Source organism: Qipengyuania sp. (assembly GCF_042095715.1).
Lineage (GTDB): Bacteria > Pseudomonadota > Alphaproteobacteria > Sphingomonadales > Sphingomonadaceae > Qipengyuania.
The window spans coordinates 1-44,035 of record NZ_JBELMO010000020.1 but is presented as its reverse complement, the minus strand read 5'-3'; the positions used below and the strand labels follow the sequence as shown (position 1 = coordinate 44,035).

Annotated in this window: 46 protein-coding genes and 1 tRNA gene; 21 read left to right on the top strand and 26 right to left on the bottom strand. The window is 63.2% G+C overall.

All coding sequences use genetic code 11. The annotated features are described in order from the left end of the window. The 5 genes from ACFDTG_RS07140 to dxs form a co-directional block, all read left to right on the top strand. Positions 1-782, top strand: a 782-nt coding sequence (locus ACFDTG_RS07140) for a heparinase II/III family protein (RefSeq protein WP_375290330.1), incomplete at its 5' end; no start/stop codon positions are given. Positions 783-790: 8 nt separating this feature from the next. Next, positions 791-2,380, top strand: a complete 1,590-nt coding sequence (gene purH / locus ACFDTG_RS07135; protein WP_375290329.1) for a bifunctional phosphoribosylaminoimidazolecarboxamide formyltransferase/IMP cyclohydrolase — start codon at positions 791-793, stop codon at positions 2,378-2,380. Between the two features lie 259 nt (positions 2,381-2,639). After that, positions 2,640-3,317 carry a peptide-methionine (S)-S-oxide reductase MsrA gene (gene msrA / locus ACFDTG_RS07130; RefSeq protein ID WP_375290328.1) on the top strand — a complete coding sequence of 226 codons (678 nt, stop codon included), beginning with the start codon at positions 2,640-2,642 and terminating at the stop codon, positions 3,315-3,317. 37 nt (positions 3,318-3,354) lie between these two features. Continuing rightward, complete coding sequence (locus ACFDTG_RS07125; RefSeq protein WP_375290327.1) at positions 3,355-3,816, top strand: Fur family transcriptional regulator; 462 nt, start codon at positions 3,355-3,357, stop codon at positions 3,814-3,816. Between the two features lie 74 nt (positions 3,817-3,890). Then, a complete protein-coding gene (dxs, locus tag ACFDTG_RS07120; RefSeq protein WP_375290326.1) occupies positions 3,891-5,813 on the top strand; it encodes a 1-deoxy-D-xylulose-5-phosphate synthase in 1,923 nt (640 codons plus the stop codon). A 443-nt stretch (positions 5,814-6,256) separates the two neighbouring features. Here the strand turns inward: dxs and nadC are convergent, their stop codons facing one another. From nadC to ACFDTG_RS07065, 11 genes are all read right to left on the bottom strand, one after another. Next, positions 6,257-7,120, bottom strand: a complete 864-nt coding sequence (nadC, locus tag ACFDTG_RS07115; protein WP_375290325.1) for a carboxylating nicotinate-nucleotide diphosphorylase — start codon at positions 7,118-7,120, stop codon at positions 6,257-6,259. 121 nt (positions 7,121-7,241) lie between these two features. Beyond that, positions 7,242-8,042 (bottom strand): LytR/AlgR family response regulator transcription factor, encoded by an 801-nt coding sequence (locus ACFDTG_RS07110; RefSeq protein ID WP_375290324.1) that lies wholly within the window; start codon positions 8,040-8,042, stop codon positions 7,242-7,244. Positions 8,043-8,047: 5 nt separating this feature from the next. Continuing rightward, positions 8,048-9,268 carry a sensor histidine kinase gene (locus ACFDTG_RS07105; RefSeq protein ID WP_375290323.1) on the bottom strand — a complete coding sequence of 407 codons (1,221 nt, stop codon included), beginning with the start codon at positions 9,266-9,268 and terminating at the stop codon, positions 8,048-8,050. A gap of 61 nt (positions 9,269-9,329) precedes the next feature. After that, positions 9,330-10,328, bottom strand: coding sequence for a PDZ domain-containing protein (locus ACFDTG_RS07100; protein WP_375290322.1), 999 nt, complete (start codon positions 10,326-10,328; stop codon positions 9,330-9,332). Beyond that, on the bottom strand, positions 10,325-11,011 hold the full coding sequence (locus ACFDTG_RS07095) for a DsbA family protein (protein ID WP_375290321.1): 687 nt from the start codon (positions 11,009-11,011) through the stop codon (positions 10,325-10,327). Before ACFDTG_RS07095 ends, ACFDTG_RS07100 begins: the two co-directional genes overlap by 4 nt. Before the next feature lie 7 nt (positions 11,012-11,018). Then, positions 11,019-12,401, bottom strand: a complete 1,383-nt coding sequence (locus ACFDTG_RS07090) for a M48 family metalloprotease (protein ID WP_375290320.1) — start codon at positions 12,399-12,401, stop codon at positions 11,019-11,021. Positions 12,402-12,485: 84 nt separating this feature from the next. Continuing rightward, positions 12,486-14,534: a hypothetical protein gene (locus tag ACFDTG_RS07085; RefSeq protein ID WP_375290319.1), complete on the bottom strand. Its 2,049-nt coding sequence runs from the start codon at positions 14,532-14,534 to the stop codon at positions 12,486-12,488. Positions 14,535-14,687: 153 nt separating this feature from the next. After that, positions 14,688-15,098, bottom strand: coding sequence for a DUF2141 domain-containing protein (locus tag ACFDTG_RS07080; protein WP_375290318.1), 411 nt, complete (start codon positions 15,096-15,098; stop codon positions 14,688-14,690). 17 nt (positions 15,099-15,115) lie between these two features. Then, positions 15,116-15,838: a sterol desaturase family protein gene (locus ACFDTG_RS07075; RefSeq protein WP_375290317.1), complete on the bottom strand. Its 723-nt coding sequence runs from the start codon at positions 15,836-15,838 to the stop codon at positions 15,116-15,118. Between the two features lie 71 nt (positions 15,839-15,909). Further along, entirely contained in the window at positions 15,910-16,422 is a 513-nt protein-coding gene (locus tag ACFDTG_RS07070; RefSeq protein WP_375290316.1) for an MmcB family DNA repair protein, read from the bottom strand. Positions 16,423-16,554: 132 nt separating this feature from the next. Continuing rightward, positions 16,555-16,923 (bottom strand): hypothetical protein, encoded by a 369-nt coding sequence (locus ACFDTG_RS07065; RefSeq protein WP_375290315.1) that lies wholly within the window; start codon positions 16,921-16,923, stop codon positions 16,555-16,557. 117 nt (positions 16,924-17,040) lie between these two features. Here ACFDTG_RS07065 and ACFDTG_RS07060 point away from each other — a divergent pair. Together ACFDTG_RS07060 and ACFDTG_RS07055 are read left to right on the top strand one after the other, a co-directional pair. Then, positions 17,041-17,117: transfer RNA gene (locus ACFDTG_RS07060), tRNA-Arg, on the top strand. A gap of 381 nt (positions 17,118-17,498) precedes the next feature. Next, positions 17,499-17,933, top strand: a complete 435-nt coding sequence (locus ACFDTG_RS07055; RefSeq protein WP_375290314.1) for an aldehyde dehydrogenase family protein — start codon at positions 17,499-17,501, stop codon at positions 17,931-17,933. Positions 17,934-18,183: 250 nt separating this feature from the next. Here the strand turns inward: ACFDTG_RS07055 and ACFDTG_RS07050 are convergent, their stop codons facing one another. Genes ACFDTG_RS07050 through ACFDTG_RS07040 form a run of 3 tightly spaced genes read right to left on the bottom strand, consistent with a single transcriptional unit; the run spans position 18,184 to position 21,343 of the window. Beyond that, complete coding sequence (locus ACFDTG_RS07050; protein WP_375290313.1) at positions 18,184-18,798, bottom strand: 2-dehydro-3-deoxy-6-phosphogalactonate aldolase; 615 nt, start codon at positions 18,796-18,798, stop codon at positions 18,184-18,186. A gap of 26 nt (positions 18,799-18,824) precedes the next feature. Then, positions 18,825-19,685 (bottom strand): 2-dehydro-3-deoxygalactonokinase, encoded by an 861-nt coding sequence (locus ACFDTG_RS07045; RefSeq protein ID WP_375290312.1) that lies wholly within the window; start codon positions 19,683-19,685, stop codon positions 18,825-18,827. Continuing rightward, the gene (locus tag ACFDTG_RS07040) at positions 19,682-21,343 is read right to left on the bottom strand and encodes a sodium/sugar symporter (RefSeq protein WP_375290311.1); all 1,662 of its coding nucleotides are present in this window, start codon (positions 21,341-21,343) and stop codon (positions 19,682-19,684) included. Before ACFDTG_RS07040 ends, ACFDTG_RS07045 begins: the two co-directional genes overlap by 4 nt. A gap of 102 nt (positions 21,344-21,445) precedes the next feature. Between ACFDTG_RS07040 and ACFDTG_RS07035 the strand changes: the two genes are divergently transcribed. Continuing rightward, the gene (locus ACFDTG_RS07035; RefSeq protein WP_375290310.1) at positions 21,446-22,159 is read left to right on the top strand and encodes a FadR/GntR family transcriptional regulator; all 714 of its coding nucleotides are present in this window, start codon (positions 21,446-21,448) and stop codon (positions 22,157-22,159) included. A 49-nt stretch (positions 22,160-22,208) separates the two neighbouring features. Here ACFDTG_RS07035 and ACFDTG_RS07030 read toward each other — a convergent pair whose 3' ends face one another. Next, on the bottom strand, positions 22,209-23,054 hold the full coding sequence (locus ACFDTG_RS07030) for an SMP-30/gluconolactonase/LRE family protein (protein ID WP_375290309.1): 846 nt from the start codon (positions 23,052-23,054) through the stop codon (positions 22,209-22,211). After that, positions 23,051-24,850, bottom strand: coding sequence for an IlvD/Edd family dehydratase (locus tag ACFDTG_RS07025; protein ID WP_375290308.1), 1,800 nt, complete (start codon positions 24,848-24,850; stop codon positions 23,051-23,053). Before ACFDTG_RS07025 ends, ACFDTG_RS07030 begins: the two co-directional genes overlap by 4 nt. Before the next feature lie 114 nt (positions 24,851-24,964). On the opposite strand from ACFDTG_RS07025, the gene ACFDTG_RS07020 reads away from it, so the two are divergent. Then, positions 24,965-25,888: a Gfo/Idh/MocA family protein gene (locus ACFDTG_RS07020; protein ID WP_375290307.1), complete on the top strand. Its 924-nt coding sequence runs from the start codon at positions 24,965-24,967 to the stop codon at positions 25,886-25,888. A 159-nt stretch (positions 25,889-26,047) separates the two neighbouring features. On the opposite strand, the gene ACFDTG_RS07015 is transcribed toward ACFDTG_RS07020, so the two are convergent. Both ACFDTG_RS07015 and ACFDTG_RS07010 read right to left on the bottom strand, forming a co-directional pair. Then, positions 26,048-26,440, bottom strand: a complete 393-nt coding sequence (locus ACFDTG_RS07015; RefSeq protein ID WP_375290306.1) for a hypothetical protein — start codon at positions 26,438-26,440, stop codon at positions 26,048-26,050. Positions 26,441-26,531: 91 nt separating this feature from the next. Beyond that, on the bottom strand, positions 26,532-28,040 hold the full coding sequence (locus ACFDTG_RS07010; protein WP_375290331.1) for a YifB family Mg chelatase-like AAA ATPase: 1,509 nt from the start codon (positions 28,038-28,040) through the stop codon (positions 26,532-26,534). Between the two features lie 192 nt (positions 28,041-28,232). Here ACFDTG_RS07010 and rpmH point away from each other — a divergent pair, with 192 nt between their 5' ends. The 5 genes from rpmH to yihA all read left to right on the top strand — a co-directional run bounded on the left by rpmH (position 28,233) and on the right by yihA (position 31,529). After that, positions 28,233-28,367 carry a 50S ribosomal protein L34 gene (gene rpmH / locus ACFDTG_RS07005; protein WP_375290305.1) on the top strand — a complete coding sequence of 45 codons (135 nt, stop codon included), beginning with the start codon at positions 28,233-28,235 and terminating at the stop codon, positions 28,365-28,367. A gap of 98 nt (positions 28,368-28,465) precedes the next feature. Then, positions 28,466-28,852 (top strand): ribonuclease P protein component, encoded by a 387-nt coding sequence (rnpA, locus tag ACFDTG_RS07000; protein ID WP_375290304.1) that lies wholly within the window; start codon positions 28,466-28,468, stop codon positions 28,850-28,852. Positions 28,853-28,854: 2 nt separating this feature from the next. Beyond that, complete coding sequence (gene yidD / locus ACFDTG_RS06995; protein ID WP_375290303.1) at positions 28,855-29,064, top strand: membrane protein insertion efficiency factor YidD; 210 nt, start codon at positions 28,855-28,857, stop codon at positions 29,062-29,064. A gap of 60 nt (positions 29,065-29,124) precedes the next feature. Further along, positions 29,125-30,876, top strand: coding sequence for a membrane protein insertase YidC (gene yidC / locus ACFDTG_RS06990; RefSeq protein ID WP_375290302.1), 1,752 nt, complete (start codon positions 29,125-29,127; stop codon positions 30,874-30,876). Next, a complete protein-coding gene (yihA, locus tag ACFDTG_RS06985) occupies positions 30,873-31,529 on the top strand; it encodes a ribosome biogenesis GTP-binding protein YihA/YsxC (protein WP_375290301.1) in 657 nt (218 codons plus the stop codon). Before yidC ends, yihA begins: the two co-directional genes overlap by 4 nt. Positions 31,530-31,622: 93 nt before the next feature. Here yihA and ACFDTG_RS06980 read toward each other — a convergent pair whose 3' ends face one another. Both ACFDTG_RS06980 and ACFDTG_RS06975 read right to left on the bottom strand, forming a co-directional pair. Beyond that, positions 31,623-32,387, bottom strand: a complete 765-nt coding sequence (locus tag ACFDTG_RS06980) for a PEPxxWA-CTERM sorting domain-containing protein (protein WP_375290300.1) — start codon at positions 32,385-32,387, stop codon at positions 31,623-31,625. Positions 32,388-32,534: 147 nt separating this feature from the next. Further along, positions 32,535-32,951, bottom strand: a complete 417-nt coding sequence (locus tag ACFDTG_RS06975) for a VOC family protein (protein WP_375290299.1) — start codon at positions 32,949-32,951, stop codon at positions 32,535-32,537. Positions 32,952-33,065: 114 nt separating this feature from the next. Here ACFDTG_RS06975 and ACFDTG_RS06970 point away from each other — a divergent pair, with 114 nt between their 5' ends. Both ACFDTG_RS06970 and ACFDTG_RS06965 read left to right on the top strand, forming a co-directional pair. Next, positions 33,066-33,731, top strand: coding sequence for a glutathione S-transferase family protein (locus ACFDTG_RS06970; RefSeq protein ID WP_375290298.1), 666 nt, complete (start codon positions 33,066-33,068; stop codon positions 33,729-33,731). Then, positions 33,695-34,579: a S1/P1 nuclease gene (locus tag ACFDTG_RS06965; RefSeq protein ID WP_375290297.1), complete on the top strand. Its 885-nt coding sequence runs from the start codon at positions 33,695-33,697 to the stop codon at positions 34,577-34,579. The genes ACFDTG_RS06970 and ACFDTG_RS06965 overlap by 37 nt, the downstream gene beginning before the upstream one ends. Here the strand turns inward: ACFDTG_RS06965 and ACFDTG_RS06960 are convergent. Further along, a complete protein-coding gene (locus ACFDTG_RS06960) occupies positions 34,576-34,731 on the bottom strand; it encodes a hypothetical protein (protein WP_375290296.1) in 156 nt (51 codons plus the stop codon). The genes ACFDTG_RS06965 and ACFDTG_RS06960 overlap by 4 nt on opposite strands. Before the next feature lie 28 nt (positions 34,732-34,759). Between ACFDTG_RS06960 and dapE the strand changes: the two genes are divergently transcribed. The 3 genes from dapE to ACFDTG_RS06945 are packed head-to-tail and all read left to right on the top strand — an operon-like array spanning position 34,760 to position 37,405. Beyond that, entirely contained in the window at positions 34,760-35,890 is a 1,131-nt protein-coding gene (dapE, locus tag ACFDTG_RS06955; RefSeq protein WP_375290295.1) for a succinyl-diaminopimelate desuccinylase, read from the top strand. A 2-nt stretch (positions 35,891-35,892) separates the two neighbouring features. Next, complete coding sequence (locus tag ACFDTG_RS06950; RefSeq protein ID WP_375290294.1) at positions 35,893-37,131, top strand: dicarboxylate/amino acid:cation symporter; 1,239 nt, start codon at positions 35,893-35,895, stop codon at positions 37,129-37,131. Beyond that, the gene (locus ACFDTG_RS06945; RefSeq protein ID WP_375290293.1) at positions 37,121-37,405 is read left to right on the top strand and encodes a hypothetical protein; all 285 of its coding nucleotides are present in this window, start codon (positions 37,121-37,123) and stop codon (positions 37,403-37,405) included. Before ACFDTG_RS06950 ends, ACFDTG_RS06945 begins: the two co-directional genes overlap by 11 nt. On the opposite strand, the gene nth is transcribed toward ACFDTG_RS06945, so the two are convergent. Further along, positions 37,402-38,052 (bottom strand): endonuclease III, encoded by a 651-nt coding sequence (nth, locus tag ACFDTG_RS06940; RefSeq protein ID WP_375290292.1) that lies wholly within the window; start codon positions 38,050-38,052, stop codon positions 37,402-37,404. The genes ACFDTG_RS06945 and nth overlap by 4 nt on opposite strands. Positions 38,053-38,060: 8 nt before the next feature. Here nth and ACFDTG_RS06935 point away from each other — a divergent pair, with 8 nt between their 5' ends. Further along, entirely contained in the window at positions 38,061-38,195 is a 135-nt protein-coding gene (locus ACFDTG_RS06935) for a hypothetical protein (RefSeq protein WP_375290291.1), read from the top strand. A gap of 160 nt (positions 38,196-38,355) precedes the next feature. Here ACFDTG_RS06935 and dapB read toward each other — a convergent pair whose 3' ends face one another. Further along, positions 38,356-39,084 carry a 4-hydroxy-tetrahydrodipicolinate reductase gene (gene dapB / locus ACFDTG_RS06930; protein WP_375290290.1) on the bottom strand — a complete coding sequence of 243 codons (729 nt, stop codon included), beginning with the start codon at positions 39,082-39,084 and terminating at the stop codon, positions 38,356-38,358. A 35-nt stretch (positions 39,085-39,119) separates the two neighbouring features. On the opposite strand from dapB, the gene ACFDTG_RS06925 reads away from it, so the two are divergent. Continuing rightward, positions 39,120-39,821, top strand: coding sequence for an NAD-dependent deacylase (locus ACFDTG_RS06925; protein ID WP_375290288.1), 702 nt, complete (start codon positions 39,120-39,122; stop codon positions 39,819-39,821). On the opposite strand, the gene ACFDTG_RS06920 is transcribed toward ACFDTG_RS06925, so the two are convergent. The 3 genes from ACFDTG_RS06920 to ACFDTG_RS06910 are packed head-to-tail and all read right to left on the bottom strand — an operon-like array spanning position 39,810 to position 43,911. After that, the gene (locus ACFDTG_RS06920) at positions 39,810-40,583 is read right to left on the bottom strand and encodes a ThiF family adenylyltransferase (RefSeq protein ID WP_375290287.1); all 774 of its coding nucleotides are present in this window, start codon (positions 40,581-40,583) and stop codon (positions 39,810-39,812) included. The genes ACFDTG_RS06925 and ACFDTG_RS06920 overlap by 12 nt on opposite strands. Before the next feature lie 38 nt (positions 40,584-40,621). After that, positions 40,622-43,651 carry a CHAT domain-containing protein gene (locus tag ACFDTG_RS06915; RefSeq protein WP_375290286.1) on the bottom strand — a complete coding sequence of 1,010 codons (3,030 nt, stop codon included), beginning with the start codon at positions 43,649-43,651 and terminating at the stop codon, positions 40,622-40,624. Beyond that, positions 43,648-43,911, bottom strand: coding sequence for a hypothetical protein (locus ACFDTG_RS06910; RefSeq protein WP_375290285.1), 264 nt, complete (start codon positions 43,909-43,911; stop codon positions 43,648-43,650). Before ACFDTG_RS06910 ends, ACFDTG_RS06915 begins: the two co-directional genes overlap by 4 nt. Positions 43,912-44,035 lie beyond the last annotated feature (124 nt).

Here is a 44,035-nt window from a genome sequence, read left to right as displayed (position 1 = left end):
GTGGTGTTCGCGCACGCCCTGCCCGCGAAACGCGCCACTGGGGCTATCAGGCGGTCTCTGCGGGCAAGGCCGTGCTGCAGTTCGACGCGGCCCCGCCGCCGCGCCCGCGCGATGCGCGGTTCGGCTGCGCTTCGACGCTGGCCTTTGAATTCAGTCACGGCCCCAGCAGGATCATCGTCAATTGCGGCGGTGCCGAACAGGCCGGCGGCGCGACTCCGGCGCGCATCGAGCAGGGCCTGCGCGCCACTGCGGCGCATTCCACGCTGGTGCTGGACGATGCGAATTCCACCGCCGTGCTGATCAATGGCCAGGTCGGCAAGGGGGTGGACGCGGTGGATGTTACCAGGGCGGCGGCGGGCCCGCGCCAAGCCACACGGCTCGAAGCGAGCCACGACGGCTACGCCTCGCGCTATGCGCTGGTTCACAGGCGCATACTCATGCTCTCGGCCGAGGGGAGTGAGCTTCGTGGTGAGGATCTGCTGGAGCCGTCCGGCAAACGGGGCAAGCGCGGCAAGGTCGGTTTCGCGATCCGCTTCCACCTTGGCGCGGGCGTGGAGGTCGGGCTGTCGGAAGACAGGCGCGGCGCCGGTCTGGCCCTGCCCGACGGGTCCTACTGGCAAATGCGGCTCGGTGGGGATATCGCCGACGCCGAACTCACCATAGAAGATAGCCTGTGGGTGGACGGCAGTGGCCGGCCCCATGGGACATCGCAGCTGGTGATCGAAGGACTGGCATCGCGCGGCGGGGGGCGTTTCCCCTGGCTGCTCAAACGCATGGGGTAAGACAAGACATGGGTAAGGTTCCGATCGGGCGGGCACTGCTTTCGGTGTCCGACAAGACCGGGCTGGCCGATCTCGGCAGCAAGCTCGCCAAAGCAGGGGTGGAATTGGTGTCCACTGGCGGTACCGCGCGCGCGCTTCGCGAGGCGGGGCTCGATGTTCTCGACGTATCGGACCTTACCGCCTTTCCCGAGATGATGGACGGACGGGTCAAGACGCTGCATCCCGTGGTGCACGGCGGCATCCTGGCGGTGCGAGACAATCCCGAACATGCCGAAGCGCTGGACACGCACGAGATCGGCGGGATCGATCTGGTGGTGGTCAACCTCTACCCGTTCGAGGAGACCGTCGCCCGCGGCGCCGATCGCGACACCATCATCGAGAACATCGACATCGGCGGGCCGAGCATGGTGCGTTCGGCGGCTAAAAACCACGCATTCGTGACCATCGTGACGGACCCTTCCGATTACGACGCTCTTTATGAAGAGCTGGCGCAGAACGACGGCGCGACAACGCTTGAGTTCCGCCGGCGCATGGCGGCGAAGGCTTTCGCTGCCACCGCCGCTTACGATTCGATGATCAGCCAGTGGTTCGCTTTCTCCGATCAGGGCGAGCGTTTCCCTGCACGCGCTGCGATGAGCCGCACCCTCGCCGGCACCCTGCGTTACGGCGAGAATCCGCACCAGAATGCCGCCCTGTACCTGCCCGCCGGGCCACACGCGGCGGGCCTCCCGCAGGCCGAGCAGGTTCAGGGCAAGGAACTGAGCTACAACAATTACAACGACGCCAATGCCGCGCTCGAACTGGTCGCGGAATTTCGCGGCGGGTCTCCCGCGATCGTTATCGTCAAGCATGCCAATCCCTGCGGCGTGGCGCAGGCGAGCACCCTGCTGGACGCATGGCAAAAGGCGCTGGAATGCGACAGCGTGTCCGCCTTCGGCGGGATCGTGGCCGCCAACGTGCCTCTGGATGGCCCCACGGCCGAGGCGATCTGCGAGATTTTCACCGAGGTGGTGGTGGCGCCGGGGGCGGACGACGCGGCACTGGCCGCCTTCGCCCGGAAAAAGAACCTGCGCCTGCTCCTTACCGATGGCCTGCCCGATCCGCGCCGCGCGGGCCAGACGATGGCGATCATCGCGGGCGGTATCCTGGTGCAGGACCGCGACAACGGCGCGATCACCGAAAGCGATCTCAAGGTTGTAACCCGGCGTCCGCCTACGGAGCAGGAACTCAAGGACTGCCTGTTCGCCTGGACGGTGGCCCGCCACGTCAAATCCAACGCTATCGTCTATGCCCGCGATGGCGTGACCGCCGGGATCGGCGCGGGGCAGATGAACCGACGCGATTCCAGCCGGATCGCGGCCATGAAGGCGGCCGAGGCGGCGGAGAAATACGGCTGGGACCAGCCGCGGACAGTGGGCAGCGCCGTCGCTTCCGATGCGTTCTTCCCCTTCGCGGACGGGCTGCTCGCCGCCGCGGAAGCGGGCGCGACGGCGGTGATTCAGCCGGGTGGTTCGATCCGCGACGAGGAGGTCGTCGCCGCCGCCGACGAGGCAGGGCTTGCGATGGTCTTTACCGGAATGCGCCACTTCCGGCATTAAGTTGCCGGGGGGTGCCCTTCCAAAACCGGCGATGGTTCGGTGAACGGGCGACCAGGGTCGCTGAACGGCAGGCAACCGTACTGTTAAGGGTGCGCTCAAGCCCCTATCGTTAGGTGCCAGGTTCACTTTCGACCAAATCCAGAGATTTCCCCATGACCAAGGACCTTTTTCGCAATCTCGGGCTCGGCTTTATGCTCGGTGCCATCGGCGTGGTTGTTGCCAACCCAGCCCTGAGCCAGGCCGTGGTCGCGCTGGTTTGATGCGCGGCACAAGCATCGTACTCGCTGCCGCGCTGGCATTTGCCGGTGCATCCTGCACCGCGCCCGCCGCTGCGGAGAGCATCGTCAACGCGCCCGCCGCCAAGCGCACAGCCAAGGAGGGTAGCGGGCTCAAGACCGCGATCTTCGCCGGCGGTTGCTTCTGGGGCGTGGAAGCGGTTTTCAGCCACATGAAGGGCGTGAAGAGCGCGGTCTCCGGTTATCACGGCGGCACGCAGAAATCGGCGAACTACAGGGTCGTATCTTCCGGCATGACCGACCATGCCGAAGCGGTAAGGGTCACCTACGATCCCAAGGTCGTGCGTTACGACCAGCTCTTGCAGGTGTTTTTCTCGGTCGTTGCCGATCCCACGCTGAAGAACCGCCAGGGCCCCGACACCGGCCCACAGTACCGCGCCGCTCTGGTGCCCATGTCGGCGGAGCAGAACGCTGTCGCCAAGGCCTATCTCGCGCAGATGAAGGCATCGGGCGTGTGGAAGGCACCGATCGTCACCGGGATCGAGCGTGCGCAGGCCTTTTATCCGGCCGAGGATTATCATCAGGATTTCGCACTGAAGAACCCCAATCACGGGTATATCAAGCGGTGGGATGCCCCCAAGGTCGCAGGCCTCAAGAAACTCTATCCCGGCTTTTATTCCGCCAGCTTCCAGCGCAACTGACTTGAACGCGGCAGACCGCGCGCCTAGCTTTTCTGCCATGGCGCAGCATCATCACCATCACGGATACGGGCCTGAACTCGTCAACTCCGCCAAGTCGACGCTGATGGCGGCGGAGGAGCAGTGGACCGGGATGCGCGAGGCGGTCTATCGCGAGCTTGCGCAGCACGATCGTCCGGCCAGCGCATACGACATCGCCGACAATCTCTCGAAGAGCCGCGGCAAGCGCGTGGCTCCCAACAGTGTTTATCGCATCCTCGACCTGTTTGTGCGGACGAACCTCGCCAACCGGATCGAAAGTGCGAACGCTTATCTGGTCAACACCCATCCCGGCTGCCGGCACGACTGCATTTTCCTGATCTGTGACGATTGCGGCAAGGCGACCCATCTCGACGACGATCGCGTGACCGGGGCGCTGCGCGAAGCCGGCCGGGACGCGGGGTTCGCGGATGTGCGTCCCGTGGTTGAAATGCGTGGATTGTGCGAGGATTGCGCCGCCTGATCGCCGACGAAGCGGGCTTTCGCATCGATGAAGCGTTCATCGACACACCACGAAAGCAGGTGTAGGACGGACCGATGACCAAACGCCCAGCGACCCCGTTGCTCGACACCGTCGATACCCCCCAAGATCTTCGCAAGCTCAAGCCAGGACAGCTTCGTCAGCTGGCCGACGAACTGCGCATGGAGATGATCGACGCGGTGGGGTCCACGGGCGGGCATCTCGGCTCCGGTCTCGGCGTGGTCGAACTGACGACCGCGATCCATTATGTGTTCGACACGCCGCGCGACAAGCTGGTGTGGGACGTCGGCCACCAGGCCTATCCCCACAAGATCCTGACCGGACGGCGCGACCGGATCCGCACACTGCGCCAGGGCGGCGGCCTTTCGGGGTTCACCAAGCGCAGCGAGAGCGAATACGATCCTTTCGGCGCCGCGCATTCCAGCACCTCGATCAGCGCCGCGCTGGGCTTTGCCATCGCCAACAAGCTGAAGGGCGAAGCGGGCAAGGGCATTGCCGTGATCGGCGATGGCGCGATGAGCGCGGGAATGGCCTACGAGGCGATGAACAACGCCGAACAGGCCGGAAATCGCCTGGTGGTGATCCTCAACGATAACGACATGTCTATCGCGCCGCCGGTGGGCGGCTTGTCGGCCTATCTGGCGCGCATGGTTTCCAGCAGCGAATATCTGGGCCTGCGGAGCATGGCCTCGCGCATCGCGAAAAAGCTGGGGCGCCGGGTCTGGGGCGGGTTGGAGAAAGCGGAAGAATATGCCCGCGGCATGGCGACCGGCGGCACCATGTTCGAAGAGCTCGGCTTCTATTACGTCGGCCCCATCGACGGCCACAATCTCGACCATCTGATTCCGGTGCTCGAAAACGTTCGGGACAGCGAACAGGGCCCGATACTGGTCCATGTGGTCACCAAGAAGGGCAAGGGCTACGAACCGGCCGAAAGCAGCGCCGACAAATACCATGGTGTGGCCAAATTCGATGTCGTGACCGGAAAGCAGAACAAGCCATCGGGTGGTCCGCCCGCCTATCAGAACGTGTTCGGAGAAACGCTGGCCAAGCTGGCGGACACGGACCCGCGCATCTGCGCCATCACCGCAGCCATGCCCAGCGGCACCGGGGTGGACAAGTTCGCGGTCGCCCACCCGGACCGTGCCTTCGACGTGGGCATCGCAGAACAGCACGCGGTGACATTCGCCGCCGGACTCGCGGCGCAAGGCATGCGCCCCTTCGCCGCGATCTATTCCACGTTTCTCCAGCGCGCCTACGACCAGGTGGTGCACGATGTCGCGATCCAGAACCTGCCGGTTCGCTTTGCGATCGACCGTGCCGGGCTGGTGGGCGCAGATGGTTGCACCCATGCGGGCAGCTTCGATGTGACCTATCTGACCTCGCTGCCCAACTTCACCGTCATGGCCGCCGCAGACGAGGCGGAACTGGTGCATATGACCTATACCGCTGCCGAGCATGACAGCGGGCCTATCGCGGTGCGTTATCCGCGCGGCGGCGGGATCGGGATCGAGATGCCCGAGACGCCCGAACTGCTCGAAATCGGCAAGGGCCGCGTCGTTCGCGAAGGAAGCAAGGTCGCGATCCTTTCGCTGGGTACGCGCCTCGCCGAGGCGCAAAAGGCCGCCGATCAGCTGGAAGCGAAGGGCCTATCGACGACGGTGGCCGACCTGCGCTTCGCCAAGCCGCTCGACACCGATCTGATCGACCGCCTGATGCGTACGCACGAGGTCGTCGTGACCATCGAGGAAGCCGCCATTGGCGGCGTCGGCGCGCATGTGCTGACGCATGCCAGCGACACCGGCTTGCTCGATAACGGCCTGAAAATCCGCACCATGCGCCTGCCCGACCTGTTCCAGGATCACGACGCGCCCGACAAGCAATACGACGAGGCAGGCCTCAACGCCCCGCATATCGTGGATACGGTGCTCGGCGCGCTGCGGCATAATTCGGCGGGCGTTGAGGAAGCGCGGGCGTAGGTCTGACTGCGTTCGAAAGCGCCCATCCTTATGGGTGTCTCGGCGTATCTGAGCGCTTTTGTCGATGCTTATCGCGAGGGATGCGGCTCGCGCCAAAGAGCTGACAGGCGCAGGCGCCATTGGGCGTTTTTCAGAGAGCGGCAGTGATGCTCGATCATAATCCCTTGCACGCATCGCCGTTTGTATTATCCACGGATCGAAGTAGCATCACTGTCAAGGATACGTGCGATGCCGGCACGAGTATTTGCCGAATCCCTGTTTTGGGCAATCGCGACATTTTCGATATGCTTCACGGCGAGCTTCTTCTCCGCCAAGCTCGGTGGTTACGAGATGGACTTGGCTAATGTTGTCGCGATTTGCGGTGGATTGGCGTGCGGCACGTTCTTAGGGCGGCTCATGAAGAGCTGGGTGCCACGGCAAACGTCTCAAGCCGCGCTCAAGCGTTAGTCGAGCGCGGTAAAATCTAGCCCGATATCCGCTGCGGGCGCGCTTTGCGTCAGGCGGCCGACGGAGACGTAGTTCACACCCGTTGCCGCCTTGGCCTTGATGGTGTCGAGGTTGATGCCGCCGCTCGCCTCCGTCGGGACGCGGCCCGCGACCAGCGCCACGGCCTCGCGCAGCGTGGCGGGCTCCATATTGTCGAGCAGCAGCCTCGTAGCACCTGCTGCCAGCGCGGGTTCGATCTGGTCCAGGCGGTCGACCTCGCAGATGATTTCCTTCACCCCAGCATCCACTGCGCGGCGCACCGCTTCGCCGACGCTGCCCGCCACCAGCACGTGGTTGTCCTTGATCATCGCCGCATCCCACAACCCCATGCGGTGGTTCGACCCGCCGCCCATGCGGACCGCGTATTTTTCCAGATGCCTGAGGCCCGGAATGGTCTTGCGCGTGTCAAGCAGCGTGCAGTCGGGATTGTCCATCGCCCGCACATAGGCGCGTACCAGCGTGGCGATGCCCGACAGATGCTGCACGGTGTTGAGCGCGGCGCGCTCTGCGGTGAGCATGGCGCGGGCATTGCCTTCCAGACGCATCAGGTCGGTGCCGGGATCGACCTCGGCCCCTTCCTCGACCAGTATCTCTATCGCCATGTCCGGATCGAGCGCGTGGAAGAAGGCCTCCGCCACCGGCAACCCTGCCACCACGATGGGATCGCGGCTGTCCATCACGCCGGCAAAGCGCGCATCGGCAGGGATCACGCTTTCGCTGGTCACGTCCCGCCCGCCGCCGGGAAGCCCCTCGCCCAGATCCTCCGCCAATGTGTCACGGACGAAACGGTCGAGGTCGAAGCCTGGAAACGAAAAGGTCATGGGATTCTCCTAACCCGGCCGCAGGAGGCCCGGCATGGGCGACCGCCCGGCCGCAGGCGCCGGGAGCGAAGCGGAATGGCAGCGCCGAGGATGTTCGCGCGGCGGCGCGAGCAAAAACAAACTAATGCACGAACCGCGCCACCACGTCGCGGTAGCTGCGCGAGACCTTCACCTCCTGCCCGCTGTCCAGCACCAGGAAGCATTCGCCATTGGTATGCGGCTTCACCTGGCGGACCTGGTCGAGGTTGACGATGGTCGAGCGGTGGACGCGCTGGAATTTGCGCGGATCCAGCCGGCGCTCCAGATCCTTCATCGTTTCACGCAGCACCAGCGAGTTGTCGCCGGTGGAGATGATCATGTAATCGCCGGCGGCCTCGATATGTTCGATATCGGTGACTTCCACGCGGAATATCTGGCCGCGATCCTTGATGTTGATCAGCTTTTCGAACCGGCCTGCGCTTTCCATGTCTTCCGCATCGGCGAATTCCTCGGCCGCTTCGGGGGCCACTTCGGCCAGCACGTTCATCAGCTTTTCGGCGTCCTCGCTGCTCTTCTTTTCCGCCAGTCGCCCGCGCACGCGCTCGATCGTGTCGGCGAGCTTGTCCTCGTCCACCGGTTTCATGAGATAGTTGACGGCATTGGCTTCGAAGGCGCGGATCGCGTGCTCTTCGAAAGCGGTGACGAAAACGAACAGGGGCGGTTCGACGTCCATCACGCCCGAAACCACGGAAAATCCGTCGAAGCCGGGCATCTGGATGTCGAGGAAGACGAGATCGGGCTTCTGCGTCTTGATGGCGCGGATCGCCTCCCGCCCGTTCTGGCAGGTTTCGATGATCTCCACGTCTTCGAACGGCTCCAGCCGCAATTGCAAACCCTGGATGGCAAGTTTCTCGTCATCGACGAGGATCGTTCTGATGGTCATAAATCCTATCCTGCCTGTTGGGGCTGACCCACGCCTTCAACGGCCTTGGGGGAAGAGGGTTGCGATGAAGAGTGCGAAATCGGCTGCGGGGCGCGTCTGCCCTCGGCCTCGGGTTCGCTTGCCCCTTCATATGGGAGTTCGATCAGGACGGTGAAACCCCCGCTGTCGGGGGACCGGATCTCGAAGCGATGTTCGTCGCCATAGGCCTGAGCCAGCCGGTCGCGGATATTGGCGAGGCCGACGCCGGTCGAGGTGTAGCGCCCGCGCCCAGGAATGGCGGCACCCAGCCCATCGGATCCGCCGGTGCGCACGCCCGGCCCGGTGTCGCTGACGGTCACCCGCAGGCGCGATCCGACCACCTGCGCCACCAGGCTGATCATTGCGCCCTCCTCCTGCGGGGTCACGCCGTATTTAATGGCGTTTTCCACGAGCGGTTGAAGGAGCATGGAGGGGATGCAGGCCCTTGCGGCGTATTCGTCCACCCGGAATTCCGTTTGCAGGCGGTCCTCGAACCGCATCCGCTCGATATCGAGATAGAGTTTCAGGGTCTCCACCTCCTGCGCCACCGTCACCTTGCCGCCCGGCTCGCTCACCAGCGTATGCCGCAGGAAGCTGGATAATCGGGTCAGCATCGCATTGGCGGGCACGGTCTGCTTCAGCAGCACCAGCGTGCTGATGGAATTGAGCGTGTTGAAGAGGAAATGCGGGTTGAGCTGATAGCGCAGCATGGCGAGCTGGGCGCTGGTCGCCTGCGCCTCCAGCCGTTCCAGCCGATCGGCCTGTTCCTCCACCTGAAGGAAATAATTGATCGCGTAATAGAGCGCCGACCATGCGCCCAGCACGGTCAGATCGTAGAAATAGATGCCCATGAACAGGCGCAGGAAGCCGCTTTCCCCGCCGCGCGGGCGGGCGAGGTCCAGCACCCAGCCGTCGATAAAGGCATGGACGCCCGCCGCTATCGCCAGGCTCAGCGCGGTGGTGCCCCAAGTGACAAGCGCGCGGCGGTTGATGAGCTGTCGGTAGATGACCGAAAGGATGAGGCTGAGCGAAAAGCCCGTCACCGCCTGGATCAGCAGGATGACTACGAAATCCCAGCTCTGGCCGTTGGCATAGGCGGTAATGGCGCGCAGCAGGAATGCGCCGCCCCATCCCGCCATCTGCAGGTTCCAGAAGGCACGGTCCTTGTTGGCGAAGAACGGCCTGGGTTCGATCGGCAGCACGGGCATGGCTGAGGCGCTTTCTAGACCAGAATGGCAGGCGGGCGCCAGCGGCTATGCGCGGGTGCCGTCAGTCCAGCGTTTCGCGCACGAAGTGGGTCCGCCAGTCGGCATGGCCCTCGGCGGCCATCAGCGGCGCGATCCTTTCAAGCTCCAGCGCGATCCAGTCGGCGCGCTCGTCCCAGCCTTCGTGATTCCGGTTGCGGAACAACCCACCATCGTGGCGCGGGCCCCAGCGGCGCATGAAGCGCAGCGCGGCGGCAGGGTCATAGCCTGCATTGGCGAGCAGCCATGGCATCAATCGATCTGCCTCGCGCTCGGTCGTGCGGACATTGCCGAGCGAGCGGCCCCGCTGGTCCAGCGTGCGGCGGTGGCGCAGCAGGTTGTGCGCCAGCTCGTGCGCGACTGCGGCGGCAAATTCGTCCGCCGGATAGTCAAATCCCACGAAATCGCGCCCCAGCATCACCCGCGTTCCCTCGGCAGACGCCCTTCCGCCGCGGTCGATCACCTCGAACCGAGTGGGGCAGGAGGGGGTGGGCGTGACGGTGACGGTGCGGGGCGCGGAATGGGTGCGCGCCAGCTCCAGCGTTACCGCACCCTGCGCGGCCGCCCGGTCCAGCGCGGCGGTTACGTCGATCAGCCGTTGCCAGCTGGGCCTTGCCCGCGGAAAGCGGCTTTCCAGCGGGGCACCGTTCAGCGCGATCAACGTATCGCCGGCGGCGATCCCGGCGCGTTCGGCAGGCGATCCGGGTGCTATCGCGCCCACCGCCAGATCGCCGGTCAGGCCCAGATCGCGCCTCACGGCGTCCGCATCCTCGAAACCTGCGGCGTCGAGAACCTGAAACCCCAGCTTGGCCACTGCGTCGGCGCACCAAGGCGCATTGCCGGTGGTGAGCCGCCATCCGGCGTCGAAAAGCTGCCGGTCGCGCTGCTGCAACAGCGCCAGCCCCTTTACCTCTCCAGCCACGTCGCCAGCCCCCTCGCCGGAACGTGCCGGAGCGGCGGACAGCATCATCGCCAGCGCGACGGCACCGCCCAGCGCGGCCGAGACCATGCGGCGTGGGCTCATGCCTCGTCGTCGACGGCCTGCTTCAGCGCGTCAAAGCCCACCGCACCCTGGAACACCTGGTCGCCTGCAACCCAGCTGGGCGTGCCCGAAAAGCCGAGCGTGCGCGCCAGTTCCATATTGCGCGCGAGTTCGGCGGTGACCTTGTCCGACGCCGCAACCCGATTGGCGCGGTCCATGTCGAGCCCGGCGACGGAGGCGGCCTTGGCGATGGTGGCGGGGCTGGGGCGTCCGGCAGCGAACATCGCGCGGTAGAACGCGGGGTATCTGCCCTGTTCGGCGGCGGCCAGCGCCATGCGCGCGGCCTGCTCGCTGCCGTCGAAAATCGGCCATTCGCGCACGACGATCTTCAGCTGAGGATCGCCCGCGATCAGCTTCTGCACGTCGGCCTCGCTCGTGCGGCAGAAGGTGCAGCCATAATCGGTGAACTTGACCAGCGTGCGGGTGCCGTCCGGATTGCCCAGCACCGCGCCGGGGAAAGGCGCGGTCACCGTGTCGCCCACCTGGGCCAGCCGCTCGCCCGCGCGCTGCGCCTCCAGTGCTTCGGCCATATCGGGCAGGATATCGGGATTGGCGACCAGCCAGGCGCGCGTACGCGCTTCGCCCAGGCCGCTCAGCGACCACAGACCCGCGCCCGCAAAGCCGAAGACCAGCGCGATCAGCGCCGTGAGCAGCGTATTTCTCATTTCCGTGTCAGCCCTGCCGTCTCTTGCGCGATTGGTCGGCCCGCTCGATCAGCTCGCGCGCCTGCAATTCGATGTCCTGCGCGCGCAGCCAGTCGGGCGTATATTCGGGCAGGCCCGCCTGCGCCGTCTTCGCGCTGCGCAGCGCCTGGATGTAGTCCCCGCTCATCACCTGCTGTTCCGCGCTGGCCAGATTGGCACGCGCCATGTCGCCGCGTGCGGCATAGACCGTGCCGAGCTGGCGCCAGGCGAAGGGGTTCAGCCGGTCGCGTGCAACCGCGGCGCGCAGAACGCGCTCGGCCTCCTCGAAATTGCCATCGTCCTCGGTCGCGATCAGCGCATGGCCATACAGCGTGGCGATCAGCGGGCTGGCATTGGTCAGCGCAGTGGCCTTGCGGAGCGCGGCCAGCGCCTCGTCCGGGCGCCCCGATTCGAGCAGAATTTGTCCTTCCATCTCAAGGAAATACGGGTCCTCGGGATCGGTCGCCAGCAGTGCCTCGGTCTCGGCCAGCGCCTTACTTACCAGCGCCTGCTTGTGATAGGCGTAGGCGCGCGCGTAATGCGCCGCCACGCTGGTGTCGGAGGGCGGATAATCGCGCAACACGGCCTGCGGTTCGCCCAGATAGCCGATCAGCTTGCCCTTCACCCGTTCGAAGCGGGCCTGCATCGCGGGGTCGTCGGGCTGGCCCCACGCCGGGTCCCGCTCGTAGGTGTCGCGCAGCACGCTCAGCCGGTCGCTGGTCAGCGGGTGGGTGCGAATATATTCCATGTCCGGCGCGCGGCTCACGCCGTGGCGTGTTTCCAGTTCGGCCAGCTTCTTGAAGAAGCCCAGCGATCCGCGCCCGGAAATTCCTGCGTCGGAGAGGAACTTGGCACCTGCCGCGTCGGCGCTGCCTTCTTCCACCCGGCTGTAGGCCAGGAAACTGCCCATGGCCACGCGCTGGCCCAGCATCATCGCCGCCATGCCGGCATCGCCCGCGCCGGCCAGGGCAGCGCCCACGCCCGCCAGCAGCGACAGCAGCGAGATATTGGTGGCCGCACGCGCACCTTCGGACTGACGCACGATGTGGCCGCCGGTGATGTGGCCCATTTCGTGCGCGATCACACCTTGAACCTGGGCGGCGGTGTCGGCTTCCTCGATCAGGCCGGAATGCAGATAGATCGCCTGCCCGCCCGCGACGAAGGCGTTGATGTTGGGATCGTTGAGCAGCACCAGATCGACATTGCCTTCGCGCAGGTCCGCCGCTTCCACGATGGGCGCGGCCAGATCCTGCAGGAAAAGCTCTGTCTCGGTATCGCGCAGCACGCTTTGCGCCAACGCGGGGCGGGCTGCGAACAGAAACAGCGCGAACAGGGCAAGGATGCGCGCGCTTGCGCGGAGCGGATGGGCCATCGCGGCCCTGTTAGCGCAGATGCGGGTGAACCGGAACTGAAAGCCCGCCGCAAAATTCGCGCGACGATCGTTCGCCCCGCCGAGTCAGGCGATCAAGCGGCGGGCAGCCCTTTCGACCAGCTTCACATCATCGGGCACCTCGCCGATCACCTCCAGCGTTCCGTCCGGCGTCCGGCGGACCATCACCAGCGCGAATTCAGCACCCTCGCCGGGCAGCGATTCGAGCGCCACGGCGTCGCGCTTGCGCAGCTTGGCCGCCAGCGCGGGGCGGATGCCATCGGCATTCTCTGCTGTCTTCCCGGCGGCTTCCTTGCGCGCGCGGCGTTCGGCCTGGACCACACCCTTCAGGCCGCCTTCGGCCTGGCCCAGCACGCTGGCGAGCGTACCGCGCGCCACGCCGGTGCGGTGCGCATAGCCCAGCACGGCGGCATATTCCGTCAGACGGGTCTTGTCGTAATCGGCGCCGAAGACCAGCTTCACGACCGGCGTCATCGGGGCGCGGTCCTGCCTGATCAGGCCGTTTTCCGCCAGCAAATCGTCGAAATCTTCCGGATTGGCCGCCGCTTCCAAGCTGAAGTCGTAAGCGCGGGCAACCGCTTGATACAGGGCCTTGCGCCCGCGATCCTCGCTGCTGCGCGCACTCTGCGCCAGCTCACGGGCCGATGCGAGGCAATCGTAAAGGCCGTCGCCGTCCGCGTCCTCGCGGTCTTCGTCGGAGGCCGCGAAACCGGTATCCGCGAATTCGTCGTCATCCTCTGCATCGTACTTCGAGAGACCCGCGTGAATGGGCTCCTTCGCGCCGATGTCTTCCGCCGGGCTCTTATTTGCCGCCTCAGCGTAACCGGGTGTCTCGTACTCGGCGGCTTCGTAATCGGTGTCGTCGTAACCGGCCGGATCATAGGGACTGCTGGCACCCGGCAGAGCGGCGGATCTTGGTACCGCCACGCCCGCTCGCTCGAAGGCCAGATGGGGCTCTTCGGGCTCGTATGCCTGCGGGATCACCGCGCGCAGCCGCTGTTCCAGCGTGGTCCGTTCGCCCTGCGCGGGCTCCTGCGGGTCGGGCAGCTTAACGCTGGCCTTGGTACGCTCGCCGCGCGATACCAGCGACGATAGCCCCATGCCGACGCTGTCATCGCCCAGCGGATCGATTACGCCGTTGTAATCGTCTTCCTCTTCCTCGCCGTCTTCCAGGCCCTGCGCGCCGTAATCGACGGCATAGATCGTCTTTTCATCGCCACCGAAGCCGGAAAAGCCCGCGCCCCATTCGGTGGTTTCGTAACCACTGTCCTCGTCGAGCTCGTCCTCTTCGGCGAAACCTTCCTCGGCAAATTCGGGGGTCAGTTCCAGAGGCGCGCGGTCTTCGAAAAGCCGGGTCTTGCTTGCCGGGTTCGCACCTCCGAATGAGGGCGTCGGCAGCTCGGCCGTTTCGTCGTCATTGCCATCGTCGGTCGCGAATTGCGACAGGTCGAGCATACGGTCCATGTCTTTTCCTTCGTAAGCCGGGATGGGGGCTTCCAGCGCCGCATCGATTTCGGACAGGATGGCCTCGGCGGTTGCCGCGTCGGCCAGTTCCTTCCAGTTGATGACGCCGAAAATGTAATTAATGGTCTCGCCGTCGTTCGACCACGGCAGCAGGATGCCGCGATAGAGCACGTCCTGTCCCGCCGCGTTCTGAAATTCGGCCTCGAATCCGATCGGGGCGCGGTTGGCCAAAATCTGCATGTAATGATCGGTGATGCGGCTGAGCAGCGATCGGCTGGGCACATCGGACAGGCGTTTTAGCGAGGCGTCTGTGCCGCATTCATGCGCCAGCGCTTCGCCGATGAAGCTGACCTGCGGATCCTCGATGCCGTCGTCGAAATGCAGCAGCACCCCGTGCGGGCCGAAATCTGCGAGCGATTCGGGGTTGAGCTGCGCAATGTCGGGAAAATCCGCCTCGCCCAACATTGCGGCCCAGTGGTTGTAGGCGCGCACCTGCATCCGGCGTTCGTCCTGTCCCACGGGGGACAGAGCGGAATCATCGGACGTATCGTCGTCCCCGGTGTCGAAATCCTCTTCGAACCCTTCGGGAAATTCGAAGTCGAACGGCTGGGCATCGCCGTGCGTGCCGAACGTCCCTCCGAACCTGTCCATGATCGCGAAAACCCCGAGTAACCCAGTGGCTTTGGCTATGGCAGGCGGTTGGTAAACATCCTGTAAATTATGAGCGGTGGCATCGCCCCGTTAATCGCACCGATGGCTTCGCGGGGAGCGGGCCGGTGATGCGGTGACGGGCAGATAGGTATTCTAGAGAAGGTAGCGCATCCTGATGACCAGTTTCTCGTCCGCGCCGGGCTCTACGTCAAACGCGGCGTCGCGGAACTTGGGCGGGCCGAATCGCACCTTGGCATCGCGCGAGAAGCCGAATCCCTCGGTCGGGATCATCATCGCCGCTCGGTCCGCCTTGCCGTTGTCGTTCTCGTCATGCAGCAGGGCCACCGCATAGCGACCGGGCGCCACGCCGCTGAAGGTCATCTTCACGGTTCCGGCGGCCTCGCGCACCAGATTCATGGAATCGGCAGGGTTCTCGCATTTGGGGAAATGGTCCGCCGCATTGGTCAGGCAGGCGCGCACCACGCCGTTGTCATTGCGCAGGTTCACCGCAACCACTGTAACGTCTGCCGTTACCGGCGCCATGGCGGGCGGAGCCGCGCCCATCAGCACGGCCGCCGCGCTCAGAGCGAGGAGGACAGGCCGCGATCGGTGCCGCACAGTCGATCCCAGAACCGGAAATAGAGGCCGTAGTTGCATCGGTACTCGTCATGATGGCGTTGGTGGTGGCTGGCGGTTATCAGCCAGTTCCCTAAGGCAGAATTAACCAAACGTCGCGGAAACATTTCCCAGCCCATGTGATTGGTCACCCCCATAACCGTCATGATCGCCAGTACCGCGCCCAGCAGAGCCGCGTGGATCGGGATCAGGAACACCAGCGCCGGGATCACCACCGCGCCCGTCAGCGCCTCCCACGGATGGAAGCTCATGGCCGCCCAGGCGGTGGGCGGGCGGCTGGCGTGATGGACCGCGTGGGCGATGCGGAACAAGCTCGGACGATGCATCAACCGGTGCGTCCAGTAGAACCAGCTGTCGTGCGCGAACAGGTACAACAGCAGCGAAATCGGCGCGTACCATAGTGGATAGGCGCCCCAGTCTGTGTAGATCCGCGTCCAGCCATGCGCCTGCCAGCCCCAGGCCACGATCCCTGCGGGAATGCCGTAAATAGTGGCGGACGCGAGCGACCAGCCGATCTCGCGCCGGATCTGAGGGCGCAGCTTCGCATATCGACCCGGCAGCCGCCGCCCGGTCAGCCAGGCGAAGAACCCGCTCGCCGCCAGATAGCGCAGCGCGACGATGACGGTCATCGCCAGGGCGGACAGCAGGATGGTGGCTAGCGCGGACATGCCCTGCCTATGCGGCAGCCGGGCCTATCGGTTCAAGCTTCCATTGCCTCAAGCCCTTGCACTTATCGCGATCAGACTTCGGAGCCCCACGGTGCGCAGTCGGGATCACCCGCCACCGTCAGGCGGCGCAGCGCGGTGCGGGCCAGCCGCTCGGCCTCGACCTTGCGGCGCGCGGCAGCTAGCGGGTGCAGTGGGGCGGGGCGCAGGATCTCCGCATCATAGGCATCCGCCACGATCACGCCGCAGCAATCGGGCCTGTACCCCTCGCCCTCCAGTGGGCTACGGTCCAGGTGCGGCGGCACGCCCCAGAAGAACCGGTCGCAATGGTCGAGATAATCGGGCCATTTACCATCGCCCAGCAAATCGCCGCGCTGAACCTTGATCTCAACGATCACGATGCGGCCCTTGGGATCGATTCCCATCAGGTCGGCGCGGCGCCCGTTGCGCAGCGGCATTTCGGGCAGGCACCAGATATCGTTGCGTGCGAAAAGGCGCATGATGCCGCGCGCCACATCGCGTGCTTCGCGGCATTCGCCAGCGGCTACCTGGCCGCAGCCGACCGGATTCGGGGCGGTTTCGATCATCGGGGTGAACTGGAACAGAATGGGAACTCGGTCAACCGACAATTGGTCGCGAACCGTCCCACACCTACTGGATCACCGGCGATGTTCGGCATGTTCCGTGGGCCGATCAAGGGGGATATCGACGATTTTTTCTTAGTGCGCGCGCTCGGTGAGGGACAGCAGACTGTCGCGCGCCGCGTCGAATTCGCGCCACAGGGTCAACGCCGCAGCGGTGGTCTCGCGTCCAGCCTCGTGCGCATTGATGATGGCGTTGATGCCGGTGTGCAGGATCGCCGCGCAGTCGTCGATGCCGCGCTCCACCAGCGCCACGCGGACCGGCCCGGCGGCGTGCACTAAAGCGGCAAAGTCTCGCGGCGCCAATGGCTTGGGATCGGGGCCGAGCTGCGCCAGATCGGCCACCGCCTCGCCCGCTTCGTGCAACAGCGCCCATCCGGCCGCAAGGTCTGCGACGGGGGGCGTGACGGGAGCGAGTGCGGCGGTGGGGGCGGCAAGAGTTGGCATGGATGAAGGCTTAGCAGGCGCGCGGTTTCCAATTACCTAACACTCTGCCGCGCAATCCCTCTGGCCACCAGCACCCCTCTTTGCTAAGCGCCCCTCCGCCGCCGCGCGGCATCGTGCGCACCCGTAGCTCAGCTGGATAGAGCGCTGCCCTCCGAAGGCAGAGGTCACAGGTTCGAATCCTGTCGGGTGCGCCAGCTTTTAAGCTTTTCGCAGACAAGACTGGTGCTGCAATCGCTTGGAGTATGCGGTATGTGCCAGCATGCCAGAACGAAGGGCGAATTTGATAGCGCGCGATGACCTGCAGGGGGCGGATCGAGGAGATCGGAAAAGCCCCGTTTGGGGAACTAAGCACGCGGACTAGTCGAGCTTCGGCAGGAACGGGACGCCGAAGCAACGTAGAGCGCCGAGGCCGGTGCCTTGATGACCTCAACCTGCACTGTCGTGTCGGCGGTATCCGCACCAGGTCAAGCGATGCGGCCTGCCCGGCGTAAAGTGGTAGGTTGCCGGCCAAAAGCGGCGTATGACAATCCTCCAGCCCGTGGTTGCGGATGTTCACACCATCGAGGGCTCGAGAGGTGTCCGCCTGGAGCTATGAGGACGATAACTTCGGCCCCGTCTACCAGATCGAGCAGGCAAAAGATTTTGAGGAGCCGGTGCTTCTGCCAAGCGTGCATCGATACGGCAGCGGCGTCGTCATCTTCACACGCAATGGTCACGCCGCACGCGAATTGGCCAGTCCCATTGTCGGCATGGTCGAGATAAAAGTGGCGACCCCACTGCCGGCCAGCTATCACAGTTTCGGCGGATGGAAGCGTTCAAGCTTCGGCTACAGTGACCAGTATGGTCTGGAAGGCCCACGGTTGTGGACTAAGCCCAACCAGGTCGCCCTACGCTGGCCCGATGGGGGCGGCGACAAATCGAAGGTCTACGGAATCTTCACGGTGGCGGTTGACCACGGCTTCTTCGTGACGCCATCGTTAGCCGATCCCAACCTCGATTACCGGTCTTAGCGTTCCAGCGACGCCGAACCAGGATCCCGAGGACATCACGATCTCGACCAAACATAGCGTTACCAATGTCCGCTAAATCGTTCCGGTGAAATGGCGCCCCGCTTCCGTCCGCCTTCAAAACTGCAACGCCACGGTTGGACGGACTCGTATTCTTGCGAAGGTGCCCAATGTCACGATCAGCGAGTGCAGCAGCTGGAACCATATGTCGTCGGTTATCGGGGGTCGGTAATGCGCCGAGACGCCGAGTCGTTCAGCTCGTTCTGGCGAGAGTGGCATAAGCACTCACGAAAGCTCGAGCCCTTTTGCCGACTACGCTCTCCGTATCGCCTGGGCGGTAAAGCGCCGATCCAAGGCCGAAACCGCCGGCGCCTGCCTCCCACCACGGGCCCAATCCGTCCGACGTGATTCCGCCGACCGGGAGAACGCGCATTTCGGCTGGAAGAACCGCACGCATCGCTCTCAGCACTGCGGGCGAAGCAGCCTCCGCCGGAAAGAGTTTCAAAGCTGTGGCGCCCGCCCCGATCGCTGTGAAAGCTTCGGTGGGGGTGGAAACCCCCGGCAGCGCCACGAGGCCTCGGGAGACTGCTGCCGCGATCACGTCTTTGTCGGTGTTGGGTGAGATGACGAGCTGTCCACCCGCTCCGGCGACCGCAGAGACGTCTTCTGCCCTCAGAACCGTGCCCGCGCCGACTACAGCGCGTGCTCCCGCGGCGGACGACAGGCGGGAAATGCTTTCGAACGGACGCGGCGAATTGAGTGGGACCTCGATGATGGAGAAGCCAGCTTCGATCAGAACCTCGCCGATCGCGACAACCTCTTCGGGCCTCACCCCGCGCAGGATGGCTATCAGGGGGCAGCGGTCCATCGCGTCGTCAAATCGCGAAATGAAATTCACGTGAGTTCATCCCTGATAGCGACAATGCCAGCGACGAAAGCGGATTGGCTATCTATCATCGTGGCGGTGCCGCCCTGCGCCGTAATGGCGCTGCAATAGAGCCTGCCGAGTTCGGGTCCGGCAAGTACGATAACAGGAAGATCGCCGATCTCCGTCATGCGATGGGCAACCTCGTTTCCGATCAACAAACCACTCGCAAACGCGGCGGAATTGCCAGTTTCGCTCGTCCCGAGAATATTCCCTGCGCGGATTGAGAAAAGGGTTGCCGCAAGATCACCATTTATTCCAGCGTTCACACCCTCAAGGTAGGCGACGCCGCATTCGATCTGTCCATCAAGTAGGGGGGCCAGGAGGCTGTGCCGACGCAGCAAACCGAAAAGTTCTCCCGTCATTGCAGTCGTAAATCGCTCTATTCGACCGCCTTCCATCCAAACCCATTTGCTATGCGTGCCTGGCTGGACCAACACGGCACGTGGCGCCGCAAGCCCCGTTTTCACAGCTCCAAGCAACTGAACCTCCTCGCCCCGCATTACATCGTTCGCGGTGCGAACCCCCGGCACGATGGCCGTCCTTTCGTCTATCCACGAAAGCCCGCTTGCCAGATCTGCGATATTCGCCGGCGCGGAAACGTAAGGAATATGCCGCCAGCCAATATTTGCCCCCACCATGCCTGCCAAAAGCATCGGGAGATCACCGAAGTCGGTCCGCATTGCGGCCACGGTGCTTTCGAAATCCGTGACCGAGGTTACTCCCCGGTCGTCGCGTTCGGTGCGGCGGACAGTCCCCTCCTCGATGAGGTAAACGCGGCGATTGGTGGTTCCCCAATCGACCGCCAGGAATGGGCCCGCGAAGGTCACCACCAAACCGCATACAAGGCGATGAGTATTGCGATGACCACCACCCCCGCGATGTTGAAGCTTTTGGTGGTCGTGAAGGTCACGCCTTGCATAGTGATGCGATTGCTTCCTTCCTGCGCAGGGCGGACCAGCGAGACGATCACGGCAAGGAACAAGCTGATGAAGAACACGATCATCATCCGGTCAAGGAACGGCACCGCGTTCAACGCCGCAAGGCCACCCCAGTTGGCGGGATACCAGAACATCAGGCTGAGCAGGACCGATCCGATTGCGCCCACAAGCGCGCCGGCCTCCGTTGCCCCTTTCCAGAACATCCCGAGCAGGAATATCACGGTGATGCCCGGGGTGACGAAACCGGAGAACTCCTGGATATACTGAAAAGCTTGATCCAAGCTACCGAGCAGGGGACGAGCGGTAAGGATCGCCAGCAGGGTGGCGATCACCGCCGAAATGCGCCCCACGCGCACCAGCTTCCGTTCGGATGCCAGGCGGCCTTCATCGTCCTCGGCCCGCGTGTTAAGACCGCGTGCCTTGGCATAAATGTCGAGGGTGAAGATCGTCGCGATCGAATTGATCTTGGAGGCCATCGAGGCGATAATTGCCCCGACCAATGCCGCGAAGACGAGCCCCAGCAACCCAACGGGCAGCAATCCCATCATTGTAGGGTAGGCTTGATCCGGCTTGGCAAGCTCTGGAGCCAGCAGGACCGCCGCAATCCCAGGAAGCACAATAATGACCGGCATTAGCAGTTTGAGGAATGCGGCGAATACCATGCCTTTCTGCGCCTCAGGGAGACTCTTGGCGGCCAGCGCACGCTGAATTATGTACTGGTTGAAGCCCCAATAGCTAAGATTTGCAATCCACATCCCTCCGATCAGCACGCTGATGCCGGGCAGGTCCTTGTAAAAGGGGTTGTCGGGCGACAGTATCATGTCGAACTTCTCTGGAAGCTCCGTCGTCAGACGTGAAAACCCGCCAAGCACGCCGCGATCTCCGCCGATCTGTGCGAGCGTGAGATAGGAAATCACCAGCCCACCCATGACCAACAAAGTGACCTGTACGATATCCGTGAGAGCCACAGCCTTGAGGCCGCCACGCAGTTGATACACCAGCGCGAACACCCCGAGTGCGATCAAGGCAAGGTCTTGATCTACGCCGGCCACCTCGGTCACCGCGACGGACCCGAGCCAGAGGATCGAGGTAAGGTTCACGAAAATGTATAGCGCAAGCCAGAAGATGGCCATGACCGTACGGATGGTGGGTCCGAAGCGCTGTTCGAGGAACTGCGGCATCGTGTAAATTTCATTTCGGAGGAAAATCGGCAAAAACCACTTGCCGACGATCAGCAGTGTCAGTGCGGCCATCCATTCATATGATGCGATGGCAAGACCGATGGCGTATCCGGAGCCGGACATCCCCACGATCTGCTCGGCGGAAATGTTAGCGGCAATCAGAGATGCGCCGATAGCCCACCAAGGCAAAGCCTTCGACGCGAGGAAATAGTCGGAGGTGTCCTTCGCGTGTCCAGCTTTCTCGCGACTAACCCATTGAGCGAGAAAGAATATTCCGATCGCATAGGCAATGACTACGACGACATCAATGGTCGATAGGCTCGTCACGGCATTCCCCTCGGATCTGCGCTTGATGGCGCTTTGCATCGATTTATCTGATTAATGCGGCTTGTCTAGTTGCCGATTAGGAATATGATCGTTTTGGGACGGCGTCGGACCGGAAAGGTGCGCTACTTGCTTATCGAAGACATGACGAATCCCGCTTCCCGGCAGGCTCTAGGCCGAAACCTGACATACGGTCTGCTAGACAACCTGGGCCGCGCAATCGTCACCGGGCAGTTCGAGAAGCAACCGTTTCCGACTGAAGCCGAACTGGCAAAATATCATCAGGTCAGTCGCTCGGTGACACGGGAAGCAGTGAAGATGCTGACCGCCAAAGGGTTGCTCAGTGCTCGCCCGCGCCAGGGTACGATCGTCCAACCGACGGCCTCCTGGAACCTGTTCGATACAGATGTACTGCGCTGGCTGCTGGAACGACAATTCTCGGTCGAACTACTGAAGCACTTCAACCAGCTTCGGGTTGCCATAGAACCCGAAGCTGCGGCGTTGGCGGCGCGCTTCGGAGATGAAGAAGAACTGCAACGTATCTCGGATGGCCTCGACCGGATGGTCGCGGCGGAACAAGGGCTGGACGACACGCTTCAAGCCGACATCGCTTTTCACGTTGCGATCCTGCGTGCCTCTCGAAACCCCTTCTACGTTCAGTTTCGCGACGTGGTGGCCACGGCGCTGCGAACCTCCATCCGCTTCACCAACCGGGTGAAAGGCCGCAGCGCCAGCGTTTCGGATCATGCTGCGGTTCGCGATGCGATTATCGCCCGCAATGAGGATGCGGCTCGGGCAACCATGCGCAACCTGATCGGCGACGTTTTAGATCTGATCGACACCGCGAATCCCGAGTAGTCTTCCTGTCTCCTCTCGGATTAATCTCGGGCCAGGTTCTATTGTCAATTCAACCCATGAAGCGATTTGGCAGAAGTCCCCGACACCCAGGCTCGATTTCGAAGAGGGCTCCTCCGTATGGTTCTTCGACCCCCTCGCTAGCCGAGGTTACAAACATGCGATCGAGATCCGGCCCAGCGAACGCGCAGTTGGTGATCTGACTTGCGGGCAGCGCAATCGCGCGTTCACGCCGACCCGAACTGTCGAAGCGCGCCACGCACCCCGCGCCCCAGCAAGCGACCCAGAGGCCACCATCGGCATCGAATGTCATACCGTCGGGGTTGCCCCAATCTGACTCGAACTCAATATAGATTTGGCGTTCGCCCAAGGTCCCGTCATCGTTGATAGCGAAGCGAAAGATGGTCCGCGTGGCAGTATCCGTGTGAAGCAGAAAGGCGCCACCGCAGTCTATCGCAGGTCCGTTTGCTATCGTGTAGGGGCTGTCGACCTCGCAGACCGTTCCATCCGGGTCGATACGATAAAAGGCGCCGTTCGGAGTATCGCACGAAACCGGCATTGTACCCGCCCAAACGCGGCCGGTGCCATCGGCTTTGGCGTCGTTCAGGCGGTTGGCGGGCTTGCCGTGCTCAACCGTACATAAACGCTGGATATGATTCGACGGTAGGTCGAGAAAGACGGCATCTCGTCCAATTCCGGCCAGAAAGCCACCTTGTTCACGCTCGATGATCCAAGCGGTGTGATCGGGCTGGCCGAAGCTGTTTGTGTGGCCATCCTCGAAGGACAGACGATTGATCCTGCGATCAATGATATCCACCCAGTAGAGCGCGTTCTCCCGCACCGACCACAGGGGGCCCTCGCCGAGGCGATCGGTGCGGTCCCTTTGTACGACTCTCAATGGCTGTCTCGCGGAAGGCCGCGCGTCTGAGCGATGCGTTGATATGCCACTGCGAGCTCAATCACGGCGCCACCATCGAACTGTCCCGTGATATTGCGGTGGATTTCCTGCCATGGCGTCTGCGAGGCGGGCACGTAGGAAAGGTCGATTTCCAGCTCGGCGCGGCGTCGGGATAGCTCGTCGTCCGACACGAGCATGTCGGCGGTCCGCCGTCGCAGATCGATCCGGATCTTGTCGCCGGTCTGCAGCAAAGCAAGGCCGCCACCCACCGCGGCCTCCGGCGCGGCATTGAGGATGGACGGACTCCCGCTGGTCCCGGATTGCCGTCCATCTCCCAGGCACGGCAAGGCATGCACGCCCGCCATGATCTGAGCCGTGGGCGGACGCATGTTCACCACTTCAGCTCCACCTGGGTATCCGATGGGGCCGGCGCCGCGCATGACCAAGATCGAGGTTTCGCTCACTCCTAAAGATGGGTCGTCGATCCGCGCATGATAGTCCTCGGGCCCATCGAACACGATTGCGGTTCCTTCGAACGCTTCAGGGTCGTTGGGATTCGACAAATATCGATCGCGGAATTCGTCCGATATCACGCTCTTCTTCATCACCGCTCCGTCGAACAGATTGCCCATAAGAACAGTAAGCCCGGCGGCATCTTGTAACGGGTCGTCGAGTGGACGAATGACGTCGGCATTGCTTGCCGCGGCGCTGCCGACGTTCTCGGACAGCGTTCGACCATTTGCGCCGACCGTTTCCCCATCCAGCAAGCCCGCGCGCAGCATTTGGCCCATCACGGCAGGCACACCTCCGGCGCGATAGAAATCTTCCGCGAGGTACGTGCCTGCGGGTTGCAGATTGACGAGCAGAGGCACTTCACGACCATGCCGCTCCCAATCGTGGAGCGACAGGTCCACACCGATGTGGCGGGCAATCGCAATGAGGTGGATGGGCGCGTTCGTTGACCCCCCGATCGCGCTGTTGACCCGGACCGCGTTGAGAAAGGCTTCCCGCGTCATGATGTCGCTCGGTTTGCGGTCGGCCCGGACCATCTCCACGATTTGCACGCCGGTCAGATATGCATTTTCCTGCCGGTCACGGTATGGGGCAGGTATCGCCGCGGATCCGGGTAGCGACATGCCCAGGGCTTCGCAGAGCGAATTCATGGTCGTCGCGGTGCCCATCGTGTTGCACCATCCCGTCGACGGCGCAGACGATGCGACAAGTTCAATAAAACCCTTATAGTCGATCTGGCCGGCGGCGAGCATCTCTCGCGCTTTCCAAACAATCGTTCCCGATCCGGTGCGCTCGCCGTTGAACCATCCGTTCAGCATGGGGCCGACCGAAAGCGCGATGGCGGGAATATTGACCGTCGCCGCCGCCATCAGGCACGCTGGCGTCGTCTTGTCGCAACCGATCGTCAGGACCACACCGTCCATGGGGTATCCGTAAATCGTTTCGACGAGGCTTAGATACGCGAGGTCGCGATCAAGCCCGGCTGTCGGACGCTTGCCGGTTTCCTGGATGGGATGCGCAGGAAACTCGATGGCTATCCCGCCAGCGTCCCGAATGCCCTCGCGAACCCGCTTCGCCAGTTCGAGATGATGGCGGTTGCAAGGGACGAGGTCACTGCCTGTCTGGGCGATCCCGATGATGGGCCTCCCCGATTGCAGTTCGCCAAGGCTGATGCCGTAGTTGAGGTACCGCTCTACGTAGAGCGCGGTCATGTCCGGGTTTTTCGGATTGTCGAACCACGCCCGCGAGCGCAGCGGCGGTGCACCTTCCCTTGTTTCGCTCACTTATCCCGTCCCTCTTTTGATACCCCATCCACCAAGCAATCCGCGAAAAGGTCTGGCTTGATATCGTCGAGAGCCGGCAATAGGAAACATATATATATTATAAAAGAGCAGACAGTGGACAGGATCAAGATTGGCCTGGTGGGCATCGGCAAGATCGCCCGGGATCAGCATTTGCCCGCTTTGCGCGGAAGTTCGGTCTTCGCCCTCGGCGCAACCACGAGTCACGAAGGGACGGTGGATGGTGTTCGAGATTGGCCTTCTCTCGCTTCACTCCTTGATGGGGACGAGGACATTGGCGCAGTCTCGTTCTGTACGCCTCCGATGGGACGATACGAGCAGGCCCTGGCAGCCATCCAGGCCAGTCGACATGTTATGCTCGAAAAACCCCCGGCGTTGACGGTTACGCAGGCTACGGCGCTCGAGAAGGTTGCAGCGGCCCGGGGCGTGACGCTTTTCGCTGCATGGCATTCACGCGAGGCAGCTCATGTCGCGACCGCTCGCGCTTGGTTGGCAAACAAGGCGATCCGCGCGGTCCGGATTACTTGGCGCGAGGATATCCGCCGGTGGCACCCCGGTCAGGACTGGATACTGTCCGAAGGTGGCTTCGGAGTGTTCGATCCCGGGATCAATGCGCTCTCGATAGCGACGCAAATCCTGCCGGCTCCGCTCGTGTTGATCGCAGCCGAGCTAGCCATCCCTGAAAACCGTGCCTGCCCAATCGCGGCAAAGCTCGCGATGAGTTCCGGAGGTGCTCGAGTCGATGCCGATTTCGATTTCCTCCAAGAGGGACCGCAGATTTGGGACATAGAAATCGACACCGACGCGGGAACGCTCCGTCTGCAGGAAGGGGGACGTATTGTTCAGTTGCCCCATTCGGACCCGCTCGTCGGAAACAACGGGGAATATGTGGCGCTTTATGAAGCCTTCGGTGCTCTTATCCGAAGCGGGGAAAGTGACGTCGATCTCCAGCCTTTGCAGCTTGTCACCGATGCACTGGCGATCGGCGAACGAAGTTCAATCGAACCCTTCCAATTTTGAGCAACCGCTTCGTGAAAGATTGCGGGATGGCTTAAGACAGGCCCTATTTGAAGTGCATCTCACCCTGTCGAAGCCAACGTTCGTGGCCAGTTTGCAAACTGGCCAACTGGTTGCTCCGCACCAGCGTTCCAGTTCCGTCACTCTACGGTAATACGGCGTTTAGCGAGATCGATGCAAAAGGTCCCACCCAGACCGTGGTAATTCGGCCAGGAAGTCCCTGCGGACGGCGAGGTGGTCGCAGGGGTCGCATCGGTCATACTGGTGAGCGTGCGCAAGCCGTTCGCGAAGCGGGAGGTCACCGATCGGCAGTGACCTCGCGGGCACGATAGGGTTCTCTGGCGAATCAGGTTGAAAGTCACCGGGAATGGCATTGCCGGTATGGGCGGTTTGAACCGGTTCAATATGCGCGGGACGGTCTTCCCATTTCGGCGCATGGATATTGCCGGCGAGCACCCGTCGATCATCTCCCCTCGGCATCCCGCGCGTGTCGTTCGGTAGCCACAGCTTGATCCGCGCCCTGTGCTTTTCCCAGCACCAGAAGAAATCGGCCATCCAAGTTTGGGCTTTGCCCAAGGAAAGTGGCTCAGATCTCGAAGAAGCCGCTACTTCCGTCTGGGGGACCGCGCGTTAGATCCGCGGCTTGCTAAGCTCTCGGCACCTGGCGCCGGTAGCTCAGAGCCTCGGCGATATGAATCCTTCCCACCCGTTCGGCATCGGCGAGATCGGCAATGGTCCGGGCGACCCGCAACATTCGTGTGTATCCTCGTGCGGACAAACGCATGGCATGTGCCGCTTGCATCAGAAGCGCGCTGCCTGCTTCGTCCGGCTTGGCGCAGTCTTCCAGAGCCGGTCCATCTAGTTCGGCATTGGTACGCGCCCCGCTCTTTTGCGCGCGGGCCGTTTGTCGCGCGCGGGCCGCTGCAACACGCGCCGCAACCTCCGCGCTGCCCTCGGAAGCCGGGGGCAAGGCAAGATCGGCGGCGCTGACCGGGTCGACTTCTACGTGAAGATCGATGCGGTCCAGCATGGGCCCCGATACCTTGCTCTGGTAATCTGCGGCACAGCGCGGTGCGCGGCTGCAGGCAAGCGACGGGTCCCCCAAATGCCCGCATCGGCAGGGATTCATCGCGGCAACCAGCTGGACGCGGGCCGGGAATGTCACATGCGCGTTGGCACGGGCGACATCGACCTTGCCTGTCTCGAGCGGTTGCCGCAGCGAATCGAGAACCGCGCGCTGAAATTCCGGCAACTCGTCCAGAAACAGGACGCCGAGATGGGCCAAGCTGACCTCCCCCGGCTTGACCTTCAAACCGCCCCCCGTGAGGGCGGCCATGCTTGCGCTGTGGTGCGGCGCGCGAAACGGGCGCGCCCTGCTGATGCGGCCTTCCTCCAGAAGTCCGGCCACCGATTTTACCATGCTGACCTCCAGCGCTTCCGCAGGAGTGAGTTCGGGCAGGATACCGGGAAGGCAACTCGCCAAGAGGCTTTTGCCCGCACCTGGCGGACCGATCAGCAGCAGATTATGGCTGCCAGCCGCTGCGATTTCGAGCGCCCGCTTGGCGGTTTCCTGTCCCTTGACCTGTCTGAGGTCCGGACCGGGCGGGATCGCCTCCACCTCGCCGGGCGCCTGATCGGGCAGTGTCTGCGTGCCCTTGAGATGGTTGAGAAGACTCGCGAGGTCCGGCGCCGCGATGACAGGAACCCCGCTGGCCCAGCGCGCTTCCGCCCCTTGGCCCCTCGGACAAATGAGCCAAGCCCCTTCGCCGCTGGCGAAAATTGCCGCCAGCAACACACCCGGTGAAGGGACTATCCGTGCATCCAGGGCAAGCTCGCCGACAGCGATGAACTCGGTCAGATGCTCCGCATCCGTAACCCCCATGGCGGCGAGCAGGGCCAGCGCGATGGGCAGATCGTAATGGCTGCCTTCCTTGGGCAGGTCGGCGGGCGACAGATTGATGGTAATACGCTTGGGCGGCAGCGCCAGGCCCATGGCGGCGAGAGCGGCCTGAACCCTTTCCCGGCTTTCACCCACCGCCTTGTCGGGTAAACCGACGATGCTGAAGCGGGGCAGGCCGGCGGCAATTTGACACTGGACTTCGACGCCGCGCGCCTCCAGGCCGAGATAGGCGACCGTCCTTACCAGCGCGACCATTACCACCCCCTGAAGTCCCTCGGGCTTTTCCATGGCGGAGGGATTGGAAGCTGTCGAGAGCCTGCAGGAGTGCTTGACGAATCTCGCGGGGCAAAGTATGCGCGCGCCCTTGAATTGAGCGGTCGCCGGATCGGCGGCCCTTTTTATTGGTGCATTCTCAAACGCACCGCCAGCTATTGTAAGGACGATCCGATGAAGCGGACTTTCCAGCCTTCGAACCTCGTGCGCCAGCGGCGCCACGGCTTTTTCGCCCGCAAGGCTACCCCGGGTGGCCGCAAGGTGCTGCGCGCCCGCCGTCGCCGCGGCCGCAAGAACCTCTGCGCATAAGTTGCCGGGCGCGCGCATAGCGCGTGCCATTTCCATGCGCGATGGCGCGCTTCGGATAGTCAGCAGTATTTGCGGGCTCCCTGTGGGAGCCCGTTTGCATGTCTGACACAGAAATGCACCAGCCCCTGTCGGTGATGAGCAAGCGGGCCCAATTCCTGGCGGCAAACCGCGGCCTGCGGGTGGCCCGGCCCGGTTTCGTTCTTCTGGCCCTGCCGAATGGCGGGCACGGCAAACGATATGGCATCACGGTCACGAAAAAGATCGGAAACGCGGTGGTGCGCAACCGCATGAAGCGGCGCTTCCGCGCTCTGTTGCGCGATGCGCTTCCTGAATCGGGTCTGCCCGATCACGATCATGTGCTCATCGGGCGCGAAGGCGGTGTGGAGCGCGATTTTTCGCTCCTTTCCCAGGAACTGGTCGCGGCACTGTCGCGCGCGGCATCGGGCAAGGGTGATCCGCCTCGCCGCAGTGGCAGATATCGCTGAAGATGAAATACCCCTTCATCTGGATTGCGCGCTTCTGGCAGCTCGGCCCCAGTCGGCTCATCCCGTCGACTTGTCGCTTCTACCCCAGCTGCAGCCATTACGCGATAGAGGCGCTGCAAAAATACGGCGCCGTGAAGGGTGGATGGCTGGCACTGAAACGTATAGGGCGGTGCAACCCCTGGGGTGGCTGCGGGCATGATCCGGTCCCTTGATCGGCTCAGTGTCTTGACATAGCAACACACCTCTCCAGATATCGAAACGAAAGACCCGCCTTGAACCAGCGCAATGTCCTTTTAGCCGTGGTGCTGTCCGCCGTGCTCCTGCTCGGATGGGACGCGCTGGTCGGTTATCTCTATCCGAACGCGCGCCAGCCGGTCGCAGAGAGCAAGGTCGATACGCCCGCAGAACAGGCCGGCATTGCGGACGCACCCGTCGCGCATACCCGGACGGGTGGTCTGGACGCCGCAGGACGGGCGGTGGAGAAGGCCGATCTGGCCACGGCACTGAAGAGCGGCAACCGCGTACCCATCGATGCGCCCCGCCTGGCGGGGTCCATCAACCTGGAAACGGGTGCGATCGACGATCTCGTTCTCAAGGACTATGACGAGACTGTCGAGAAGGATAGTCCGCCGGTGCGGCTCTTCTCGCCCGAGGGAACGATCGCCCAGGAATTCGCGGAGTTCGGATTCCTCGCCAATGGAAACCGGTTGCCGGCTGGCGGATGGCAGGCCGATGGGGCGAAGCTGACGCCCGAGAGTCCCGTGACACTGACGCGGCAGGGGCCGGGTGGGCTGACATACCGGATCACGTTCTCGATCGACGATGAATTCCTGATTACCGCCGATCAGACAGTACAAAATCCCACCGCCAACGCGTCGGTGGTTCAGGCTTATGCGTTGATCAACCGCACCGATCGCACCGCCAGCGAGGATCTGTGGATCGCCCATTCCGGGCCCATGGGCGTCTTCGGCGGCACGGCGAATTACGACTACGATTATTCCGACCTAGTCGAAGACGGACCTGCCACGCCGCAGGGCAGGGTGGGCTGGACCGGCTTCACCGACATTTACTGGCTGGCCGCCCTTGCCCCCGTAGACGGGTCGGGCGCCAGCGCTGGCTATAGATCGCTCGGCAATTCCCTGTTCCGCGCTGACCTGATGTATAGCCCGGTCACGCTTGCCCCCGGCACACAAATGTCGCGTGAGACGAAGCTGTTCGCAGGGGCCAAGGAAAGCCCCTTGCTGGACCGGTACGCAGAGCAGGGCATTACGGGCCTTGGCTTTGCAATCGACTGGGGCTGGTTCCGCTGGTTCGAAAAGCCGTTGCTCTGGCTGCTGCGCGAACTCTTTCATCTCACGAGCAATTTTGGTGTCGCGATCATCTGTCTGACGGTGATCGTTCGCGCTGCGCTTTTTCCGATCGCGCAAAAGGGCTTTACCAGCATGGCTTCGATGAAAGCCATCCAGCCGAAAATGAAAGAGCTTCAGGCCAAGTATAAGGACGACAAGGTCAAGCAGCAGCAGGAAATGCAGAAGCTCTTCCAGCAGGAGGGCGTCAATCCGCTGGCCGGCTGTTTGCCTTTGCTGTTGCAGATGCCGATCCTGTTTGCGCTTTATAAGGTGTTCGTGCTCGGCATCGAAATGCGTCACGAACCCTTCGTACTCTGGATCAAGGATCTCAGCGCGCCGGATCCGGCCACCATCCTGAACCTCTTCGGTCTTTTGCCGTTCCAGCCGCCGGGCTTCCTTGCGATCGGTGTCCTCGCTCTCCTGCTCGGTTTCACCATGTGGCTGACCTTCAAACTGAACCCGGCTCCTGCCGACCCGATTCAGCAGCAGATGTTCTCTATAATGCCATGGGTGCTGATGTTCGTGATGGCGCCCTTCGCAGCGGGCCTGCTGCTGTACTGGACCACGAGCAATATCCTCACGCTGGCACAGCAGAAATATCTCTACTCCAAGCACCCCGGCATGCGTCAGGCGGTCGAGGCCGAGCGCGCGGCTGCCAAGGCGGCCACGCATTGACCGGCGATCCGGAGCCAGCAGAACTAGCCGAACTGGCGCGGCACGCCAGCAAGCTGTTCTCCGGTCGGGTGGAGTTTCTGCTCTCCGCCCCGGCGCTCAAGTTCCTGCCGGAACCGACGGTGCCGGAAATCGCGTTCTGCGGGCGTTCCAACGTCGGCAAAAGCTCTCTTCTCAATGCACTTACCGGGCGTCGGTCGATCGCGCGTGCTTCAGTCACGCCCGGCCGAACCCAGGAACTCAACTTCTTCGAGGTTGGCGCGCCCACGCAGTTCCGCCTGGTCGACATGCCCGGATACGGCTTTGCAAAGGCCCCGGTGAAGGTCGTCGAAAAATGGAAATCGCTGGTCCGCACCTATCTTCGCGGCCGGCCCGTGCTGGCGAGAACCTTGGTCCTGGTTGATTCCCGCCACGGCCTGAAGGACGTCGACCGCGAAATGATGAAGATGCTCGATGAGGCGGCGGTGGGTTATCGCGTGGTGCTGACTAAGGCAGACAAGCTGAAGGCAAGCGAGCTCGAAGCGACAATTGCCCGGACCGAGGAAGAGGCGCGCAAGCATGTCGCGGCCTTCCCGCAACTTCATGTAACCAGCGCCGAAAAAGGGCTGGGAATCCCCGAACTGCGGGCTGCGGTCCTTGCGGATGCAGCTATCTGACAACGGCAACCCGCCCGGTGCGATCTTCACCGGGCGGGCCCCTTGCTGCCCCCTCGCAGCAGCGCGGACCCCAAGCGGCCCGCGCGAGACGGATCAGGCGAAGCTGATCGTATTCTTGCGGCGCGTGCGCAAAGTGCCGCCGACCACTCCGAAGCCGAGGATCAACATGCTCCAGGTCGCAGGCTCCGGCACCGCGGCGATGAAGACCTGACGCTGGTTGCTGATCGGATTGATCGCTTCCAGCGTCCGGAGGCGATTACCCGCTGGGATGGTCGCCGTCGGCAGACTGTCGAGATACCCTTGCGCCAGCACGAGCGCGCTGGGGTTCGACGCGGTCCCATCCTTCACCGAACCATAGTTCGACGCGACCTGGAAGGCCCCTGCGCCCAGGGAGTAGGCAGACCCGCTCGCCTCGTTCACGATTTCCCATGCCGCCAACTGGATAGCTGCCGAAATGCGCTTCTTCTTGGTCAGGTTCGATTGGGCGTCGATATATCCGGCGGTGGATAGGAGGAGCCTGTAAAGATCAGCCTGCTTCGCCTGATCGAGAAGCGACAGCGACCCGATCTCGAATGTGGCGTTGGCGCTGCTGAGACGATTGAAAATATCGATGCAATAGGAATCGAAGGTCACTGCGGACATCGCGGAATTGTCATAACCCGTCAGCCGGTTCCGGCCCGCATAGACGTTGAGGCTGGTGGTCGTGGCCTTGCCGCCCAGACCGCCCGGCGTGTAAATGATCTTGGACGTCAGCCACCCGGGGTTTCCTGCTTGACCGGTAATGGTGACCGACGCTTCGGCTGCCGTCGTCAGCGATATGGCCGCGGTGAACAGTGCGGCGAAAACAGACTTGCGCATTATCAGGGACCCTTCATCCAACCCGAGTGGGCGACTCGCCCTGCTCATGTGTGAAAGGTCACAGCTTTCTGATTTTTCGACAATTGCGGAGCGTGGCCCGTCCCTTAATCGAACAGATCGCTAACGATGTGTTCACTTTTTCCGAGACTATTTGGCGAAGAGCATTGCAGGATCGCCGAACGCCTTGATCTCCAGGGCGTTTCCGCTGGGATCCCGAAAGAACATCGTCGCCTGTTCGCCGGGCTTTCCTTTAAATCGCACCGTAGGTTCGATGGTGAATTTGACCCCCTCTTCTCTCAGCCTTTCGGCCAGGGCCTCCCAATCCGCCATGGGCAGAACGACACCGAAATGAGGGACCGGAACATCGTGTCCGTCCACGGGATTGCTCGCGCGGTCCCCTGCGTCGGGTGCCAGATGCGTGACGATCTGATGGCCGAAGAAATCGAAGTCGATCCACTCCTCGCTGCTCCGGCCTTCGGGGCAGCCCATCGTCCCGCCATAGAACGCCCGCGCGGCGACCAGATCGTTGACGGGAAATGCGAGGTGGAAAGGGGGGCGATCCATGAAATGGTGGTATCATCAGTCACGGCAGACGCACAGAGTTTCCGGCATCTCCCTGGATAGCATCGACAGCATGGTGCAGACCCCCTACCAGCTCTGGCGAGCGGAGGTGGACGCATGAAGTTGATCATCGGTAACAAGAACTATTCGAGCTGGTCGTTGCGGGGGTGGCTGGCCGCCAAGCAATCGGGACTGGCGTTCGACGAGATCACGGTGCCGATGTATTCCGACGAATGGGAGGTCGCAAAGCGCGAGGAAGAGGGCATCCAGCCATCCAGCGGGAAGGTGCCGATCCTGTGGGACGAAGAGGTCGTGGTGTGGGACAGTCTCGCAATTCTGGAATATCTGTCGGACAAGGTCGGCCGCGAACGGTTCTGGCCGAAGGACGATGCGCCCCGCGCGATGGCCAGGGCGATGGTGGCGGAGATGCACAGTTCCTATCAGGCGCTGCGCGCAGAATGTCCCATGAACGTGCGCCGCCGTTTTGAGGGATTTGCCCCTTCGGATGCGGCCAAGGGGGATATCGTGCGCATTCTGGGCCTGTGGGCGGAAGCGCGTGCTCGGTTCGGGGGCGGCGGCCCTTTCCTTTACGGCACGTTCGGAGCAGCCGACATATTCTATGCGCCGGTGGTCAGCCGGTTCATAAGTTACCAGATACCGGTGCCCGGCTTCGCGCACGCTTATATGGGAGCGGTGTGGGAACACGAATGGCTGCGGCAATGGGTCGCCGCGTCGGAGAATGAAGAGTGGGTCATCGAACAATACGAGGCGCAGCACGCCTGATTTCGGCTCTGCTGCTGGCATTGTGCCCCGGTCCGCTGCTGGCCTGGGGCTTTTACGCGCATACGGTCACGGGCGAGATCGCGGCGGCCAATATCGCGCCGTCGACCCGCGCGGCTATCGCGCGTCTTTATGCGGCAGAACCGCTGCTGGGCACTCCCGATTGCCCGCTGGACAACCTCGAACAGGCGGCCGTCTGGCCCGACTGCATCCGGCGCGACTACAATCGGTGGGGCTATACCGCCGCCTGGCACTATCAGACCGAACCGATCACGGAGCCTTACGATGTTCGCAAGAATTGCTCCGGAGGCAATTGCGTCAGTGCGCAGATTGCACGCAATCAACGCCTGTTGGCCGATGAAAGCCTCCCCGCCAATGTCCGCCTGGAAGCCCTGAGCTTTCTCGTCCATTTCGTGGGCGACATCCACATGCCGCTCCATTCGGGCGACCTGGAGGATCGCGGCGGCAATGATCGCACCGTCGCTTATGGCATCGTGCCCGGCCTCAACCTGCACTGGATCTGGGACGGCCCCCTGGCGGAGCGCGCCATTTCAGAAGACCCACCGGTGGTGCGCCGCTATTCGCCTGCCGAACGCGAAGCCCTGGCCGGCGGCGAGATCGCGGACTGGGGGCGGGAAAGCTGGCAGTTGGCCAGGCAGGAGGCCTATCCGCTCGCCTTCGGCTGCGATCCCTGCGACGGGAGCGTTCCCAAGGACGGCACGCTGAGCCAGGAAGCCATCGCCGAAGGCGTGCCTTTTGCGCGGCGCAGGGTCGTGCAGGCTGGCCTGCGCATTGCGCGTCTGCTGGACGAGGCCATGCGCCCCGGTCCTTTGCCGGAGTGCGCTCGCTAGAAGCCGGAGCCGTCCTTGCGGTGGAATCCGCGTCCGTTCGAAAGGTGCATGTCGATAACGGGGTAATGGCAATCCCGGACCTTGTCCGCGAATTCGGGCGGATAGCCGGTCGCATTGGTGCGGGGGATGGCTTCGAGGTCGAGCTTGGGCATGGCGAACACTCCTGCTAGCGCATGATGGATGGCCGAAGTTGTCGATCTCGCCAAGCGGCTGATGGCCGCGCCCAGCGTTACCCCCGCTCGGGGTAGCGTGTTCGACGCGTTCGCCGAAGCTCTCACCGGGATCGGCTTTACGGTCGAGCGTTTCATGGATGGGACCGGCGACGATATTGTCGAGAATTGCCTGGCGGTAAGACGCGGGCCGCCGGGGTCGCGTCATTTCGCCTTCGCCGGCCATCTCGACGTAGTGCCCCCGGGTGATGGGTGGGCGAGCGGCGCTTTCGAACCCGAGGTGCGGGGCGGGCTGCTCTACGGGCGTGGTGCGGTGGACATGAAGGGCGCGATCGCCGCCATGATGGCGGCTGCGGGGGAGATCCCCCAGGAGGCCGGCACCGTGAGCTTCATCATCACGGGGGACGAGGAGGGGCCTGCGCTGCATGGTACCCGCGCATTGATCGAGCACATGGCGTCGCGCGGCCTGCAACCCGATCTTTGCCTCGTGGGCGAACCCACCAGCGTGAACCGGCTCGGCGACATGATGAAGATCGGGCGCCGCGGCTCGGTCAATATCTGGCTGAGCGTCGAAGGTTCGCAAGGCCATGTCGCCTACCCGCATCTTGCCGAAAATCCGATCCCGAAACTGGTCGCGATGCTGGCCGAGCTGGAAGCCTTGGTGCTCGATGAAGGCACCGACTGGTTTCAGCCCAGCAATCTGGAGATCACCGATCTCCATGTGGGCAATCCCGCCCACAATGTCATTCCGGCGCGGGCGGAGGCGCGCATATCCATTCGGTTCAATGATTTGCACAGCGGCGCTTCATTTTCGCAAAAGATTGGCGAGATAGCGGCGCGCCATGGCGGCATCGCCCGTCCGATCACCTCGGGCGAACCCTTTCTGACTCCTCCGGGCGCGTTTTCCGCAATGATCGCCGAGGCCGTACTGGCGGAAACCGGTATCGATCCCGAACCGTCCACCACCGGTGGCACTTCCGACGCGCGCTTCCTGCGCAGCGTGTGTCCGGTGATCGAATTCGGCCTGGTCAACGCAACGATGCACAAGTGCGACGAGGCTGTAGCAATCGACGACCTCTACACGCTAAGTAACATTTATCGTCGCATCGCCATAGCGGCGCTGGCGCAGCCTGGAGGTTAGACTTGCTCAAGCGTTGGTTCGCGATCCCCCTCTGGCAGCGCGTGATCGCTGCCCTGATTCTGGGCGTTATCACGGGGCTGCTTTGGGGCCCGGGAGCCCAGGCGATCAAGATCGTCGGCGATATCTTCATCGCCTTCATCAAGATGCTGGTCGTTCCGCTGATCTTCTTTAGCCTTGTCTCCGGCGTCGCGGCGATCGGCGACCTGCGCAAGCTTGGCGCGGTCGGCGGGCGCGCGATGCTTCTCTTCGTGGTGACGGGACAGATCGCGGTCTGGCTCGGCCTGCTGCTTGGTACGATCGTCCAGCCGGGAATCGGCGTGAACACCTCGGGTCTCGACCTGGGACCTACGCCCGCGCCTAACGATACGAGCTGGCGCGAGATGGTTCTGGGCATCGTGCCGCAAAGTCCCGTTCAGGTGATGGCCGACGTCAACGTGCTGCCGCTCATCGTGTTCAGCCTGCTTATCGGCGTGGGCATTCTGATGTCGGAAAAGGACGGATCGCCAGTCCAGAAGATATTCGATTCGGGTGCAGTCGTGATGCAGAACGTCACCATGGTGGTGATGGAACTCACACCCTTCGGCGTCTATGCGCTCATGGCTTGGGTCGCGGGGACGCTCGGCTTCGATGCGCTGACCGCATTGGCGAAGCTGGTCGGCCTCAATTACCTGGGATGCCTGCTGATCATCGGCCTTATGTATTCCGCCATGATCAAGTTTCTGGCCAAGCTGTCGCCGGTCGATTTCTTCCGCGGCATCGTGGATGCGATGGCTGTCAGCTATTCCACGGCCAGCTCCAATGCGACGCTGCCGGTGACGCTGCGCTGCGCGGAACGGAATCTGGGCGTTTCCAACTCGGTCGCCAGCTTCGTGATCGCGCTGGGTGCAACGATCAACATGAACGGCACCGCGATGTATCTGGGCCTTGCCACCCTGTTTGGCGCACAGGTCTTCGGAGTGGACCTGTCCTGGGCGCAGTATTTCCTGATTTCGATCCTGGCGACTTTGGGGGCTGTCGGTGCCGCCGGCATTCCGGGCGCGGGACTTATCATGATGGCTTTGGTTTTCGGGGCCGTGGGCGTTCCTCTGGAGACCATCGCCTTCGTGGCCGGCGTGGACCGCATCATGGATATGATGCGCACCACGACCAACGTCAGCGGCGATGCGGCGGTGGCGGTCACGGTCGCGAATATGACGGGCGAACTGGATCGGGCCGAATTGACCTCTGCGGATGACATCTAGGGTATTTTCTTTCGTCGCCTTGGCCGGCGGCTGCATCGGCCTCCTCGGCTGTGCTCAGGGCGGCGGCGGAGGCTCGGGCTGCGCGGGAACCGTGATCACGGTTCCGGCGGGAAGCAATGGGCAAGGAGCGACGGTGCCGCAGTTGATGGCACATGCTTCTGCCATGGGTCTCAACCAGCAAGACGCCGAGACGCTGATCTATCTCGAAGGTATTTCCCCGCAAGCCACCCTTGAACCGGGCCGCATCATCTGTCTCGACGGGAAGCCCGATTAACGGCCCTTCGGCTTTTCCAGCACCTTCTTCTTGAAACTGCACAGGTCGACCACCGTGCAGCGCCAACATTCGGGCGTTCTTGCCTTGCAGGTATAGCGGCCGTGCAGGATCAGCCAGTGATGGGCGCCCAAACGGAACGGGCCGGGCACGCGCTTTTCGAGCTTGGCTTCGACCTGTTCGGGCGTTTTACCCTTGGCAAGACCGGTTCGGTTGCCGACCCGCAGGATGTGCGTATCGACCGCGAAGGCCTCCTGGCCGAACCAGCAGTTGAGCACGACATTGGCAGTCTTGCGTCCCACGCCCGGCAGGCGGACGAGATCATCGCGCGTGTCCGGCACCTCGCTGCCGTATTCGTCGACCAGCAACTGGCTAAGCGCGATGACGTTCTTCGCCTTGGAATTGAACAGGCCGATCGTCTTGATGTGTTCCTTCAGGCCCTCCTCGCCCAGTGCGATCATCTGCTCCGGCGTCTCGACCTTTGCAAACAGCGCGCGGGTGGCCTTGTTGACCCCTACGTCGGTCGCCTGCGCCGACAGGGCTACCGCCACCACGAGCTGATAGGCGTTGCCGTATTCGAGCTCGGTTTCGGGCGACGGGTTGTCTTCCGCCAAACGACGGAAGAATTCGAAGATCTGATCCCTGGTCATGGTTTTGGATGGCTGGTCCGCTCGAGGGCTGCAAGCTTTTCAGCCACGGCTTCGTCGACCGCCTCGAGGCGATCGAGATGCGCGCGCATGTCCTCGATGCGCTGGTCGCAGCAAAGACCCTGCCGAGGGAGGTGGTCGGGTAGCGAGCGCGCGCCCTTATCCGGGCATTTCCGCCGCTGCATCAGAGTGACGGTCGTGATGAGGCGGTTGGCGAATGTGAGCCTGCCGTCCGGGTGGGCGCCGACGAAGAGCTGGTGATAGATCTGGCGGCAAGGGCTGTGCGAATGTCCCGCCATGCCGCTCTCAGAGTTCCAGGATATCCTGCATGGTATACCGTCCGGCCGGTTTGCCGACCAGCCACTCCGCCGCCTTCACGGCGCCGCGCGCGAAGATCGCGCGATCTTCCGCACTGTGAGACAGCGTTATTCGCTCCTGTTCGCCGGCGAATATCACACTGTGCTCTCCGGCAACCGTCCCTCCGCGCAGCGAAGCGAAGCCGATGTCGCCCTCCTTGCGGGCACCGGTATGCCCGTCGCGAGCGCGATCGGATGCGTCTTCGAGAGAGACGCCACGGCCGGCAGCGGCTGCCTCGCCCAGCAGCAAGGCGGTGCCACTCGGGGCATCGACCTTCATGCGGTGATGCATCTCGATGATCTCGATATCCCAGTCCGGACCAAGGCGGCTGGCCGCTTCCTTGACCAGGTGGGCGAGCAGCGTCACCCCAAGCGCCGTGTTCCCGGTCTGCAATACCGCCACGGCGTGCGCGGCATTGTCGATCGCCTGGTGGTGCCGCTCGGCAAGTCCGGTCGTGCCAATCACGATGGGTATACCCGCACCCACCGCGGCATGAAGATTGGCATCGAGAGCGGCGGGGGAGGAAAAATCTATCAGGACATCGCTGAGGTCGGCCATTCGGGCCGGGTCCCCGCCCTGATCCACGCCTCCCGAAAGGGTGTGCGTGCCTTCGGACAGCAGGTGGGCGATTGCCTGACCCATTCGCCCTTCGCTGCCGATGATTCCGATACTTGCCATTGCCCTCCCCGGTGCTGCCATGCTTCATGGCCTGCATGGCAGATTTGCGCAATATCGTGGTCCTCACCGGGGCGGGCGTATCCGCGGAAAGCGGGATCGATACCTTCCGTGGCGGCGGCGGGCTGTGGGAAAAACATCGGGTCGAGGACGTGGCGACGCCCGAAGCCTTTGCGCGCGATCCCGAACTGGTCTTGCGATTTTACGACATGCGGCGTGCGGCCATTCAGGAAAAGCAGCCCAACGCCTCGCACCATGCGCTGGCGCGCCTCGACCGCGAGTGGAAGGGGGGCTTGCTGATCGTCACGCAGAATGTCGACGATCTCCACGAAAGAGCCGGCGCCGAACGCGTGCTGCACATGCATGGCACCCATTTGAACGCGTGGTGCACCGCTTGCGATACCCGCTCGCCCTGGCGCGACACTCTTATCGACAGACCGCCCTGTCCCGAATGCGGCGAAACCGCGCTTCGGCCCGACGTGGTGTGGTTCGGGGAAATGCCCTACGACCTGGATAGAATTTACGATTCCCTGCGGGGCGCGGATATGTTCGTGTCGATCGGAACGTCGGGTGCCGTCTATCCCGCGGCAGGGTTCGTGCGCGATGCGGGCGCAATGGGCGTTCGGACTCTGGAGCTCAATCTGGAGCGGAGCCAGGGATCGGGCTGGTTCGACGAAAGCCGCCTCGGCCCGGCGACCGAGCTTGTCCCCAGATGGGTGGACGAGATCCTAGCCGCCTGATCCGCAGGCCCGGCAGGCAGGGTCTTTCCCTAGCCTGAAGGCTCGCATGGCCGGGGCCAGGCCATCCAGGGTGAAGATTTGCCCCCAGTGAGGGTTTCCCAGATCGCTGACGCCATTCAGAAGAGCCTTTATCGCGTGCAAGGCAGCGAAGGTGCCAACCCAACCCGCCATCGCACCCAGCATGCCATCCTCTGCGCAGCTATCGCAATCCTCGGCATCGAAAGCATCGCCCACGAAGCAGCGATAACATGGCTCGCCGCTCAGATGGCCTCTGAAGGCACCTACCTGACCTTGAAATCTGCCGACGGCCGCGCTCAACAACGGTATGCGATGCGCAACGCAGGCGTCCGAGATAATGAGGCGCGTCGCGAAGGTGTCCGTGCCGTCCAGCACCAGATCCGCGCCCGTAATGGCTTCCGATACGCTATCGCCATCGACTCGGATCGCCTTGGGCTGCGCATCCAGCAAGGGGTCGAAGGCACGCACCCAGGCTGCCGCCAGTTCGGCCTTGGACCGGCCGACATCGCCATTTTCGTAAATGGTCTGCCGGTGCAGATTGCTGGCTTCGACCGTGCCATCGTCCACCAGCGTCAGCCGCCCGATTCCGGTCCCGGCGAGATAGGGCAGGGCAGGGGTGCCGATGCCGCCCAATCCGATGACGACGATATGCTTTTCCAGCAGCGCAGCCTGCCCGGATCCGCCGATTTCGGGGATGATGATTTGCCGGGCGAAACGGTCGAGACGGTCTGGGGCGAGAGCCATCTCCCGCCCCTAGCGTTCATCGGCGCCGCTGCGAACCCTCAGTTGCGTACTAGCGGCTTGTCCGCATCGCCCAGTATGATGAATGCCGCCCAATAGAACGGGTGAGACGTGTTCGCATCGTCCATCAGCGATTCCTGCGCTCCCGCCAGGGATTTGCCCAGCGCCTCGCCGGGCGTGATGTCGATCATGCCCTTGATCAGTCGCTTGGTCGCGTCGAAATCGTCCGGAACGGGCCAGTGACTCGCGACCACCGTGCGCGCCCCTGCGCCAACGAAAGCGCGTACCAGCCCGTCGAGCGCATAATTGCCCCCCGTCGATACGCCTGCCTCTCGTGTGGCCGAAACGGTTGCCATTCCCGCGGTATCGCAAGCGGACAGGATCACCAGATCGGCGTCGAGCTTCAAATCGAAAATTTCGCGGAAGCTGAGCAACCCGTCGGAGCCTTCTCCGCCGAACGAGGTCAGAAGGGCCGGGCGTGCAGGGCAACTCGGTTTGGGTGCCGTCACCAGCCCGTGGGTTGCGAAGTGAAGCACCCGGTAGTCGTCGAGCGTGGGATCCGACAGCAAGGCGGTGTCGGAAAACTGAGCGCCCGTTTCGACGCGGCTATTCCTGGCTCCGAATTCCTCCTCCGCGAAATAGAGTTCGTCAGACTTGATCGGATTCTGCCAGGTCGCCAGCGGCCAGTCGCAACTGTCGGCGACGGCGCCTGTCGGCCGGGACTGCGGAACGGCGTTGGTACCCAGCCCGAGGTAAGGGTTGCGGGCTTCGGAGGGCGCAATGTCCCGTATGTCCGTGAATCCCCGGGGACTGACCGCGATCGAGACCTCGCGTCCGCGGCCGAGCCAGTTGACGCCGCGATAATCGTAGGGATCCGCGTCTCTCGCCTTTTGACGGTCAAGATAGGCCTCGACGCCTTCCTGCGCGGTCACCAGCACCTGGGGCGGCAATTGCAACATGGCGCCATCGGGTTCGAAGATGAGATGCGTGGTTTTCTCCAGAGCTTCATCGACCGGGCCAAAGAGTGCAAGATACAGCTTGCGCGCACGCTCGACATCGAAGGGGTAAGTTACCTGCTGACCGTTTTCTTCGACGACGATGCTGTCGCGCAGCAGGGCGACCTCGTCGCTCAATGCCGTTTCACCCATCTCGATGCGGAAACTGCGTGCGTCATCCGGGGCGATCCACAGGCCGTAAAGGTCCGACCCAACCACCATCAGCTTGTAATAAGCCTCACCGGGCTTGAGCTTGCTCTGGAGCGCGGCGAGATCGAGGCTTTGCGGCGTGAGCGCCTTGTAGCGCGGAAATTCGGCGAGTTTCGATATCAGGGCGGTCTGATCTGCCTTCAGTGCGGCAAGCGTCTGGCGATCATTCTCCAGTTGCAGGACTTCGCGATCACTCGGGGCGGGAAGGTCGCCCAAGCGCGAAATCTCGGCCTCGGTGCGGGCAATCTCGCGCGTACGGTTCAGCGAAAGGCGGAACAGCGAGGATGCCTCGTCATTGCCTTCCGACATCTGTCGGGCCAGCACGGCCTGCGTTTGCGCCACGCCCGGCCTCTGCAACACCTGCGAGGCGCGAAACATGGCTGCGCTTGCCTGCGGCGATCCATCTGCCGCCAGCATTTCGAAATAGGGCGCCAGAAGTTCGCGCAGGGCAGGGCCGGAATCCTGGACGGATTCACTGCGCTCTACGACCTGACCATATAGCGCGCCCGCTTCGGCGGGCATCCCGGTGCGGGTCAGAAACGCGGCCTTTCGGGCCTCCGTCGCTAGCAAAGCCGGCGAATCGGGGAAGGCTTCCGCAATGACTGCAATCGCGGAATCATAGGCCGCCGTTGCTTCGCCGGAGTTCCCCTGAAGCTCCGCGATAAGCGCGCGCTCGAGGCTGATTTCCGAGCGGAGCCAGCGGGCCGATGTCACCCGTCCGCCACGCACGGCCGCGATGCGCCTGTCCGCCTCGTCGAGAAGCCTGTCGGCTTCAGGCAGGCGGCTTTGCTGCAGGGCCGCGATACCCGCGATGGCGCGGGCCTGCGCGTCGAGAAGCTCAGCCCGCTCGGCAAGCGACAAACCCGGCTGGATCCCGCCCAGTCGTTGCAGCGCCACGTTCTCGCGGTTGATCTGGACCGAAAGCGGGGCGTTGATCACGCCCTGACGCAGCTGTGCCTCGTCGAACGCGCCGCCGACCGGTGCCACCGGTTTTTCGAGCGCGTTGAGCGCCCCGTTGGGGTTGCGATCGTTCAGAGCGTCGATGGCGCGATAGTTCCGCAAGAGCCGTTGTCCGATGCCGTCGCTCTGCGCCACGGATTGTTCGGCCTGGTCGAACAAACGTCGTGAGGCAGTGAAATTGCCCAGGTTCGACTGCTGCAACCCCTGGTTGGCCAGCGCTTCGGCAAGGACGGCGGCGTTATCCCTGTTACGATCTGCAATGCTTTCGAAAAATTGGCCCGACTCAGCAAAACGGCCGCTGTTGTTGCGGACATAAGCTTCGTCACGTGCACCCAGAGGATCCAGGGCGCCGGCCTGCACCCGCGCGAAGGCTGCGGCATCCCCCGCCTCCGTTTGCGCGACCTGCACCGTACCCGGCATGGCCCGGTCGTTGACGACCGACGCGAGCGCAAGACGGAGCGCCGGATCATAACCTGCGAGGCCCTCGACCAGATAGGTAACACCGTCACGTTCGACCGCGTAGCGCCGATAGGCCACCCCGCCATCCTCGCAGGACAGCGTTGCCGCCATTCCGACCCCTTCGATCCGGTCCTCGCCTGCCGCTCCACACGATATTTCCGCCGACGCGATTGCGCTTGGCAACTGGCCGATCTGCACCGGGCGTCGGACCGCCACCAGCGTTCCGATCGCGGAAGCCGCGTCGCGACAGGTCAGCCGGTAGCTTCGGTCGAACATGTTTTTCAGGCGTCGGTCGCCGGGAGAATTCTGCGCGGTGCACAGGACGCCCGCATCGCCGATGCGGAAGCTGTTGCGGATCGAAAGGGGGGTGTCTTGCGCAAGCGCCGCATCGCAGGATGCGAAAGCCATCGCGCCGAGGGCGCAATGGGCGAGGAAAGAGCGCATCATTGGTCACCTCCTTGATCGCTCGAGAGCATAGGGCCGAGCAGTGCGGGATTGCCGCTTCCTGACACCGGGTCTGCGATGTCGGTGGGCGGATTCAGCGGCGCGGTATTGATAAGGGCGGGCGGCGGGGTGATCGGCGCGGCGTCCTCTGCGTCCGTGTCGCGATCGTTCTCGCCTTGGTCCTCATCTACCTCGAGTGGCGGTTCTTCCAGCTTGTCGTCGGTCAAGGCGGTCACTTCGCTCGCGATAGTTGCTGTTGCCATATCCGCTTCGTCGTCCACGTCCGCTGGAGGCGGCGGAGGCGGCGGAGGCGGCGGAGGCGGCGGAGGCGGCGGAGGCGGCGGCGGCGGCGGCGGAGGAGGAGGGGGGGGAGGAGGAGGAGGAGGA

What these genes read in the sequence shown, in the direction of transcription:
- purH (WP_375290329.1), top strand. Translation starts at nt 791, where the DNA reads ATGGGTAAGGTTCCGATCGGGCGGGCACTGCTTTCGGTGTCCGACAAG.
- msrA (WP_375290328.1), top strand. Translation starts at nt 2,640, where the DNA reads ATGCGCGGCACAAGCATCGTACTCGCTGCCGCGCTGGCATTTGCCGGT.
- ACFDTG_RS07125 (WP_375290327.1), top strand. Translation starts at nt 3,355, where the DNA reads ATGGCGCAGCATCATCACCATCACGGATACGGGCCTGAACTCGTCAAC.
- dxs (WP_375290326.1), top strand. Translation starts at nt 3,891, where the DNA reads ATGACCAAACGCCCAGCGACCCCGTTGCTCGACACCGTCGATACCCCC.
- nadC (WP_375290325.1), bottom strand. Translation starts at nt 7,120, where the DNA reads ATGACCTTTTCGTTTCCAGGCTTCGACCTCGACCGTTTCGTCCGTGAC.
- ACFDTG_RS07110 (WP_375290324.1), bottom strand. Translation starts at nt 8,042, where the DNA reads ATGACCATCAGAACGATCCTCGTCGATGACGAGAAACTTGCCATCCAG.
- ACFDTG_RS07105 (WP_375290323.1), bottom strand. Translation starts at nt 9,268, where the DNA reads ATGCCCGTGCTGCCGATCGAACCCAGGCCGTTCTTCGCCAACAAGGAC.
- ACFDTG_RS07100 (WP_375290322.1), bottom strand. Translation starts at nt 10,328, where the DNA reads ATGAGCCCACGCCGCATGGTCTCGGCCGCGCTGGGCGGTGCCGTCGCG.
- ACFDTG_RS07095 (WP_375290321.1), bottom strand. Translation starts at nt 11,011, where the DNA reads ATGAGAAATACGCTGCTCACGGCGCTGATCGCGCTGGTCTTCGGCTTT.
- ACFDTG_RS07090 (WP_375290320.1), bottom strand. Translation starts at nt 12,401, where the DNA reads ATGGCCCATCCGCTCCGCGCAAGCGCGCGCATCCTTGCCCTGTTCGCG.
- ACFDTG_RS07085 (WP_375290319.1), bottom strand. Translation starts at nt 14,534, where the DNA reads ATGGACAGGTTCGGAGGGACGTTCGGCACGCACGGCGATGCCCAGCCG.
- ACFDTG_RS07080 (WP_375290318.1), bottom strand. Translation starts at nt 15,098, where the DNA reads ATGGGCGCGGCTCCGCCCGCCATGGCGCCGGTAACGGCAGACGTTACA.
- ACFDTG_RS07075 (WP_375290317.1), bottom strand. Translation starts at nt 15,838, where the DNA reads ATGTCCGCGCTAGCCACCATCCTGCTGTCCGCCCTGGCGATGACCGTC.
- ACFDTG_RS07070 (WP_375290316.1), bottom strand. Translation starts at nt 16,422, where the DNA reads ATGATCGAAACCGCCCCGAATCCGGTCGGCTGCGGCCAGGTAGCCGCT.
- ACFDTG_RS07065 (WP_375290315.1), bottom strand. Translation starts at nt 16,923, where the DNA reads ATGCCAACTCTTGCCGCCCCCACCGCCGCACTCGCTCCCGTCACGCCC.
- ACFDTG_RS07050 (WP_375290313.1), bottom strand. Translation starts at nt 18,798, where the DNA reads ATGGACCGCTGCCCCCTGATAGCCATCCTGCGCGGGGTGAGGCCCGAA.
- ACFDTG_RS07040 (WP_375290311.1), bottom strand. Translation starts at nt 21,343, where the DNA reads ATGCAAAGCGCCATCAAGCGCAGATCCGAGGGGAATGCCGTGACGAGC.
- ACFDTG_RS07035 (WP_375290310.1), top strand. Translation starts at nt 21,446, where the DNA reads ATGACGAATCCCGCTTCCCGGCAGGCTCTAGGCCGAAACCTGACATAC.
- ACFDTG_RS07015 (WP_375290306.1), bottom strand. Translation starts at nt 26,440, where the DNA reads ATGGCCGATTTCTTCTGGTGCTGGGAAAAGCACAGGGCGCGGATCAAG.
- ACFDTG_RS07010 (WP_375290331.1), bottom strand. Translation starts at nt 28,040, where the DNA reads ATGGTCGCGCTGGTAAGGACGGTCGCCTATCTCGGCCTGGAGGCGCGC.
- rpmH (WP_375290305.1), top strand. Translation starts at nt 28,233, where the DNA reads ATGAAGCGGACTTTCCAGCCTTCGAACCTCGTGCGCCAGCGGCGCCAC.
- rnpA (WP_375290304.1), top strand. Translation starts at nt 28,466, where the DNA reads ATGTCTGACACAGAAATGCACCAGCCCCTGTCGGTGATGAGCAAGCGG.
- yidD (WP_375290303.1), top strand. Translation starts at nt 28,855, where the DNA reads ATGAAATACCCCTTCATCTGGATTGCGCGCTTCTGGCAGCTCGGCCCC.
- ACFDTG_RS06980 (WP_375290300.1), bottom strand. Translation starts at nt 32,387, where the DNA reads ATGCGCAAGTCTGTTTTCGCCGCACTGTTCACCGCGGCCATATCGCTG.
- ACFDTG_RS06975 (WP_375290299.1), bottom strand. Translation starts at nt 32,951, where the DNA reads ATGGATCGCCCCCCTTTCCACCTCGCATTTCCCGTCAACGATCTGGTC.
- ACFDTG_RS06970 (WP_375290298.1), top strand. Translation starts at nt 33,066, where the DNA reads ATGAAGTTGATCATCGGTAACAAGAACTATTCGAGCTGGTCGTTGCGG.
- ACFDTG_RS06960 (WP_375290296.1), bottom strand. Translation starts at nt 34,731, where the DNA reads ATGCCCAAGCTCGACCTCGAAGCCATCCCCCGCACCAATGCGACCGGC.
- dapE (WP_375290295.1), top strand. Translation starts at nt 34,760, where the DNA reads ATGGCCGAAGTTGTCGATCTCGCCAAGCGGCTGATGGCCGCGCCCAGC.
- ACFDTG_RS06945 (WP_375290293.1), top strand. Translation starts at nt 37,121, where the DNA reads ATGACATCTAGGGTATTTTCTTTCGTCGCCTTGGCCGGCGGCTGCATC.
- nth (WP_375290292.1), bottom strand. Translation starts at nt 38,052, where the DNA reads ATGACCAGGGATCAGATCTTCGAATTCTTCCGTCGTTTGGCGGAAGAC.
- ACFDTG_RS06935 (WP_375290291.1), top strand. Translation starts at nt 38,061, where the DNA reads ATGGCTGGTCCGCTCGAGGGCTGCAAGCTTTTCAGCCACGGCTTCGTC.
- dapB (WP_375290290.1), bottom strand. Translation starts at nt 39,084, where the DNA reads ATGGCAAGTATCGGAATCATCGGCAGCGAAGGGCGAATGGGTCAGGCA.
- ACFDTG_RS06925 (WP_375290288.1), top strand. Translation starts at nt 39,120, where the DNA reads ATGGCAGATTTGCGCAATATCGTGGTCCTCACCGGGGCGGGCGTATCC.
- ACFDTG_RS06920 (WP_375290287.1), bottom strand. Translation starts at nt 40,583, where the DNA reads ATGGCTCTCGCCCCAGACCGTCTCGACCGTTTCGCCCGGCAAATCATC.
- ACFDTG_RS06915 (WP_375290286.1), bottom strand. Translation starts at nt 43,651, where the DNA reads ATGATGCGCTCTTTCCTCGCCCATTGCGCCCTCGGCGCGATGGCTTTC.
- ACFDTG_RS06910 (WP_375290285.1), bottom strand. Translation starts at nt 43,911, where the DNA reads ATGGCAACAGCAACTATCGCGAGCGAAGTGACCGCCTTGACCGACGAC.